General features: G+C 43.6%; 36 protein-coding genes (1 of these 36 running past the window's edge). 7 read left to right on the forward strand and 29 right to left on the reverse strand.

The features are described from left to right. The 25 genes from HY960_01320 to HY960_01440 all read right to left on the reverse strand — a co-directional run. On the reverse strand, positions 1-564 hold the 5' portion of the coding sequence (locus HY960_01320; protein ID MBI5214371.1) for a D-alanine--D-alanine ligase. Its footprint begins 651 nt before the window's first position; 564 of the gene's 1,215 nt are visible here — the first part of the coding sequence; the start codon lies at positions 562-564; the stop codon falls past the left edge of the window. A 60-nt stretch (positions 565-624) separates the two neighbouring features. Then, on the reverse strand, positions 625-1,365 hold the full coding sequence (locus HY960_01325) for a class II aldolase/adducin family protein (GenBank protein MBI5214372.1): 741 nt from the start codon (positions 1,363-1,365) through the stop codon (positions 625-627). A gap of 27 nt (positions 1,366-1,392) precedes the next feature. Beyond that, positions 1,393-3,222 (reverse strand): bifunctional homocysteine S-methyltransferase/methylenetetrahydrofolate reductase, encoded by a 1,830-nt coding sequence (locus HY960_01330; GenBank protein MBI5214373.1) that lies wholly within the window; start codon positions 3,220-3,222, stop codon positions 1,393-1,395. A gap of 77 nt (positions 3,223-3,299) precedes the next feature. Continuing rightward, positions 3,300-3,500 carry a DUF2283 domain-containing protein gene (locus tag HY960_01335; GenBank protein MBI5214374.1) on the reverse strand — a complete coding sequence of 67 codons (201 nt, stop codon included), beginning with the start codon at positions 3,498-3,500 and terminating at the stop codon, positions 3,300-3,302. Then, on the reverse strand, positions 3,497-3,736 hold the full coding sequence (locus tag HY960_01340) for a DUF4258 domain-containing protein (protein ID MBI5214375.1): 240 nt from the start codon (positions 3,734-3,736) through the stop codon (positions 3,497-3,499). Before HY960_01340 ends, HY960_01335 begins: the two co-directional genes overlap by 4 nt. A 39-nt stretch (positions 3,737-3,775) precedes the next feature. Next, positions 3,776-4,315, reverse strand: coding sequence for a TlpA family protein disulfide reductase (locus tag HY960_01345; GenBank protein MBI5214376.1), 540 nt, complete (start codon positions 4,313-4,315; stop codon positions 3,776-3,778). Beyond that, positions 4,312-4,908, reverse strand: coding sequence for a redoxin domain-containing protein (locus HY960_01350; protein ID MBI5214377.1), 597 nt, complete (start codon positions 4,906-4,908; stop codon positions 4,312-4,314). The genes HY960_01345 and HY960_01350 overlap by 4 nt, the downstream gene beginning before the upstream one ends. A 70-nt stretch (positions 4,909-4,978) precedes the next feature. Beyond that, a complete protein-coding gene (locus HY960_01355) occupies positions 4,979-5,974 on the reverse strand; it encodes an aspartate-semialdehyde dehydrogenase (GenBank protein ID MBI5214378.1) in 996 nt (331 codons plus the stop codon). Between the two features lie 11 nt (positions 5,975-5,985). Further along, the gene (gene lysA, locus HY960_01360; protein ID MBI5214379.1) at positions 5,986-7,251 is read right to left on the reverse strand and encodes a diaminopimelate decarboxylase; all 1,266 of its coding nucleotides are present in this window, start codon (positions 7,249-7,251) and stop codon (positions 5,986-5,988) included. A 5-nt stretch (positions 7,252-7,256) separates the two neighbouring features. Continuing rightward, positions 7,257-8,633, reverse strand: a complete 1,377-nt coding sequence (lysC, locus tag HY960_01365) for a lysine-sensitive aspartokinase 3 (GenBank protein MBI5214380.1) — start codon at positions 8,631-8,633, stop codon at positions 7,257-7,259. A gap of 10 nt (positions 8,634-8,643) precedes the next feature. Then, positions 8,644-9,684 (reverse strand): DUF1611 domain-containing protein, encoded by a 1,041-nt coding sequence (locus HY960_01370; GenBank protein ID MBI5214381.1) that lies wholly within the window; start codon positions 9,682-9,684, stop codon positions 8,644-8,646. Between the two features lie 4 nt (positions 9,685-9,688). After that, the gene (locus tag HY960_01375) at positions 9,689-10,366 is read right to left on the reverse strand and encodes a site-2 protease family protein (protein ID MBI5214382.1); all 678 of its coding nucleotides are present in this window, start codon (positions 10,364-10,366) and stop codon (positions 9,689-9,691) included. A gap of 115 nt (positions 10,367-10,481) precedes the next feature. Next, a complete protein-coding gene (locus tag HY960_01380) occupies positions 10,482-11,864 on the reverse strand; it encodes an aminotransferase class V-fold PLP-dependent enzyme (protein MBI5214383.1) in 1,383 nt (460 codons plus the stop codon). Continuing rightward, positions 11,864-12,253 carry a type II toxin-antitoxin system VapC family toxin gene (locus HY960_01385; GenBank protein ID MBI5214384.1) on the reverse strand — a complete coding sequence of 130 codons (390 nt, stop codon included), beginning with the start codon at positions 12,251-12,253 and terminating at the stop codon, positions 11,864-11,866. The genes HY960_01380 and HY960_01385 overlap by 1 nt, the downstream gene beginning before the upstream one ends. Continuing rightward, positions 12,243-12,464: a hypothetical protein gene (locus HY960_01390; GenBank protein ID MBI5214385.1), complete on the reverse strand. Its 222-nt coding sequence runs from the start codon at positions 12,462-12,464 to the stop codon at positions 12,243-12,245. The genes HY960_01385 and HY960_01390 overlap by 11 nt, the downstream gene beginning before the upstream one ends. Positions 12,465-12,645: 181 nt before the next feature. Beyond that, on the reverse strand, positions 12,646-13,536 hold the full coding sequence (gene xerD, locus HY960_01395) for a site-specific tyrosine recombinase XerD (GenBank protein MBI5214386.1): 891 nt from the start codon (positions 13,534-13,536) through the stop codon (positions 12,646-12,648). Beyond that, on the reverse strand, positions 13,529-15,049 hold the full coding sequence (locus tag HY960_01400; GenBank protein ID MBI5214387.1) for a sodium/solute symporter: 1,521 nt from the start codon (positions 15,047-15,049) through the stop codon (positions 13,529-13,531). Before HY960_01400 ends, xerD begins: the two co-directional genes overlap by 8 nt. A 45-nt stretch (positions 15,050-15,094) precedes the next feature. Continuing rightward, on the reverse strand, positions 15,095-15,430 hold the full coding sequence (locus tag HY960_01405; protein ID MBI5214388.1) for an STAS domain-containing protein: 336 nt from the start codon (positions 15,428-15,430) through the stop codon (positions 15,095-15,097). A 13-nt stretch (positions 15,431-15,443) separates the two neighbouring features. Then, positions 15,444-15,983: a hypothetical protein gene (locus HY960_01410; GenBank protein ID MBI5214389.1), complete on the reverse strand. Its 540-nt coding sequence runs from the start codon at positions 15,981-15,983 to the stop codon at positions 15,444-15,446. Then, a complete protein-coding gene (locus HY960_01415) occupies positions 15,983-17,125 on the reverse strand; it encodes a restriction endonuclease (protein MBI5214390.1) in 1,143 nt (380 codons plus the stop codon). Before HY960_01415 ends, HY960_01410 begins: the two co-directional genes overlap by 1 nt. Beyond that, positions 17,086-17,988 (reverse strand): adenine-specific DNA-methyltransferase, encoded by a 903-nt coding sequence (gene yhdJ, locus HY960_01420; GenBank protein ID MBI5214391.1) that lies wholly within the window; start codon positions 17,986-17,988, stop codon positions 17,086-17,088. The genes HY960_01415 and yhdJ overlap by 40 nt, the downstream gene beginning before the upstream one ends. Before the next feature lie 63 nt (positions 17,989-18,051). Next, complete coding sequence (gene ligA / locus HY960_01425) at positions 18,052-20,061, reverse strand: NAD-dependent DNA ligase LigA (protein ID MBI5214392.1); 2,010 nt, start codon at positions 20,059-20,061, stop codon at positions 18,052-18,054. A gap of 137 nt (positions 20,062-20,198) precedes the next feature. After that, positions 20,199-21,017 carry a DUF4115 domain-containing protein gene (locus HY960_01430; protein MBI5214393.1) on the reverse strand — a complete coding sequence of 273 codons (819 nt, stop codon included), beginning with the start codon at positions 21,015-21,017 and terminating at the stop codon, positions 20,199-20,201. Continuing rightward, entirely contained in the window at positions 21,014-23,251 is a 2,238-nt protein-coding gene (locus HY960_01435; GenBank protein MBI5214394.1) for a PAS domain S-box protein, read from the reverse strand. The genes HY960_01430 and HY960_01435 overlap by 4 nt, the downstream gene beginning before the upstream one ends. Before the next feature lie 137 nt (positions 23,252-23,388). Next, on the reverse strand, positions 23,389-35,589 hold the full coding sequence (locus HY960_01440) for a choice-of-anchor D domain-containing protein (protein MBI5214395.1): 12,201 nt from the start codon (positions 35,587-35,589) through the stop codon (positions 23,389-23,391). A gap of 372 nt (positions 35,590-35,961) precedes the next feature. Between HY960_01440 and HY960_01445 the strand changes: the two genes are divergently transcribed. The 5 genes from HY960_01445 (at position 35,962) to HY960_01465 (ending at position 45,340) form a co-directional block, all read left to right on the forward strand. Then, on the forward strand, positions 35,962-40,590 hold the full coding sequence (locus HY960_01445) for a PAS domain S-box protein (protein ID MBI5214396.1): 4,629 nt from the start codon (positions 35,962-35,964) through the stop codon (positions 40,588-40,590). Positions 40,591-40,785: 195 nt separating this feature from the next. After that, positions 40,786-41,367, forward strand: coding sequence for a sigma-70 family RNA polymerase sigma factor (locus HY960_01450; protein MBI5214397.1), 582 nt, complete (start codon positions 40,786-40,788; stop codon positions 41,365-41,367). A gap of 2 nt (positions 41,368-41,369) precedes the next feature. After that, positions 41,370-42,284: a zf-HC2 domain-containing protein gene (locus HY960_01455; protein ID MBI5214398.1), complete on the forward strand. Its 915-nt coding sequence runs from the start codon at positions 41,370-41,372 to the stop codon at positions 42,282-42,284. 14 nt (positions 42,285-42,298) lie between these two features. After that, positions 42,299-44,128 (forward strand): HEAT repeat domain-containing protein, encoded by a 1,830-nt coding sequence (locus HY960_01460; GenBank protein MBI5214399.1) that lies wholly within the window; start codon positions 42,299-42,301, stop codon positions 44,126-44,128. A 3-nt stretch (positions 44,129-44,131) separates the two neighbouring features. Further along, positions 44,132-45,340 carry a HEAT repeat domain-containing protein gene (locus tag HY960_01465; protein ID MBI5214400.1) on the forward strand — a complete coding sequence of 403 codons (1,209 nt, stop codon included), beginning with the start codon at positions 44,132-44,134 and terminating at the stop codon, positions 45,338-45,340. Between the two features lie 118 nt (positions 45,341-45,458). On the opposite strand, the gene HY960_01470 is transcribed toward HY960_01465, so the two are convergent. The 4 genes from HY960_01470 to HY960_01485 all read right to left on the reverse strand — a co-directional run bounded on the left by HY960_01470 (position 45,459) and on the right by HY960_01485 (position 47,173). After that, positions 45,459-46,070, reverse strand: a complete 612-nt coding sequence (locus HY960_01470) for a hypothetical protein (GenBank protein MBI5214401.1) — start codon at positions 46,068-46,070, stop codon at positions 45,459-45,461. Between the two features lie 99 nt (positions 46,071-46,169). After that, entirely contained in the window at positions 46,170-46,622 is a 453-nt protein-coding gene (locus tag HY960_01475; GenBank protein MBI5214402.1) for a hypothetical protein, read from the reverse strand. A gap of 48 nt (positions 46,623-46,670) precedes the next feature. Next, positions 46,671-46,850 carry a hypothetical protein gene (locus tag HY960_01480; GenBank protein MBI5214403.1) on the reverse strand — a complete coding sequence of 60 codons (180 nt, stop codon included), beginning with the start codon at positions 46,848-46,850 and terminating at the stop codon, positions 46,671-46,673. A 26-nt stretch (positions 46,851-46,876) separates the two neighbouring features. Then, on the reverse strand, positions 46,877-47,173 hold the full coding sequence (locus HY960_01485) for a zinc ribbon domain-containing protein (GenBank protein MBI5214404.1): 297 nt from the start codon (positions 47,171-47,173) through the stop codon (positions 46,877-46,879). A gap of 398 nt (positions 47,174-47,571) precedes the next feature. Here HY960_01485 and HY960_01490 point away from each other — a divergent pair, with 398 nt between their 5' ends. Together HY960_01490 and pckA are read left to right on the forward strand one after the other, a co-directional pair. Next, entirely contained in the window at positions 47,572-48,789 is a 1,218-nt protein-coding gene (locus HY960_01490; GenBank protein ID MBI5214405.1) for a pyridoxal phosphate-dependent aminotransferase, read from the forward strand. Beyond that, a complete protein-coding gene (gene pckA, locus HY960_01495) occupies positions 48,786-50,426 on the forward strand; it encodes a phosphoenolpyruvate carboxykinase (ATP) (GenBank protein ID MBI5214406.1) in 1,641 nt (546 codons plus the stop codon). Before HY960_01490 ends, pckA begins: the two co-directional genes overlap by 4 nt. Positions 50,427-50,578 lie beyond the last annotated feature (152 nt).

Consider the following 50,578-nt stretch of genomic DNA (forward strand, 5'->3'; position numbering starts at 1 on the left):
CAAAAACCAAACGTATGGTGCAACCGGAATCCCCGCTCGTTCAAACAGTTGCTTTGAAATTATTTTATCCATCCCGACCGATGAACCGAGAACTCCAGCACCAACGTACGGAAGGTTGGCAAGTTCGAACAACCCTTGCATTGTTCCATCTTCCCCAAACGCTCCGTGAAGCACAGGAAAAAGCACATCTAACCGGGAAACCATCGGCGGATATATTTCTCCATACACACCGACTAATCCCTGAAACGTCGGGTCGGGAAGAACTATTTGCACCGTTTCATTCACCACCCATTGACGCTCTTTCAAAATGGTCATGACATTTTCCGAACTCATCCATTTTCCATCCCGTGTAATGCCGATGGGAATTACTTCATACTTTTTCTTATCCAACGCATTCATCACTGCGGTTGCAGAAACAAGTGATACTTCATGCTCGGCAGAACGACCACCGAACACAACACCGACTCTTATTTTGGGTTTGCGGTTTCTGCCCGCCTTGGGCGGGTGCGTTTGTGGTTTGAAGTTTTTGATTTCTGATTTCTGATTTCTGATTTCTGATTTCATTGTAAATTAGTTTCTGTTTATATGTACTTATTGTAGGAGTTGAGAAACAAGAAACAAGCATCAAGCATCAAGCATCTGTCGAATTACTTTCCGTACATCTACAGAACTTTCTGTATTCTCTTCACCAACAACACACGAAATCTTATCGGTGATTTCTTTCCCGTACGATTGCTGACTGATTGCACGAAGTTTTTCAATCTCTTCCTGTGAAAGCAATTTCTCACCGCCCAACATTTTTGCAACAAACGTAATATGCGCGGCGTGTTCGACTTTTTCCATTTTGTAATACGCATCCCACAAATCCCTACCGTACGTTACCACGCCGTGATTAGCAAGCAAGATTGCATCGGTCTGTTTGACAAACGGAGCGATAGACAAAGCAACTTCTTCCGTTGACGGTGTTGCATACTCAGCCAACGGAACTGCTCCAAGTCCGACAATCACTTCAGGAAAGACACAACTTGTGAGAGGTACTCTCGCCGCCGCAAACCCCGTTGCATAAATCGGATGCGCATGAACAACAGCGTTCACGTCAGGGCGTTGTTGGTAAATGAAAAGGTGCATTCTGAATTCGGTTGATGGCTTATGATTTCGGATTGCGGATTGCGGATTGCGGATTACAATATTTCCATTGTTATCTACTTCAAGAATATCATCTTCCGTTACCATGCCTTTGTTGATGCCGCTTCGTGTTGTAAGAAAGTTGCCGTTCTCCAGACGAGCGCTTACGTTGCCGTCGGTGGCGGAGACGAAACCTTTGAAGTAAAGGCGATTGCAAACTTCAACTAAATCATGAAACATAAATCTTATATCATGAATCTTGAATCATTATAACACCGAAAGCAACTCATCCACCACGCTATACTTCCTGAACGGCGGCATGATGTAAATTCCTGCAACAGCAGATTTTGCTTCTTTGATAAAATCCTGTGAGAGTTTGACACCAAGTTTCGCCGCGTTTTTCTCTGCGTGTTGCATCATCTCTCTGAATCGTTCTGGAATTCTCATACCGGGAACTTCGTGATGAAGGAACTCTGCGTGCTTGTAACTCCGAAGCGGAATAATGCCGAGCATGATTGGCAGATGCAAGTGTTCAATACGTTTGAGAAATGTTTCAAGTGTTTTCATTTCAAACAAGGGCTGAGTGAACGCTATATTCACACCCGCTTCGACTTTCTTTTCAAGCCGTTCAATTTCATAATCCAAATTATCGGCAGAAGGATTTGCCGCGCACGCGATATAAAATGAAGTCGGTTCACCAATCGTATTTCCCATGATGTCCGTGCCTCGGTTCATCGAACTGATGGAACGAATCAACCCAATCGAATCAACATCGAAGACGGAAGTTGCGTGCGGATAATCTCCGATGTTTGCCGGGTCGCCGGTAATGCACAATATATTCCTGATGCCGAGTGCGTGCGCCCCGAGAAGTTCTGCCTGCAAGCCAATCAGGTTGTGGTCACGCGATGCACGGTGACACATCGTCTCGATACCAACTCGCTGTTGAATCATCGTCGAGATTGCGATGGAACTCATTCGCAAGCGCGCTCGTGCGCCTTCGGTAATATTGACGGCATCAATCTTTCGTTCGTAGCAGTATTGTGCTCCTTCCAAAACACTTGACATATCAGTGCCGCGTGGAATATCGAGTTCCACCGCTGTCATCAATTTCTTTCCGACATTGCGGGCAAACTTCGACCAGCGCGATGCTTCTGTATAATACCGCGGTTCAAGTTCAGCGCTGATGTGCTCTCTTGATTTGATTTCAATTTTCGGAGACGGCTTCCCGACTTTCATTCCTTTCACAACATCGGCAATTGCTTTAATGTGTGAAGGAGTCGAGCCGCAACATGCACCTATCAATGTCACGCCCGATTCGACAAGTTCTTTTGCATACGTTGCAAGATATTCCGGCGTCGTGTGATAAATTGAACGACCGTTGAGCAATGTCGGAATTCCCGCCGCAGGTTGCGCCGCAAGAATGACTCCGTCTTTGTGAACATTCCGAATAATGCTGAACATTCTCTGCGGACCGACAGTGCAGTTCGCCCCGACAACATCGGCTCCTGCTTCAATGAGGTGTTCGATGACTTCAATTGGATATGTACCGTTGAGAATCGCGCCATCTTCTGCAAACGCTTTTTGTGCAACGATGGGAAGATTCGTCAGTTCCTTGGCAACGGTGAGCGCTTCGTCAAGTTCCTGCACGCTAACAAATGTTTCAAGCATTATCAAATCAACGCCGGCTTCGAGCAAGAGTTCGATTTGTTCTTTGAAGGCATCACGCGCCTGTTGCTTTTTGATTTTACCAATCGGCTCCAGCAACATGCCTGTCGGACCGACAGCGCCTGCAACATACACTTCGTTGTTTGCCGCGCGTCGGGCAATCTCAACGCCTGCTAAATTGATTTCGCGAAGTTTATCCTGCAAATGAAACTGACCGAGTCGCAAACGATTTGCAGAGAACGTATTCGTCTCAATAATCTCCGAACCCGCTTCGATGTACTCACGATGAATTCGCTCGACTATATCGGGATTCTTGATGTTCTGAAGTTCATGCGGAAGTTCCGGGTACTCGTACAAATCAAGTACGGTTCCCATCGCTCCGTCACAGATGATGGGCGATTCTTTAATACGTTCGAGAAAAGGTTTCTTCATAATTCAATAAAAAATCCCGTCAGGGACGGGACAATTATACACAATACTTAATCGTTTTGCAATCAGTCGTTCTTAAATTAAACAGTTTCAAACTGTAATTGTTTGAGAAACTTTTCATTTACTCGTTCTCGAATATTCAGCAATTCTATTCCCACGACATTATTCTTTTCGTCATAGTCAAGAATAACTCCGGGCTTAATCTGTTCCGAATCAACAATTGCTGATTCATCAAGTCGCAAGTATAATGCATTACTATTCAGGTCAACTTTTAATCTCATTTTAACTTCCTTATTCTTCTATCAAAAAATACTGTTACAATTTTACCAGAAATTGGATTAACAACAACCCTTAAAAATCGTCCACCAAAATCATTTATTTGTTTGATGTAGTGGATTGTTCCGTCGTCCTCGACAAATCGTTCGTCCGGGTTTTCAATTGCTGTGTAAATCCATGTATCAGAAATCGCCCGTTCTCGTTGAACATTCAGAGCATGGTCTGTAAAATCTAATTTCACAGTAGATAATAAGTATTCAAGAGTCGTTTTCCAAAATATTCACTTCGATACCAAGAATTTCTTCACCTTCGTTTCAAACTGCTCAAACGTCCGCTCACCTGTCAGGAATTCAACCTGTTTTCCATTCGCATCATAAATAAACGTTGCCGGCAACGCACCGCTCCATTCGGGATTCACAGAATTGATGAACGATTCATCGTCTCCTTCTTCCTTGATATAACTGAGAAAGTCCACTCCTGTAGTTTGCAACAATGGTCGAATCGTTGAATCAACAATCTCAACATCATCAATTGCAACAAGAAGCAGTTCAAGTTTGTCATGGTAAGTATTTTTTAACTTGACAAGATACGGCATCTCCTCCTTACATGGAGTACACCAACTCGCCCAGAAATTTACCACCGTTATCTTGCCGGTATTCGCTTTAATTTTTTTCTGAAGTTGTTCAAAATTGATTTGTTGTACTTCGGGCAGGTTTTGTTTCTGCTTCGTTTCTTCCTTCTTCGTTTGACAAACCAAAAACAAAAAACTCACTCCCATCATCACGATGAGAGTGAGTTGATGAAATCGTCGTTGGTTCATTCTGAAAGTTGTGCCTTCTCTACACGCTTCACCGTGCACCCGAATGCTTTTGTTTCAGCATTTTCTATTTTCTTTCCGGCGAGAAGTGCATCGAGCGCCGCTGCTAAATCTTTCTTTTCTACTTTGTCAGCGTTTTTGCTGTCGTCAATTCTTCCGTGATAGAGAATCATACCTTTTGTATCCAACACAAACACTTCCGGCGTTACCTGTGCCGCATACAAATCGGCAATCTTGTTCATGTCGTCTTTCAACACGGGAAATTTGAATTTATTTTCCTTCGAGTGTTTCTCGATGTCGGAAGTTTTTTCCGCTTTGTTAGAATTCATCCCGACAAAGGCAATGCCTTTTCCTGCATACATGTCATACAATTTTACCATGCGTTCGTTATACGCATTCGAGACGGGACATTCGGTGGAAATCCACAACAGTACAGTGTACTTATTTTCTTTGAGAAGTTTCTCCAGCGTGAATTCTTTTCCGTCATAATTCTTCAACGCAAACGACGGGGCTTTGTCACTAATCTTCAGTGACTTCATATCGCCTGCAAATGCTGCAACCGACATGATGAGTAAGAACAAAAGTAGTTTTTTCATGATGATTATTTGTTAATTGGTTATTGGTAAATGGTTAAATAAAGTCGTCAATGACTCAGTGAAGCAATCGTTAATGTTTCGTAATCCATACTTCAGCAATCTGCACGGCGTTTGTTGCCGCGCCTTTGCGGAGATTATCTGACACAACCCAGAGATTCAGTCCGTTTTTGGTTGATTCATCACGGCGAATTCTGCCGACGAACACGTCGTCTTTATCGTGCGCATGGATTGGCATTGGATAAACATTTTGTTTCACATCGTCCTGCACAGTAACACCGGCAGCGTGGTGTAAAGTTTCAAATATTTCTTCGAGTTCAAAATGTTTTTCAAACTCTACGTTGATGGATTCGCTGTGACCGCCAACCGCAGGGACACGAACGCATGTCGGCGAAACCTTGATGGTTTCATCACCAAAAATCTTTTTCGTCTCAAACACCATTTTGTGTTCTTCCCGTGAGTAGCCATCATCGGCAAACACATCAATATGCGGAAGAACATTGTACGCAATCGGATGCGGGAATTTTTTTTCGTACGAATCTTCTTCCTCGATCTCCGCATAGAGTTGGTTGACACCTTTTTGTCCTGCACCTGTGACCGATTGATACGTCGAAACAACAATGCGGCGAATCTTCCATTTATCATGCAACGGTTTCAGCGCAACGCACATTTGAATCGTCGAGCAGTTCGGATTGGCAATGATTCCTTTGTGATGGAAGATTTCCTTCGCATTCACCTCCGGCACAACAAGCGGAATTCCCTCAATCATGCGGAACGCACTGCTGTTATCAATCACCAACGCACCCGCCTTGACTGCGTGCGGTGCAAATTCTTTGCTAACCGATGCGCCTGCCGAGAAAAGCGCAATCTCGATTCCCTGAAAACTGTTCGGCGTTAACTCTTCAACGTGAACTCTCTTTCCGTTAAACTCAACCGTCTTCCCAACCGAATGCGCCGTTGCTAGTGGACGAAGTTTCCCGACCGGAAACTTTCTCTCTTCCAACACCTGAATCATTTTTCTTCCGACTAAACCCGTTGCACCAACAACCGCAACATCAAATACTTTCATTTAGAACTTTCCTATAATTGATTTATTGTTTCTCGATTTCTGATTAATACACATTCGCTTCCGTCCACCATTATTTCGGCGGGACGCTGACGACCATTGTAATTTGATGACAAAACAAATCCATACGCTCCTGTGCATAAAATTGCAAGAGAATCTCCACGTTTCACTTCCGGCATCAGGCGGTCATGAGCAAAAAAATCGCCCGACTCGCACAACGGACCGACAACATCAACACGCACGTGGTTTGAATCTGACAGTTGCAACGGCACAATTTGATGATATGATTGATACAAACTCGGACGAATCAAATCGTTCATGCCTGCATCAACAATGACAAATGTTTTGTCGCCGCTTTGTTTTGTATATAACACTTTTGTCAATAAAATCCCAGAGTGCGCAATGATGGAACGTCCCGGCTGAATAAAAATTTTGCATTTCGATTCTTTCAAAACCGGCAATACCGATTCGAGAAGTTTCACTGTCGTCACTCCGTTATCGGCATGTTCACCATCGTTCGGCAGAAATGTATGTGAAACGTAATCATGATACTGTACACCGAAACCGCCGCCAAAGTTCAACTCGGAAATTTCAAGTCCGTTTGTTCGCAGTTCATTCACGAGTTCAACGACTTCACGAGCGGCTTGAAGAAAGGTTTCGGCGTCGGTGATTTGTGAACCGATGTGACTATGAATTCCCCGCAACTCAATCCCCGGAATTTTCGATGCCCACGTTGCAACTTCGATTGCTTTCTCCCGTTCAATTCCAAACTTCGTGTGCTTATGTCCGGTTGATGTGTACTTGTGCGTCGGCGTTTCAATATCGAAATTCACTCTGAGCAAAATCCGCGCTGTCATCCAGATTCGTTCGGCGATTTCACTGATTACTTTTACTTCTTCTTCCGATTCGACATTCAGAGCGTGGATGTTTTGGCGAAGAGCAAACTCAATTTCATCGTCACGCTTGCCGACTCCGCTTAATGTAATTTTCTCCGGTGGAAATCCTGCTTCAAGAGCAAGTTGTAACTCTCCGATTGAACCGGCGTCCGCGCCGATTCCTTCTTCAGCAAGAACGCGAAGAATTTCTCTGTTCCCGTTTGCTTTGATTGCATAACATGAGAGATGGTCGGTCTCGCCGAACGCCTGCTCAATCCATCGAGCGTGGTCGCGGATAGATTGTTTGCTGTAAACATACAACGGCGTTCCGAAATGTTCCGCGGCAAGACGAAGATTCACTCCTTCACACCACAACTCGTTCTCTATGAATTTGAATTGTTCCATCTCAATTAATTTTTGCTCGAAAAAAATTCATCATGCAACGCACGAACCGACCGTGCAACATCCTCTTCATCAACTACCAGTGTAAGATTAATTTCCGACGCGCCTTCCGAAACCATTTCTATATTCACATCAGCATTCGCCAGCGCGGCAAAAATTCTCGCGCCGGTTCCTTTTGCGTTTCTCATCCCCTCGCCAACAACACAGACAATTGCTTTCTGTTGTTTGACTTGAACATCACCGATTTTTTGTAACGCGGTAAGAATATCCGGCAATTGTTCTTCACTATCAACCGTGAGCGAAACGCTGACTTCCGATGTCGCAACAACATCAACACTTTTTTGAAACTCTTCAAAGATGGAAAACAACTTTGCAAGAAATCCATGCGCCATCAACATGCGGGAGGAATTGACATTGATGACTGTGATTCCCTTTTTGAAGGCGATTGATTTAATGACTTCTCCGTTTGAGAGCATTTCTTTCGGAACGTCATGAACAATCAATGTTCCCCGAACTTCCGGTCGTTTTGAATTGAGAACACGAACAGGAATTTTCTTTTCTACTGCGGGAAGAATAGTTCTCGGATGAAGAACCTTCGCGCCAAAATATGCAAGTTCCGATGCTTCGGCAAAACTCATTACGTCAATCAAATGCGCTTCCGGAATAATGCGCGGGTCGGCGGACATCATCCCGTCAACATCAGTCCAGATTTGAATTTCCTCCGCATCAAGGACTGAGCCGAAAATTGAGGCGCTCAAATCCGAACCGCCGCGACCAATCGTCGTTGTAACACTATCTTCAGTCGCACCGATGAATCCTTGTGTTACCACAACATTGTTTGATTTACTCAACGGCAGAATAATATTTTTGGCATTTTCGGTTACTTGCTCTAACTTCGGCATTGCAGAAGTGAACGCGGAGTCCGTGCGCATGACGTTCCGTGCATCAACGAGTTCAGCATCCATACCGGACTGTTTCATTGCGGCATGAATAATCAATGAAGAAAGTTGCTCACCGAAACTTGCAAACGCATCTATCGAGCGAGGCGTAAGTTCACCAAGTAAATAAACGCCCTGCACAAAGTTTGAAAGTTCCTGAATCAGTTCATCAATTTTCTCATTGATGGAATTCAGCAACTCGTCTGCAAGCAAATCGGAAGCAATTTGCTTGTGGCGTGCTTTAATTCCTTTTAATGATTGTTGAGCCTTCGCTTTATCTCCTCCTCTGACAGATTGCGCGACGCGAAGCAATTCGTTCGTCACTCCCGCGCACGCAGAAACAACAACAAGTGGCTGACGATGTTGTTCCCGTTGTACAATTTCAATAAGTCTGCGAATGGCAGCGGCATCTTCAACAGAAGTGCCGCCGAATTTCATTACGAGCATTTAGGGAAATTTATTTTTGAAGAAAATCTATTAGTACATCTGTTAATTTCTTGACACCATCACCAAGTACATTCGCCGCAGGCAAACCCGTCTGTTCTTCAAGTTCTTTGATTGATTTTTCAACCTGTTGCTTCGTCATCATTGCCGTGTTGACAGCAATTCCTACAATTTTAGACTTACGAAACGGTTCGAGAATCATTTCATGCAGTGTAATTAATTTCTTGACATCCGAAATCGGGAATCCGTAATCATCAACTTGCCGAATCGGATGATGAACCATAATCATCGCATCGGGCATTGTTCCGTGCATCAAACCAAGCGTGACGCTCGAATATCCCTGATGCGTGAGCGAACCTTGTCCTTCTACGTGAACAAACTCCGCTCCTTCAGCACATCGTAATTCAATTTCATGTTCAATTCCTCCTGCAACATAATCACTGATGATGGAATCAACAGCAAAGCCCCGACCGGAAAGCAACATTCCCGTTTGCCCCGTCGCCACAAAATCCGACTTCAATCCTCGACGAACAAACTCTCTTTGAAGTTCAAGCGATGCAGTCATCTTTCCCGCATTGCAATCTGTTCCGACTGTGAGAATTGTTTTCGCTCTTCGTTCTCTCCACAATCCTTTCGAGACAACTTCGTACTCCGAAGAAATCTTTCTCAAATCCGTGAGAGTAATTCCATGTTGAATCGCTTTCTGTTTGAATTCTTCATCATCAGATAACATCGTGTGTAAGCCGCTGATGATGTTCAACTTGTTTTCGATTGCTTCGAGAATCCATCGTCGCCATTCTTCAGGTAATCGTCCGCCCGTTGGCGCGATGCCGATGAGAAGTGTGTCCGGTTTTTTCAGCAACGATGTTCTTAAATCAGAAAAGACAGGAATGTCGCCTCCGAACCCCAGCACGTGTTGCACTGTTCTTCCCGCCTGCGCCGAATCAATCACTCCGACAACTTCTTCAGGAATATACCTGATTGCCTGATTAGCGGTCTTGGATTTTAACGGGTCGAATTTTCCTTCGGCAAGAATAACAATTCTTCGCGACATACTTTTATGTAAACATCCTTATCATCACAAAAAATGGTAACGCCAAAGCCGCAACAACATTGTACACAACGGAAGCAAATGGTTGCCAGTTCATTAACATAACGACAAGAAAAATTCCGAAGAAGCCGATGTTTTCGTACTGCTCAGCTACACTTTCAGGAAGATATGATGCGAGAACGTGTGAGCCATCGAGCGGAGGAACCGGAATCATATTAAATACGGCAAGCCCGACATTGAGCAGAATGCCACCACCGAACATCATCAACAAATAATCCCACGCACTGCTCGCAAGTGAATCCTTCTCGAACGGGCTGTATGAATCGGGAGCGAATTGAGAGAGGAGAATAAAGATAACTGTACAGGCAAATGCCATAATGATGTTTGAAACAGGACCTGCAATGGAAACCAACATATCATCCCGACGGTAATTGGAAAAGTTCATAGGATTGACCGGCACCGGTTTTGCCCACGCAATAAATACTCGTCCCGAAACAAGAAGTGAAATAAGCGGGACAATGATAGAACCGACCGGGTCAATGTGAGGAACAGGATTGAGCGTGATTCTTCCGAGTTGTTTTGCGGTCGGGTCGCCGAGACGATTTGCCATCCATCCATGCGCCGCTTCGTGGAACGCGATGGAAAAGAGCATGATGGGAATGATGTTGAGAACTTCTAGATTCATTTCGGATTGCGAATTGTCAATTGCGAATTTTTGATTGTCATAGGTTAGCGGTTAGAGATTACAGGTTACTGATGACTGAATTGATATTTTTCGAGTAACGGATAACAGATAACGATTAACTTTTTCTCACGATAGGTTCAAACCCAACGGCTGAGTACGAACCGGCTTTTCCGTTCAAAATGTATTTACCTTTATATTCCCGTCGAACGACTCGTTCAAGCATTTCGATGAACGCATCAATATCTTCTTCATTATTGTAACAGCCGAGCGATGCGCGAACCATTCCCGGCATTTCGGATTTATCGCCGTCTAACATTCGCTTGCTGAAGTATTCGTCCTGTTCGGGAGTAACTTTTAGCAAACGTTTCACATACGGATGCGCGCAGAAGCAACCGTTCCGCAAACCGATTCCTCCTTCGACGCTGAAGATTGCCGCAACGAGACCATGGTCAAGTCCGTCAACATTAAACGTCATCACTCCAACTTTCTCTTTGAAATTATTTAGCGGACCGTATAACGTTACGCCGGAGATTTTCTTCAACTTCGAATATGCATAGTCAAGAAGTTGTGTTTCATGTTCAGCAATGTTCTGCATCCCGATTGATTGAAGTATTGAAATGACTTTGGCAAAAGCAATCGCTCCCGGCACGTTCGGACTTCCCGCTTCTTCACGATGCGGCGGTGCGTTCCAGTACGCTTCTTCAAGCGTCACAACATTTACCACTCCGCCACCAACCATGTCGGGGTCGCCCTGCTCAAAAAATTCCCTCGCACCAATCAACACGCCTATGCCGAACGGAGCGTACATTTTATGAGCGGTGAACGCGATAAAATCAATATGTTCAGGATTGTCATCCGGCAAAATATTGATTGGACAATGCGGCGCGAGTTGTGCGGCATCCACAAAAATCTTTGCACCGGCTTCGTGCGCCCACTTCGCAATCGTATGAATCGGGTTACATATTCCTGTGATGTTTGAAGCGCCTGTTACCGCAACCAACTTGAGTTTGCTTTGATATTTCCTGATGGCATTTTTCAATTCATCAAGTTTCAAATGTCCGTCATCTTCCACTCCGATATGAATGACTGTTGCATGTTTTCGCCACGGCAGATCGTTCGAATGATGCTCCATCTGCGTGCAGATAACAACATCATCTTTTTCGAATCCGAAGCGATTGCTCAGTTTGTTGATGGCTTCCGTCGTGTTCTTGACCAGCACGACAACATTTTTTTCTAAGTCCGCACCGACAAACTTCCCGATAGTCTCATGCGCCTCATCAAACAAATCGGTCGAAACCAACGATTTCAATCCGGTCCCGCGATGAACGCCAGAATACCACGGCATATACTCTTCAATGGATTTCAGAACAGAACGGAACGTCGGTGTGCTTGCACCGTTATCAAGAAAAACATAGCGTTTCTGTGTTCCGTCGAGTAACGGAACTTGTGTGTCAATACCGACGACATCGGCACGGAGTGTATTTAAAAAATTAATCATTACAGAATTTCAACTGAAATATTTTCTACTTCGATGAAGTGATTGTCTTGTGTAAGGAGTGTAAGTTCAAACTGCCGGCAAAGAGCCGCAATCCAAATATCATTCTCAGGAATCGGTTTACCTTTTGCTCGTAGTGTATTTTTTATTCTACCGTAGTGTTCCCCTGTATCTTTATCGGTTTTCAAAACAATTGTTTGCTTTGCAAACTCTTGAAGGCGGGTAACATTTTGATGAACCTTTATTGATTTGTATGCGCCATAGAATAATTCACCCAATACAATGCTCGGAGTGAAAACTTCTGAATAATCAGAAATCTTACGCTGAACAATTTTGTTTGAAGCAAATAACGCTATGACAATATTTGTATCTAAAGCAATCCTACCACTCATGCTCTGCTATCTGCTCACATCCATCTTCGATTTCTTTTTTCATTATCTCTAAATCCGACGGTTCAATCAAACCGGCAAAACCGAGAAGAGACTTACCTGAACCGAATTTTGAATTTTCATTGTTAAGTTGGTTTAAAAATTCCAGAACTTCTGATTGTTTCTCAGGTTCAAGTTGAGAAATTTTATTTGTAATCGTTTCTGTCAATGTCATCGTAATTCTGATTTATTATTTCGAGTCAAATGTAACCATTTCTCCCTAATTTCCACAACGTTACGATAATAGGTTTTAGGTAAAAGGTGATATGTGAAAAGTTTAATTCTGAATACTAAGTACTTTGTACTCAACAACTCATCTACTCAACTACTTTTTCATTTTAAATTTTGAATTGGCTTCAGCCACGCGGGTGAAACGTCCGATGCACTTCTTTTAAATACTCCCGGTCAATGTGCGTGTAAATTTCCGTTGTTGAAATATCGGAGTGACCGAGCATTTCCTGAACAGCGCGCAAATCTGCGCCACCTTCAAGCAGGTGCGTTGCAAAAGAATGACGAAACGTGTGCGGGTGAACTTCCTTCTTGATTCCGGCTTTCATGGTGTACTCACGAACAATGTTCCAAACCGCCATTCGACTCATCGGTCTCCCTCGTGCGTTAAGAAACAACACATCACGCCCGCGACCTAACGTTCCGAGATTCAATCGAACTTTTTCTTTATAGATTTCAATCCACTCCAAGGCAGATTTTCCAATCGGCACAAGTCGCTCCTTCGCTCCTTTGCCAAATACTCTAACAAATCCTTCGTTGGGATACACATCCGATTGTCTCAGCGTAATCAACTCGGTCACACGCAAACCACATGCGTACATAGTTTCCAACATCGTCTTGTCCCGAATGCCAAGCGGTTCCGATGTGTTTGGTTGGGCGAGAATTTTTTCTATTTCATGTTGATGTAATACATCGGGTAACTTCTGTGCAAGTTTCGGAGTCTCTACATCCTCCGTCGGATTGTATTTCGTGATTCCTTCTCTCACTAAAAATTTATGAAACCCCTTGATGGCAGAAAGGTTTCTCGCGACACTCTTCGCCGATAAACCTAAATCGTATAAAGTTGCAAGGAATCCAGAGATGAATTCATCTGTTATTTTTTCAACCGAAGTAATTCCACCTTCATCAAGATGAGCAAGGTAACGCTTCAAATCAAGTTGATATGATGCGTAGGTGTTCTTTGAAATGCCTTTCTCGAAGTTCAGAAAGTTGAGATATGAAGTGAGATGCTTATTCATCTTTTAATTTGCCACGCGCATCGGAGGTGCGTGGCAAGTAATTCACCAGAATACTTGCAACTATTGTTGTAACACTTCCAATCATTGTGTACCATGTCCAACCAATCTTCCCAAATGTTACAACCAGAATCATTGCAATAATGCCTGATACGAAACCAATAATTGCTGATGTTTGATTCACTTTCTTGAATAGAATTCCGAGAAGAAAAAGTCCCAGCAAACCACCATACGTGAACGATGCGACACCGAGAGCAACCTCTACGAGTGTTTTGGATTGATTATAAATGAAGAAAATCGCCATTCCCACCATCATGACAGACCAAATGAGAGTAACGATTCGGGAAACGAACAAATCTTTTTGTTCGGAATTGTTCTTGCCAAAATATGGTTTGTACAAATCTGCCATCGTAGCGTGAGCGAGAGAGTTGACCGAGCCGGAAAGTGTGGACATCGCCGCGGCGAGAAGTCCCGCGATAATTAAACCGGAAATTCCTGTCGGTATTCGTTCGATGATAAACTTGGGAAATATTTCATCTGCTTTCAGCAAACGTAAATCCGCGAGTGATGCGCCTCCGTAATACACATACAGCAAAACTCCAATTGCGAGGAAAATAGCAAACTGAACAATAACGATAATTCCACTTCCAATAAGCGCTTTCTGACTGTCACGAAGTGTTTTCGTCGTGAGCAATCGTTGAACAATCAGTTGGTCGGTTCCATGCGATGCCATCGAAAGAAACGCGCCTCCGAGAATGCTTGCAATCAATGTATATGGTTTCGAGAAAAACTCTCCGAATGTATTTTCAAATCCTAAATTCATCAATGAAGTTTTATTTGATGCTGATGCAACTGACATTGCCTGTGAAAATCCACCCGGAATTTCATCAAGCAAAACAAACAGCGCCGCAAGCGCGCCGATTAAATAAATAAACATCTGCACAACATCCGTCCAAATCACAGCACGAACACCGCCGATGAATACGTACGCCAGCGTCATCACTGCCATTACGACGATGGAGATAATATAGATTTGCTCGTTTGGAACATCGGTAAATGTTTGCCAACCTTTGAAGAGTATTGCAAGTGGAATTGCCGTCGCAAACAACCGAACGCCATCGGCAACAAGCCGCGTAACCATAAACGTACTGCTTGCAATGTTCCTCGTCTTCGCTCCGAAACGATCGTTGAGAAACGCGTACGCAGTTTGCAACTCGCCAGCTCTGTATTGCGGGAGAAAAACGAAACTGACAACAATTCTTCCGATTAAATATCCGATTGTGACTTGAAGAAAATTGAGATTGGTGAGATAGGCGAGGCCGGGAATGCTGATGAAGGTCAGCGTGCTTGTTTCTGTTGCAACGATAGCGAAGCAGACCGCCCACCACGGAATATTTCTGCCGCCAAGAAAATAATCCGATGCCGACGTTTGTTTACCACCGGTAAAAATTCCGACGAGCGCGACACCGACAAGATACGCGCCCACGATAAAATAATCGAGAGAGGAAAAACCCACTACAACATCCCGGCAGAATGTCGTTGCATGAGTATCGGGAGGACGTTAGTTCTTAAGCGCGTCAGCAACCGTTTTATGAATAGAGAACATCCGGTCGAGTTGCGTAATCTTCATCAGGTCTTGCACATGTTTGTGAACATGCACAAGATGCACAGTACCGCCATGCTGTCGCATTGTGCGGTCGGCGATGAGCAATGCGCTCAAGCCGCTACTGTCGCAGAACTCAACCTTCGTCATATCAACGATAAGTTTGTGCGCCTGCTTCGGTTTGCAAAGCAGGAGAAATTCTGCTTTTAATTCGGGAGCGACGCTCGCATCGAGTTTCCGCTCCTGCAACTTAAGAACGGTCGAATGTCCGTTTTTTTCGACTGTAAAATTCATATTGATAATGATTTCAAAACATTGATAAACATGCCGCGAACTTATCGTACATGACCTGCGGCGAAGCCGGCATCTTGAGATTTAATTGAACGTTGAAAAACGCGTCGGAGGCAGAGTTTGCAAACCCGACCCGCGCCTTCGCTTTTGATGCCTTGCAAATATACGCAGTGTGAAGAACGAAACCAAGATTTAAATCAATTGCAACATCATATTCTTTTTCAAGGATTCTCTGCATCAATCCCTGACTTGGCAGGTACAACTTGTTCACGTCGTTGTTCGTCATGCGAATCACCTCGCATTTGGAAAATTCGATGAGTGACGTTGCCCGTGTGCTGTTATTAATCACGGTTAATTGCAAATGATTGAGCCGCGCCCGGAATGCCCGAAGAGCATTGCTTGCAATGATTGCTTCTTCGTATCCCAACGGCAGAGTAATCAACACGCTTTTCGCCCCGGAAAAAAAATTCGTGAGCGGTTGTGGCTCATCTTTTTCTTTTCTGAATTGGAACTTCGCGTATTGAAGTCCTACATATGCTTTTGTTCGTTCAAACATCAGACCTCCAATTGTTCTTTTCGATTTTCCAAATCAGATTCTTCTGAATCGTCATTATAGTTGAACTCTACTTTACTTTGCCTGATTATTTCACCGAGTACTTTGTTCAAATTACCTTCTTCAACTACAGTCTGAAATATTGAAAGCAATCCGGGAATATTGATAATTTCTTCAATACACGACATGTAACGTGTAACAATCATTGTTACAGCATATTGTCTTTCTGCCTGTTTTTGAATTTTTTGTTTGATTGCTTCTATTGAGTCAGTAGACTTGACAACAAAGGTAATTGGATATTTTTCAATCTTATCAATATCTAAGAAATACTTTTTTACATCTACCGTTTCTGTAACTTGGAAAAACCTCCCAAGTGGTTTCATGACAAAATCAATTCCACCGTCATTAGCATTTGTTCTTCCTGTCTTATATAATTTCAAATTATCTTTTCGGATTTCATCCGGATCGAAGCCCCAATACAATTTTTGATTATGATAATAATACTTCAGAATACTGTAGCTAACAATCTCAAAAATACGCGCGTCCACCGATGGTTGAAGTAAATCCGAAATAAATCGGATGAGTTTTTCGTCTTTGTATTTTTCGGCATCTTCACAAAACTGAATAAATTTATCAAATGCGCTTTTCTTCGCTTCTACGTAAGCATCAATGACTTTCATAACAGTCTCAGCAATATCAAAATTCTTTTTGCTGATTCGAATACGTAGGAGATTTTGATTAAACCAATATTTATTCGATAGATGGTCTCGAAGAATGGGAATATATTCACATGTTGGAAAATACTTTTTGAACTCCTCATTCATTCTGTGGTTCAGTGCATGGTTTTGTAATTTCTGACCAAAAGGAAGTTCTCTTTGTCTTTCAAACAGGTCAGAAAATATTGCACCTTCATAGTTCTTATATCGTCCTGATTTATTGAATCCTTTTGCTACGTAATCCTCAACTAAAACATAAATAGCATAGAGATTGGCAAAACTCCCTCTTGATTTCGAGCCTCTATTTGCAGACTTAGTTTTGATGTTCAGATATTGGAGCAATTCACTCGTAGCAAATATCTTATCAAACGTTTTTGGAAATGCCTGCTTTAAGATACTTTTGATTTTTTTCGTGAATTCGTGTTCCATTGTTTTTTCTTTTCAAACAAAGCAAGAGTTGTTTGTTTTTCATCTACGGGTAATTCGTATGACTTTCTTTCTCGTTGTAACAATTCACCGTTGTATTCAGATGTAATTTGTAAACGGCGAAGACCGACTTTAACATACTCTTCATTGATTTCAATACCTACTGATTTTCTTTTGAGTTGTTTCGATACATAGGATGTTGTAAACGTTCCCGAAAACGGGTCAACTACTAAGTCGCCCTCATTACTACTTGCCTTTATAATTCTTTCCAATAATGCAATCGGTTTTTGGGTGGGATGGTTTTCATATTCATCCATACGATAACGGACTCGATGAATTTGCCAGACATTTCCCGGAACTTTCTTTGAATTATAAACAGTCGGTATTGACTTCCTGTAATCTATCAATTTTCGAACAGCGCCTGTTCGGGCGTCAACCAAAATATCATCCGCATTAAAAGTATAATTGTTTGCATCTTTTACACAGTGAAGTATCGGTTCATACAAAGAACCAAAATACTTCCTCGCCTGTACACTTGAACTGTCATACGTCCAAACGATTCGGGATAAAATTGTAAGTCTTTCACGAAGAAAAATATCAAAGTAGGGCATGTTCTGCGTCGCAGTCATTACATAAAGCGAACCAGTATCTTTAAGCTTTGTTACACAGAGCTCAAGCCACGTGTAGCACCATTGAAGATAGGCGCTATCCGACTGCCATTTATCAGGTACATCGACAAACATTTTCCCGATATTGTACGGCGGGTCAGCAAAAATCAAATCAATAGATTTGTCCTCAAATATGTCAAGGACTTCAAGAACATCGCCCCAGATTATTTTATGACCATTCTTTTGAAATGTCTTCATTGAGTTTTTTTTTCACTATAACAATATACAATTTGATTTCTTCGAGACAAATGCTTCCCAAGACTATCCTGAAATTTCATTCTTAAATCTCTCCTCATCCCACAACTCAATCCCCAATTTCTTCGCTTTATCAAGTTTTGAACCTGCTTCTTCACCGACGATGACAATGCTGACACTTTTGGAAACACTCGAAGCGATCTTGCCACCAAGTTTTTCAATAATCTCTTTGGCTTGGTTTCGCGTGAAATGAGAAAGCGTTCCGGTAAGGACAAACGTTTTTCCTGAAAACGGTCCGGTTGATTTTTTCTTGTCTGATTGAAGTTTCAAACCGGCACGTTTCAATCGCTCGATGATTTCCCGATGATGTTTGTCGGCAAAAAACTTGCCGATGCTTTCAGCAATCCTCGGTCCTATTTCATAGATTGATTGTAATTCATCTTCATTTGCTTTTGCAAGTTCGTCTATCGAAACGAAATGTTCTGTCAGCACCTGAGCAACGCCCGCGCCAACATGTCGAATCCCAATTGAATATAAAACACGATGAAATGGTTTTTGCTTGCTTTGTTCGATTCCATCGAGCAAGTTCTGAACACTCTTTTCGCCCCAACGTTCGAGTTCAAGCAACTTCTCTTTGTGATTATGCAAATCATACAAGTCAGCGATGTTATGAACAAAGCCATGCTCAACAAGCTGGTCAACGACCGCTTCACCCAGTCCTTCAATATCCATCGCGCCGCGCATCGCCCAATGTTGGATGCGTCCCCGAATTTGCATCGGACATTCATAATTCTCACAATAGTAATTCGCTTCGCCTTCAAGCCGGATAAGCGGCGATGCACATTCAGGACATTTTTTCGGAAAAACAAATCGCTTGGAATTCTTCGGACGCTTCTCCAACACAACGCCGGAAACTTTCGGAATAACATCCCCCCCTTTCTCAACAATCACCGTATCGCCGACACGAATGTCGAGTTCCTGAATGTAATCTTCATTGTAGAGCGATGCACGACTCACCGTCGAGCCACCGACAAACACCGGTTCAAGTTCCGCCACAGGAGTAACTGTTCCGATTCTTCCCACCTGCAAAGTAATTCCCCGAAGTTGAGTCTCACCTTTCCGTGAGGCAAACTTACTTGCAATCGCCCAGCGCGGACTTTTAGCAATTGCGCCAAGTCGTTCCTGTTGTGCAAGCGAATCCACCTTCACAACAACTCCGTCAATTTCATACGGAAGCGTGTCACGCAACGATTCCATCCTCCTCCAATACTCCACAACTCCTTCAATCCCATCGCAAACTGTCGCATGTTCACTTACCGGGAAACCGACTTTCCTCAGCATCTGTATATTTTCAAAATGACTTTTGAAACTTCCTGTGTTGCTTCTCAAATAGTACGCGTAAAATCTCAACTTCCGTTGCGCTACAATTTTCGAGTCTTGCAGTTTCAATGTTCCTGCCGTTGTGTTTCTGGGGTTGATAAACTTTTCCTCTCCGGCTTTCGCCCGCGCTTCGTTCATCTCATCAAAATCTTTTTTGAACATCATCACCTCGCCGCGCACTTCACAGTTTAATAAATTTTTGTTTGAACTCTCTATCCGAAGCGGGATTGAGCGAATGGTTTTCACGTTGTTGGTGATGTCATCGCCTTGTGTACCATCGCCGCGGGTTACTCCCCGAACAAGAAGCCCATTCTCATAATGCAAACTGAGGGAAACACCGTCGAACTTGAGTTCACATGAGTATTGATATTGTTCATCACCAAGCAAATTCCGAACTCGTTTGTCAAAATCAAGCAATTCCTCTTCAGTATATGAATTTGCCAAACTCAGCATCGGGACAACATGCTGAACCGTTGGGAATTCCTTTGTCGGCTCGCCGCCAACCCGCTGCGTTGGAGAATCGGGCGTAACAAGTTCCGGATATTCCGCTTCAAGCGATTGCAATTCCCGCATCATCCCGTCATATTGCGCATCGGAAATCTCCGGCTTCGCATCTATATAATAGAGATAATCATGCCGACGCAACTCACTCCTTAATTGCTCGATACGTTTTATGGTCGTTTTGTCTGCTTTCATATTGATTGTACTTAGTACATAGTACTTGGTACTTTGTTCTTTGCTGTTATTTCTCTGTCGTTGTCATTAGTCATTCGTCATAAGTGTGTATCGCTCTACGCTCTACGCTCTACGCCCTACGCTCTAAATCTCACCGCTCACTGCTTTCCCCCTGCAATCTTTTGTAATTTATCAAGCGTGCTTGGCGCGATCGTAACGTTCCACATCGGCTTTTTCATTTGACTGAGAATCCCGATTCGCTCACCGTTGAACGTGAGAATAATTCCGCGCGCGTTATCCGTTGATAGTTCAAAGTACTGCCTTCCTTCGCATCGAATCCGACCTAACGGCGGCAATGTTTGCTCTTTGATTTCCGCCCCATCAATGACAATCCGTACCCACACACTTTCCACCGCTGAACCTTCTAGCACTAAACTGTCGAGCGCAAAACTTGTATCAGTCGAATCCGAAAGAAACGGCGACGCAACGGAATCCGAAACTTGTTTTGTCTCCCACTCGTTCACGACATCGGCAAATCGCACTTCCTGTACACTCGGACTTTCCGAAATTGAATTTTTCCAATATAAAAGCCCGATAAAACTGACAAGGATAACAACCGTGATAAGAAAGAGAATTCTAAACTGATGACTTCGTTTCGGCTTCAAAATTTCCGGGTACTTCATCGCCGATGAGCCCGGAAGATTTGTTGTAGTTACCTGAGAAGAAACGGTCGAGGAGATTCTTCCGCTCGGTTGTTCTTGTTTACCTGTCGTTGATTGTTCATGCAATTCTACTCCAACAAATTCTGCATAATCTTTGATGAACGATTGAATGTACAACTCCGGCAACGCAATGGGTTTTCCATCTTCGAGCGCTTCAAGATATTTTTTATTGATGCGGGTTGATTGAGCAACATCATCGAGTGAACATCCCTTCTCTTCCCTCGCCTGTTTCAGTTTGGCGCCGATATCGTTCACTCTGTTTCCACTCCATCAAGCACGGAACGAATTGTCATCGCAAAGTCATCTAACTCATACGGCTTTTGAATGAAACCGTGAATCGAACTCATAAAATGACCATCCTCCAACATCTGCGCGCTGTACCCGCTACACACAAGTACTTTAATGTGCGGATGATGTTTTCTCAAATATTCAAACGTCGAACGACCGCCGAGTTTCGGCATGTTCATATCAAGCACAACAAGGTGATAGGTTTCTCGACTTTCTACAAGCATCTGTATTGCTTCCATCCCGTTGCGTGCTATCTGAACCTTATAGCCAAGGTCTCGCAAAATGTCCACACCGATTTCACCGACCGTTGCTTCGTCTTCAATCATTAAAATATGTTCCGTACCACCGACAAGTTTCGATGTCGTCTGCTTTGCCTTCGGAGGTTGCTTTCCGTTCATCACCCGAGGCAAGTAAATTGTGAATACTGTTCCTGCTCCGACTTCACTATCAACATTAATGTAGCCGTTATGTCCGCGAACAACGCCATAGACAACGGCTAAACCAAGTCCGGTTCCCTTCCCTTGCTCTTTTGTTGTGAAGAACGGCTCGAATATTTTATTCATAACATTCGACGGAATCCCGACTCCTGAATCAACAATCGTCAACATGACAAACTGTCCCGACTTTGCATCGGCAAATTGTTGAACATCTTCTTCTTTAATGGTTACCGCCTTACAAGTTACGGTTAACATTCCACCGTTTGGCATAGCGTCGCGCGCATTCAAACACAAATTCAACAACGCTTGTTGAATTTGTCCCTCATCCGCTTCAATAAATACCGGTTCAGGTGAAAGAACCGTTCGAATAACTATGGATTTCGGAATCGTCGGCTCGAACAAGCGACGTGTCTCATCAATAATTTCATTAACGTCAACGATACGCACGTACGGATTGTTTTTCCGCGCAAACGTGAGAAGTTGTCTTGTCAATGCCGCGCCGCGCCGCGATGCTGTTTCAATCAAATCAACATACTTCACCCACTGCGGCTCGATGACCATCCGCCTGCGCATGAGCGATGCAGAACCGAGAATCGAAGTGAGAATGTTGTTGAAGTCGTGGGCAATGCCGCCTGCAAGATTTCCGATACTGTCAATCTTCTGCGCCTGAAGAATTTTTTCTTCGAGCATTTTTTTCTCCGTGATGTCTCTCAGCACCATCCGTATCGACACAGGTTTTCCGTCACTGTTCAAAACAACTGACGTATTCAAACTCACTTCGATAAGTGTACCGTCTTTCCGTTGCACCTGTTCCTCAACGCCGCGAAGGATTTCACCTTCCATCATCTTCTGAATATTTTTTTTGATTTTTTCATGATGAACGGGAGGATACAACACTGTCAACGGTTTCCCGATTATTTCCTCCTTCGTGTAGCCGAGATTATGACTTTCTGTGAAATTGCAACTCACGATAATTCCGTTCCGGTCAATGCTATGATACATATCGGGCGATTGTTCATACAGGTCGGCATAGAGCCGCTCCGATTGTTTGATTTGTTCAAACAGCGATGCGTTCTGTAACGCTACGCTGATTTGATTTCCAAACGCCTGAATGAGCGTGATTTTCTTCGGTGCAAATCTCCGTTCCTGCTTACTCGCGATAATCAACACACCCGCATATTGTCCCTGACGTTCCAGCGGAATCGAAACAAGTTGTTGAATATTTTCCTGTTTGAAATCGTCCGAGATGGTTGTGCGGATTTTCTCTTCGTTTGTCAGGTGCATCCCCGGCTTCCGTGTCCAAAGAAGAATTTCATCCGTAGCAGAAGTATTCGGTGGAAAACAATTCGCGGTCGTTCCGTTCTGATGAAGCAATTTGAGTTTTTGATTTTCGACAAGATAAATCCACCCGCACTCTGCGCCCATCAACTCCATCACCTTGACGAGCGCGCTTTGAAGAACATAATTCAACTCGACGGAATGACTCACTGCCTCTGTGATGTTATTCAATTCAAGCATTTCCCGTCGTTGTTCCTCTAACTGACGACCGTACTTCAGCGAAAAATAAACGCTGAGAAATCCCATAATGCCGACCGTAATAACCGTAACAAAGTCAAGCCAGCGAATTTCTTCGCCTGCGAGAAAATGCGCCGCGGCAATTGTCACCATCGCCACCACAACCGAAGTCGAAGCGACAATTTGGGACTGCTCGACTAACCCAAGCGTTTTATAGAAATTTCTGAAGCGGAAAAGTATTTTCGTCATTGCGGGAAAAATGTAAGAAGAAAGCGAGCGATAGACAAACAACTCCCGCCTTGAGTTATCCTCTATCAAACAGAACAGCCTTCGATATTACGGTACTATCATCGAAGGCTGTTTAGGGTAATTAGATTTCTACAGTGCTATTTCACAAGTAACATCCGTTTCACATCAGAAAAAACCTGTCCCGAGCCTGACGAAATATCACCCGCTTGCATCCGAACCATGTACAAACCGGTCGGGTAATTCGAGGCATCCCAACGGAGTTTGTAACTTCCGGGTGTCATTCGTTCGTTCAGCAATGTTGCAACTTCTTGTCCAAGCACATTGAAAATTTTTATCACGACCACTTCTTCGTTCGGCACATCGAACCGAACCGTTGTTGTCGGGTTGAACGGATTTGGATATGACTGATGCAAAGCGAATTGCTTCGGTATAACTGTACCTTCTTCCGTAACATCCAAAACAACATCTACCCGGACAGGAATGAGTTTTACCGGCGTAGCAGGATCGTTGCTTGAAACAAGAATACTGCTTCGATACCTTCCTGTATCATCAGGAGTTTGAATTGTCGCAGTAATCATTTCCACATTCCCCGCTTCAACCACACCACTTTCAGGAACAAACGATGCAAAAATCCTCGTCCCTACTGCCAGCGATTGAGTCCACAGAAAAATGGATGAAGTACTTGGCGTAACGGTATCCGGCGGAGGGAACTTATTAATTGTTGCCGCGGAGACAAGACTTCCGAATTGTACATCCATCGGCAGAGTTACACTTTTATATGCAAGTTTTATTGTCCCGATATACGCGACTCCAATAAAATAATATTTATTCTTCTCAAGCGGGACTTCCATCGCCCCGGAAGAATAAAACTTTCTTCCGGTTCCGCTGTTCGGAATAGTAATTTCTTTTATCTTTGTAAAGACTCCGTTGCTTGATGTCGCGGAATATACGACGAACCTCATCCCTGTCGCATACGTAATATCAAGATAACATTTGAATTCTCTCAGCAGGATGTTTTTATAGATGTAGAAGATATTGCCGCGCACCTTTCCATCCTGTCCCGCGGCGAATAATGTCGTATCTCCGATGAGATTAGCAGAGGTAAGTGTGTTATCAAATCCTTCTTTGAGTGTAAATCTCAACGGACTTGCACCTTGATTATTGATTGAAAATGCTACTGAAGTCGTCGAATCAGTGGGCAACAATGCCACAATTGAATCGTGGCTAACACTGACAATCGGCGGAAACAAGGATGTTGCTCGCATCGGAATTTCAAGTACCGGTGTTCGCGGGTCACTACTGACAATTTGTAATGAAGCATAATAACGTTTACTCTCGTACGGTTTGAACATAACTGAAATCGTTTTGCTTCCTGCGGGAGGTATTTGTAACGGTGTTGATGTGAGAACATAAAACACCGAATCAGCAGGCGCGATTGTTTGAACTCTCAGCGTATCACATCCGGGGTTGGAGAGAAAGAAACTCACTGTATCTTTGTAACCAACAAATGTTTCATCAAAATTCAATGTATCCTTTGATGCAGTAACGTTTGATTCACTCAATACCTGAACTTTCACCGGAACAATTACACGCGGATGAACCGGGTCGTTACTGTTTAGTATTATTTGAGCGAAGACAGAATTTCCACATAGCAATTCCGTTGTATTGATTTCAATATGAAACGAATCGGAAGACGCAGGAAGAACAGTTCCCGTATCTTCAGAAACAGAAAGCCACGGCATCCCGATTTTCTTTTCATCAATTGCGTAAATGTAGGTCGAATTGTATCCAGAGAGCCAGAGATATTTTCCATCATAGGCAACTCCTTTCGGTACTCCTGAACGAATCGGGAATGGAAGTTCCCGCGTTATTTGAAACGACGATGAACCAATGGAAATTTCATTGATATCCATCTCCGAACCAGCATCCGCCATCCATAATTTTCCGTTTGTTTTACTCCCCACCCACTCCATATCTTCAGGCAAAGAAATTTGATTGGGTTGAACTGAGAACGTTTGAAAGATTGTCCCCGATTTATTCATCTTCACGATCTTTGATGCGGTTGTTCCGACAATCCAGAAATACGTTCCATCCCACGCAATTCCATGAACGTCTGAAATCGAACCCGTCGAGATATACCCGACATAAAGACCGGTAGGTGTATATTGTTTAATTTGTTCATTGGTCGGGTTGCATATGAACAAATCTTTTCCATCAGTTGTTAAGCCAAAATATGTACCACCGTAGATTGGAAATTGAGACACGATGGTTCCATCAGAAGTATCTATTTCATACAATTTGTACCCACCAAAGTTCTCCACGACCGCCCATAACGAATTATTCAACCATGTCAAACCCCTTGTATTTCCCGGAGCGGGTATCCATTTTGCAACGATAGCACTATTCAGTTCGATGTGAGTTTCTGTTTTGCCTTTCGTAGTATCACTTGCGGATTGAATTACTTCAGTTGTAAACGGGCTTCCGGGCAAAACTTCGACATCATATCGTAACAGACCAGCGCCGGAATTATTTACCGTGATTGCCGAACGAATTCTATCTCCCTTGTTCAGCAAGAACGATAGTGTATCAGGCGAAACCGATAACTGACTTGGCAAGACACCGATGCCCTGAACATTGATGTGAAAATTCGTCTTATCGGAATCATTCGAAACAATTTGCAAATGAGCGTTCGCATTCCCAATTGATGACGGGTGAAAAGCAACAAAGACTGTTTTGCTTTTATAAGATGGAACCGTAAAGGTTGTTCCGCCCACAATGGAGAAATCAGTATTATCAATGCTCATGCTGCCTACCAATAAATCATCAGAGCCTTCATTTCTTATGATAAAACTCGTTGTGTCGGAATAGCCGAATGTGACTTCACCAAACTCGATTGAAGAAACACTGCTCACCAATTTCGGAGAACTCTTCACCTGCAACGTTGCCGGAATAACAATGCTCTTTCGTGCCGGGTCGTTACTTGAGAGAACAATCGAGCCTTCATACAGCCCGCCCGATAATCCTCCGCAACGAACGTTGAGACCGGCATTGAGGGTTTGGTTTGAAGCAACCATACCTGATGAAGGAGTAACGTTCATCCATGATGGTTTGCCCGTCCATTCGATGATATTCAATGCCAATTTTTTATTATCTGCTGACGAATTCAGATTTCGAATTACAGCATCGGACATACAAACTATGTTTCCTATGCCATAGGAGGATACCGCAACCATTGTTTTTCCGGAAAGACGGACGATAGAAAGAGACGGTGGTTGAACAAGTATCGCTACGTTCGGATTTTGGATGTAAATTGAAGAAATATTTTCTGAAATCTCATGTGAAGTTATCTCAGAAGTCATACCTGAATTGTAACTGTACTCCGACGTCATTCCGGCAAAATCAGTCCACGATGATACAATTTCACTGTTATTTCCCGCTACGAAAACTCCGCCCCCGGCATTCATGAATCGTTTCAATGTTTCGATATCCTGTTGTGAAGCCTTGATATATGGATTAACAATCATATAGAGGGAATAACGAAGTAACGTATCGAACGATAACCGCCCCGTTTTCATCGAAATTATTTCTGCACCGACATTGCGAACATCAGAAAAGAACTGAATAAAAGAACTGGTATCGGAACTGCGCGATTTATCGAACAATATCTTAATACCGGAAAGATTGCCCGAAGCAACAATTTCATTCCGTTGGTTGAATCTGGTTGTCTGATATTTTCGTTTGATATCAAACTTCAATCCGCCCAATCCGCTATTTTCTATCGGGAAGTTCTGTTGAAGACTATCCCTGCTATTGAGAACAAAACGCAAAGTATCTGTTGAGACCAGAAGATGCGGAGGATGCACCCCTATTCCTCTCACAAAGATATTGACAAGAGAATCGCTTGGGTCATTAGTTAGCAAAGTATAAATTCCCTGTACAGCGCCAGGTTGTGTCGGTATAAATGTAGTGTGCAAAAGATATTTTCCATGAGGGGAAATAACAAACCCCGATTGATTCGTTGTGGAAAATTCAGTTTGGTTAGAATTGATTGATGTAACCCTGAGCGTATCCGAACCGTTGTTTTGAATTTCGAGCAACAGTGTGTCCGGGTATCCGATAAACCCTTCTTCAAAATCGAGTGAATCGTTTTTCAAAGCGATTGAAGGAGCCGGATTTACGGTGAGTTGTACGGGAATTTTCCGAAGTGTTAATGCCGGGTCATTGCTTTGAATATTGAGCGAAGCATAATACTTTCCGCTGTCAATCTCTTCAGCATGGAATAACGCATTGATTATCATGCTGTTCCCGGAAGTAATTGTCCCGGTATCGGGAGTTGCAGAAAGCCACCGGATCGAACCTAACCACGAGAACGCGTTCCGAATGAATGTCTTGTGGTCATAATAATCATAGTTTGCAATAGGGTTTTGAGATGATAAGCAGACAATTCTTCCCATACCATATTCTGAAGCCGCAGTTGTAGTAAGCCCACCCAATCTCACCAGAGAGATAGCAGGAGAAGAAATATTTAACGAGATACGGGTGGACACAAATAATGTATCAACATTCTGAGTCAAGGGATGGCTTGTTATCTCATTTCCATATCCACTGAAGTTATTATTATTAAAAACAGTGGTGATGCCTGAAAATAATGTCCACAACAAATTGCTTCTACCATTATAGTCAGTAACAACAAAGAGGCCTCCCCCTTTTTGGACATACTCCTTCAGTATTTCAATTTCTTCCGAAGTCAATTCATTATAATTTGGATCATAAACTAATAAGATAGAGTATTGAGCAAGGGTATCAGAATTCAGTCCTTGATTTGCAAGCACCGAAATAGTAGCGCCCAAATTCCTGATATCCCTTATTATATTTCTTACCGGAGAGACACTTGTGTCGTAATATGTATGTACTCGGTCAAACAAGACTTTCATTCCCGCCAGCGGTTTGGACGTTGCAGTAATGGATGAGGATTCTAAGGAAAATATCTTTACTTGTTGCAATTGCTTTTCTTTTTCTTCCTCCGTCATTTCTCCGGAAGCATTTTCTACCGACCTCAACAAAGAGGACGAAGTATCTAACTCTTCAGTGCTGATGGAGAAATTCAAAGTCCCAAGTCCGGTATTAGTAAACGTCAAAGGTATTACCAAACTATCACCCTCATTCAATATTACATCAAGTGAAGTTGGGAAAACGGAAAGATGCGGCGGATAAATTCCTCTCCCGCTTATTTGGACTGTCAGTTGCGGCGAGTCAGGGTCGTTGCTTGAAACTGTCAACATTCCTGTCTGAGTACCGGTAGCAATCGGAGTGAACTGCACGACGACATTTCTTTTTTGTTTGGGAGGAATCTTGAACGCAACTTCACCTGCAACGGAAAACCTGAGATTGCTCGATTGAATGTTCTGTATGTTGAGCGAATCAGTTCCACGGTTATAGATTGTCAACGAGAGCGTATCTGCAAACCCGATGTAGCCATCTCCGAAATCTAATGAAACCGGAGCGAGCGCGATATTCGGAACACCGATAACTCGCAATCGAACTGAAACTTCAACCGTCTTCCGCTCTGGGTCGTTGCTCTTCACACGAATCTGACCGTTATATGTTCCACCCTCTAACGACGCGGTGCGAACAGTTGCTGTGAGATTCCTGTTTGTATTGGATGGAATGGTTCCTTTCTCAGGTAAAACGCTCAGCCAATTTTTCCCCGCAAACCAACCGAATGAATTTAATAGCATTTGCTTGTTATCGTTGTAAGTATAATAACTTAACACGTTGGGAGATGATATTGCAACAACCCTCCCTTTGTAATATTCAGAAACAGCGAGCAGAGTATTCCCCGAAATTCTTGCCAACGAGGTTGCAACTCCCGAATTTGTGATATATGCGTAGAGATAGGACATCCTCAGTGTATCAACATTTGCTGTTACTTCGTGTGGGGTGATGTCTGTTATTATTCCACCGGAGAAATACTGACTTACAAAATTAATCCCGGCATAGGAAGTCCATTGATTTAAATTGCTTATGTAATTCTCACCGCAAATGAAAACATGTCCGCCGCGTTGTACAAACTCCGTTAGCGCGGTGACTTCGTTAGGTTGAAGACTATAATACGGGTTCAAAATCATAATTGCTGAATACCGAGAAAGCGTATCAGCAGTAAAACGATTTCTTAATACATTGATATTCGCTCCGGCTTGCCGTAAATCTCTAACGAGTTCTGTTATCACCGATGTGCTTGTATCCCAACTGCTATGGTACGCATCGAACAATATGTTCAACCCCTGAAGATTTACCGGCACAACAGACTGCAATTCGTCCGGTGTTCGCTCGCTCTGTGGCTCAATTCCGAGGAAACGTGATGTTTCCGTGTTCGTTTCAATTTCAAACTCAAGCGTGCCCAGACCCGTGTTCTTCAATGTAAACGGCGCGTTGCTTGTATCTCCGTAGTTCAACGTAAAACTCAATGAATCGGGAGTTACTTCGATATGTGGAGGGTAAACTCCGACGCCTCGTAACGCGACAGTAGCAACCGGGTCTGTTGAATCGTTGCTGGAAATACTCAAGGTCCCGGTATCAACTCCAAGAACCTCCGTAAAATACCGGACACGAAGCGTATCGCTATGCTTCGGTGGTAATTCAAAAGCGACAGAATCAAGCGGTACAAATTTACTGTTACTCGAAACAATGTTGGTGATTGATAACGGAACTGAACCGGAATTTCGTACAACGATTTCCGTCGTATCGGGGTAGCCGATGAACACGTTCCCGAAATCCACCGACTTTGTGAGCAACACAATATTCGGCGCGCCGATAACGGTAAAATTCACCGCCACATATTCAGTGGTGTTCAACGGGTCGTTGCTTGTCACCTTGATAGTTGCTTTATATTTCCCTCCGCCGAGCGCGCTGGCATTTGCTCGCAACGTAATTGCCTCACTACTATTTGCCGGAACAATTCCGCTATCGGGGGAATAATCCAACCATGCCGGAGAACTTAACCATGCAAACGAATTCAACACAAACGTTCTGTTATCGTACTGGTCGTAATCGGCGAGGAGATTATCATCGGTGATGCAGACAATTTTTCCTTCGCCATACGTACCGACTGCTGCTAACGTCTTACCAAACAAACGGACGATTGGTCGAGAATAAGATGAAGTCTTTATTCTTGCATACGCAGCGGAAAACATAAGTGTGTCAACTTCGTACGTAACCGGATGTGGTTTTATGTCGGAAGTAATTCCCGATACCTGTTCCTCATATACATTCATTTTTGCAAATGAAACCCAACTTGAGATTGCACTGACATAGTCATCACCGCAAACAAACAGAGAACCACCTTGACGGATGTATTCCTCTACATCATCCCTTTCGTCGCTATATAAATTCGAACTTGGTTCTATAAGAATGATTGTTGAGTATTGTTTAATCGAGTCATAGTATAGTTGATAGAACCCTTTTACAACAACTTCCGCTCCAGCATCACGTAAATCCTGAAAGAGCGTTTTAATAATAGAACTCGATGTATCAAAACCATTGTAATACCGACTGAACAGAATCTTCTTTCCCATCAAATCAATTGAAGGAGCTGAACGTGTATTATTCTCGTGGAATTCATTCGAGGTTGTTCCATCTTTTGATGCATCGAATGATGCGGTCAAACTTTGTTGAAAAAATTCCCCTTGATTTTTTTCTTCCAACTGTGAAGCCGCAACTCCCGGCTGGGCTTCGCTGGTGAGATGATATTCGAGGGTCCCCAATCCATTGTTAGTAATCGAGAATTGAGAAGCGATGCTGTCTCCTTCTGTTACCGATAATGTTATCTCTGTCGGCGTCACCTCCATCTGCGGAGGTTCAATCGCTTCTCCAATCACTCTGACGGTAACAACCGGGTTTGTCGCATCATTACTGAAAACAGATAATGTTCCGGTTTGAACTCCGACTGCCTGTGAATGAAAACTAACTGTGAAATATATTTTCTGATTAGGCGGAATAAATGTTGGACCACCAAAGAACGGACTGAAATCAGGATTATCCGATTGAATATTAGAAATAATTAACGTATCGGTTCCGTTACTTCGGATTTCAAGCATTGTGCTTGTTGAATAATTGACAAACGTCGGTTCAAACAAAAGCGATTCGGGAACGGCGATTGACGGTGCGCCGTGAACGGTGACATCGAGCGGAACCGCAAGTTCCGGAGTTGCCGGGTCGTTGCTCTGAAATACAAATTTTGTTCTGTACAATCCATCCAGCAAATGTTCAGCATTCAGAGAAACCCGAATTGTTGCACTTGAATCAGGAAGTAATTTTCCAAGTATCGGGTCGTACTTCAACCATGCAGAACCTGCAAGCCATTCAACGGCGTTGAGGAACATCGTTCTGTTATCATAAGAAAAATAATTGTATAACGTGCTTTCATCTACACTGAAGACAATGTTTCCTCCACCAATGGTAGAAACTGCCAGAACCGTTTCACCGGAAATTCGCGCAAGTGAAATTGCAGGTTCTTCAACGGTGAGTGTAGCGTTGACAGAAGTGAACGAAAGCGTATCAACATTCTGTGTTACGGGATGGTATGTCAGGTCACCTGTGATACCGGAATATCCTCCTGTCTGAGGAATTATGCCGGCAAAGTCCGTCCAAGTGCTGGTGATTTGAGGATAATCATCACCAATGATGAACAATCCTCCGCCGGATTCAAGGTACTGTTGCAATGCTGCACGTTCCGAAATACTCAGTTCAGTATTTGGTTCCACGACGATGATAAAATCGTAGTTCGAAAGTTCTTCGAACGTGTATTCACCTCCCGTCATCAGCGAAACCGTTGCGCCCGCATCCTTCATATCCCTGCTGAAATAGTACAACATAAAGTATGACGTATCATAGTAACTATGAACTCTGTCAATGAGAATATTTACTCCGTGTAAATCAAGTGTTGGTAAGAGATTGCTTTTCTCCTCCGCATCAGGTATTTGATGGACGAGTTCCGGGGGCGTTTCTTTCTCAGGCAACGTAATGGTAAACCACGGCAACGTGTTTTTGTTTTGATGCGTTGCAGTGTACATAGTTTGTACTAAGCCCGTACCGAGAGTGAATGATAACGTATCGCTTCCCGAATTCGTGACCTGAAGAGTAGTTCCAATGGAATCGCCAACGTTCAGTTCGTAAGAGAGTGAATTCGGGTTCACTTCGATGTGCGGCGGATTGTTTCCAACTCCAAAAACATTCACCGTATCGAACGGCGTATCCGGGTCATTGCTCGAGATAATTATTTGCCCGGTACGATTTCCTTCCTGAGTTGGAATGAATTGCAGTTGCATCTCGATGGAAGAGAGCGACTGAACCGAAAAAGGAGTCGGCTGAAGAACCGTAAATTCACTGTTATCACTTGCAATGGTTGAAATCAGGAGTGAATCTGTTCCATCGTTTACAATACTGAAGTTCACCGTTTTGGGATAACCAACATACGCTTTCCCGAACTGAACCTCATCATTCACAATCATATCAGGAACGCCATGCACACGAATGTTGACGGGGGTACGCACTTCCGGCTGTTGCGGGTCATTGCTTGATGCGACAAGCATTCTGTTGTATGTTCCACCAAGCAAGTCCTTCGTATGAATTTTAATACTCACCGGTAAACTATCGTGTGGACTCACCTCGCCATTCTGTTGCGACAAGATAAGCCATGTTTCAGTTCCTGCCCATTGAAATGAATTCATCAGCAAGACGGAATTATCATAAAGTGTGTAAGTACCCAGGATATCATCGTCAGTAATAAACACAATCTTCCCACTACCGTATTGCGATGCAGCGACAATTGATTCTCCACTCAATCGTACAAGAGAAGTCGCAGGACTTATAACATCAAGAACAGATAAAACTGAACCGAAATAGAGTTGCTCAACATTATTGGTAACTTCATGCGGCGTTATATCTGAAGTAACTCCGGAGTAACCTCCTCTCTCTGCTGTAATTCCTGCAAACGAAGTCCAGTCGGAAGAGATATCAGGATAATCATCACCGATAATCACTAATCCACCGCCGCTCTGTAAATAGCGTTTCAGTTCTTCGACTTCATGTTCGGGGAGATAATAATTTGCTTCAAGGATGAAGAGCATTGAATACTGTTTCAGAACATCATAATCGTAAGCGCCCGAAGTCATTATCGATATTTCCGCACCGGCATTCTTCAAATCTTTCACCAAGAGAGGAACATAATAGGTATCGGCGTATGAATGGTACGCATCAAAAAGGATTGAGACACCGTTCAGATTGTAGTCGGATAATTTCCTGCTCTCCTCTCTCGATGATTGTCTCATCGTACGTTTATTCATCGAGAAATCTTCATTCCGTTCCATGATTTGCTCTTTATAACTTGCTATCATTTTCACGTTCGATGTAGTTCCGGATTCAATGTTCAATTCAAACTGCAACGTACCATTTCCGGAATTTCGAATCATCATTTCCGTCTCAACGCTATCTCCTCCCTGCAAATCATAATCGAACGAAAGCGGGGCGATATGTATTTCGGGCGGCAAGATACTTCTTGCTTTCATCGGTAAATGTAGGACCGGCTGGAGTGAATCGTTGCTGGAAATCAACAACTCGCCCTCATAAACTTGTTGTGAATCCGCTTGGGAAAACAGAACGGAAAGTTGTTCACCCTGAAGCGGCGGAATAGAGAATGATGTACTGAGTGGTTGAAACTTTCCATGGGTAGAAGATATATCGGTCACTTCCAGTGTGTCGTGCAAACCGATATTACTGATGCTCACGTGCAACGTTTCCTGCATCCCGACAAAAACATCATCAAACAATAATGAATCTTTATCAATGTGAATCCTCTTTGTCATTTGCATATCGAACAGTTGTACCTTCGCCGTGTATACCTGATGAATTCCTGTTCTGTTATCATTCCAGCAAGGCCACGCAGTTCCGTTCGCCGCAACAATTCCGATGTAGTCCCCCATGTATCCACCTGCCAGACCATCAATCGAAGCAGGCAGAAACGGGACGTCGCTCACCAACACATCATCAAACGATTCTCCTCCGTCAACCGAAAAAGAGACAAACACTTCCGCAGAATCGTTCGCGGGAAAATTTCTGCTGTCGTAATAGGTTACAAACAAAACGCCCGTTGCTTTATCAACTGCAATCCACGGCATCCATTGGTCAAGATTTGTATTATCGGTGTTCACTCGCTTCGGTGTACTCCACGTATCACCTCCGTCAGTTGAGCGAATCAACATAATGTCCGGCTGCGAAGATTGTTTATCCGCATAAACGATGTACATCCATCCTCGTCGGGAACCGTTGCTGTAATCAACAGCAATTGATGGGAAACTTGAGACGCGGATGCTCTCATTTCCTTTTCTTAAGTACCCGCGCAAATCATTGACCGTTGCAATACTTCGCGAACTCTCCCACGTCTCTCCTCCATTTGTAGATTTTGCAAAACCTAAATTCGAGGTCGTGGGGGGCCATGTATCGTATCCTGACCATGCGGCATACACTTCGCCATTGATTCCGACGGCAAGATTGACACCCTGCGCTAAGAATGTTCCTACAGAATCACTGATAACAGTTCTGGGAGAAAATGATTTTCCCGAATTCGTTGACCGGGAAAAAACTACCGGGTAAGAATTTTGCCGAAAATCTGTGAATGCTGTATAAATATTGTTGAGGTACGGACTGTTCGGAGAATTATCAACAGTCATATGATTTTTATCATCCTCTCCTTCCGAACCCGGAATCAATACCTGAGACCATGTACCTCCTTCATCAGTGGAACGGGTTACGAATGCAAAGTTCCTATACCTGTCATCTATAAGTAATGCGTTAAAAAATAATGTCCCGTCGCTCCCGATAGCAACCGAAGGATCTGCAAGAAAATCATTCGGGTCGTTATGCGTTGGAAGTGTATCGCTCCCGCTCCATGTTTGACCTTCATCGGTTGTGTAGTACCAGCCCTGGCTCCCGAACGAAGTAGTGTAATGAACAGCGTTCGAACCGACGAAAAGTTTCGCCGGATTCTCCGGGTGCATTGCAACACTGATCTCACTCTGCGTGGTAATCGTACTTGGATGGATTTGAATATTCGGATAAACAGAAACGCTTCCGTTCACTGTTGTTGTAGTACGCAACGTTGTCCTGACCGGAACTGTTTGCATGGTACGAACCATTGACTGAACAACGTTACCTGCATACGGGTTGGACTTCACATTCGACCATCGAAGAGAATCGCTCGCCTTGCTTTGTGCAAGCGCTGTTTGAAGAACAAAAAATGATAATAACACTATAACCGTTAAGAAAACTCTCGCTACCTTCATCTGAGTAACCTTCCTACTTTATGAATACATTGTTAATTTTGTGTGCTTATCGTTCCGATAAAGAAATGAACTAACTCTTTTTTCATTGCTCTACCGAATGGTCAACAGTCCGTTTGAGAATCTACTGCCTGTTGAATTGTGTGTATGGTAAGAATTCTTTTTGAGAAAGGCAATAATTTTCGCGAAAAAATTAACTCTGTTATTGGATACATGAACATTTGATACACATTGCCGTATATCCTTTGTCCGCAAATTGCCATAACAACAAAAATTCCGTACAATCAATCAACCCGACAACACAATCACTTTGGTCTGTGTAGAAATATGAAAAACCGGCTACGTCCATTCAACTCTTATTATCATTCATTTGCGATGCACAATCGTTTCCACCGTGCGTTGCTACCACTTGTGTTGTCTCTCCTTACCTCGCTCTCGCTCACCGCGCAAATTGACAACCTCAACTTCGACCGGCTCTCGCTCGAACAGGGACTTTCCCAAAGCAACATCCAATGGATTCTTCAGGACCGCTACGGCTTCATGTGGTTCAGCACGCAGGATGGTTTGAACATGTACGATGGCTACAACTTTACTGTGTATCGCCACGACCCGCAGGATGTCTCTTCATTAGCGGGAAATTTTCTCACACGATTATACGAAGACAAAGACGGAAACATCTGGACAATTCTCGGTATCGGCGGCATCAACAAATTTGATAGGAATCTCGGAAAGTTCATCTATTACACGCATGACCCAAAAAACAAAAACAGTTTAAGCGGAAACATCGTCACGGCGTTGCATCACGATAAGAACAATCAAATGTGGCTCGGCACAAATGTCGGTCTTGATAAACTTGACCTCACCACCGGAACGTTCACACATTATCAAAATATCGGAAAAGATTCCGCTGTTGCAGGAAGTAACATCGTAACCGTCATCTATGAAGACAAGTCGGGGTTTATCTGGTTCGGCACGAATCATGGAGTAAAAAAATACGACCGGACGAACGACCAATTTTCAAGTTACCATCTGAGTTTAAGCAACCCGGTCATTACAAGCATCATCGAAGACAAGAGCGGTAATCTATGGCTCGGCACAAAATCCGGCTTGAACAAATTCGAAATCAAAACGAAAAAATTTACTTCCTACAAACACTACCCGCACGACCCGAATAGTTTAATCGGAAACGTCATCAATGTGGTACTGCTCGACCATGAAAATACCATCTGGGTCGGAACAACGGAAGGTTTGGCAAGATTGGATGAAGCCACTTCAACATTCACTCGCTTCTCGCACGTTCACAATCAGCCATACAGCATCAGCGGAAATAATATCACCTCTCTCTATGAAGACTCGTTCGGGCTCCTCTGGATTATCAACTCTGAGCGTGAACTCAATGTGTATGATAAAAAAACAAACCGCTTTCGACTCGTCAGGCATAATCCATACGACGAAAAAAGTCTCAGCCACAACGATGTCAGTTTTGTGTTTGAAGACCGTTCGGCAACGCTGTGGCTCGGAACGTACGGCGGAGGCATCAACAAGTTCAGCAGGAAAAAACTCAAGTTCAATCTTTACCGGCATGACCCGTTGGCATCGTACGGTTTGAATAGCAATGCAGTCTCTGCACTCTATGAAGAAAGAGACGGTATTCTCTGGGTAGGAACTCAGGACAACGGGTTGAATCGCTTCGACCGCAAGCATGAAACGGTGGAGTACTTCACTCATAATCCGGCAAGCAGCAACTCCATCAGTGATGATGCAATCACAGCAATCATGGAAGAGTACGACGGAACTCTGTGGATTGGAACGCGAAACGGATTGAACATCTTAAATAAAAAAACAGGTTCATTCACGCGAATGAAAAATCTTGAAGAAAAAATTCCTTCGGGAACACCGTTACAAATCAATGCGCTTCTTCAGGACAACCATGGCTTGATGTGGATTGCGACCGAATCGGGATTATTCAGTTATGAACAATCGAGCAAGAAAATTAATCATTACACGTTCGATGCTTCCAACCCCAAAAGCATCAGTTCGGATAATGTGTGGGCATTGCTGGAAGATACCGATGGCGAATTGTGGATTGGAACTGCTGTCGGTGGTTTGAATAAATTTCTCCGCGAGTCAAACGAGTTCGAGCGATTCATGTTCAGCCCAGCAAACCCCATTGGCTTGAACAACAGAACAGTCACCGTGTTGTACGAATCAAAATTGAACAAGAATTTTTTATGGATAGGAACGTACAGCGGCGGCTTGAATTTGTATGATAAATCAACCCGGACATTCAAATTCTTCACGGAGAAAGACGGGCTTTCCAACAACCGGGTGAACGGAATTCTGGAAGATGATGACGGCAATCTCTGGATAAGCACCATTGGCGGCTTGACAAAATTCAATCCGACAACGTGGAACGCGCGTGTGTATGACTTCACCGACGGATTGCAAAGTAACGAATTTATCCGTGGTTCGTATTGCAAAACCCGTGCGGGCGAAATGTTCTTCGGCGGCATTAATGGCATGAACAGTTTTTTCCCGAAAGCAATCAAAGACAATCAATACATTCCTCCCGTTGTCTTATCTTCGTTTATGAAATTCGATAAGCCGATTATGTTCGATGAAACAATTCCGTTGGTGAAAGAAGTTCAACTAACACACAATGATAATTTCTTCTCTATAGAGTTTGCCGCGCTTGATTATACAGCGCCACAAAAAAATCATTACGCATACATGATGGAAGGTTTCGACCCGGATTGGATTTCTTCCGGCTCTCGCCGCTATGCAAGTTACACCAACCTTGACCCGGGAACCTACACGTTCCGATTCAAAGGCTCGAACAACGACGGCGTGTGGAACGAAACAGGAAGTTCCATCAGCATTATCATAGCGCCTCCGTTTTACAAAACCATATGGTTTAGAATTCTTGGTGGTATATTCATTGTTGGATTTGTCTATGGCTCGTACCGGTTGCGCGTGAGAAGTATTCATTCACAAAAGAAGAACCTTGAAGCGGTTGTCAAACAACGAACCGATGAATTGCAACACCGGACTGATGAATTGCAAAAATCCCGCGACCTGTTGGAACAGCGCGTCCTTGAACGAACGGCGGAACTCCGCGAGAGCAACGAATCCCTTCGCAAGTTGAAAGAGTTCAACGAAAACGTTGTTCAAACAATGGCAGAGGGTGTTCTTGTTGATGATGAAAGAGAGCGCATCACGTACGTCAACCCTGCATTGGCAACGTTGCTCGGGTATGAACCTCAGGAACTCCTCGGAAAACGCTGGTCTGACTTGGTTCCATCAAACCTGAAACATATTGCACGTGCCGCGCAGGAACGGAGAAAAGAAGGCGCTGTTGACCACTACGAAATGCAAGTCATCCGCAAAGATGGCTCACGAATCAGCTTGCTCATTGGCGGAAGCCCGTTGTTTGAAAACGGAGTGTTCGTCGGCACCATCGGTGTGTTTACGGATTTGAGCGAGCGGATTCGCTCGGAGGAACAAATCAAGAATCAGGCGGCGCTCATCGAGAATGCGCATGACGCAATCGCCGTGTGTGACCTCGAAGGAAGAATTTCGTATTGGAACAAAAGCGCTGAATTAATTTACGGATGGAAGAAGGAAGAAATTCAGGAGAAGAATGTCAACGAAATTTTGTACAAGGAATATTCTCCCGAAATCGTAGATGCGCTGAGAACAGTTCTCGACAAAGGCGAATGGACGGGCGAGTTACAACAAGTTACAAAGACCGGAAAAGGCGTTATTGTTGATAGCCGATGGACGCTGTTGAAAGACCGCGAAGGATTTCCCAAATCCATCCTGCTCATCAACACAGACATCACCGAAAAAGTAAAATTGCAGATGCAATTTCTCCGTACGCAACGCCTCGAAAGTCTCGGTACGCTTGCGAGCGGTATCGCTCACGATTTGAATAATGTCCTCGCTCCGATTTTAATGGCAGTGCAAATTCTGAAAAGAAAGTTTGTTGATGAATCGAGCAACCGGATGTTGGATACGCTCGAAACAAGCGCGAAGCGCGGCTCAGACATCGTGAAGCAAGTATTGACGTTCGCCCGCGGCGTTGAAGGAAAACAGGATGAACTACAACCGAAACATCTGCTGAAAGAAATTCAATCTATCATCAACGAAACGTTCCCGAAATCAATCACATTAAAAACAAATATTCAAAGTGAACTCTGGACAGTTGCCGGAGATGCCACACATCTTCATCAGGTGTTGATGAATCTCTGTGTAAATGCCCGCGACGCGATGCCTGACGGCGGTACACTTTCGCTCTCGCTTGAAAATATTTTGCTGGATGAAACGTATGTCAAATTGCATCCTCAGGCGAAGCAAGGAAAGTATGTTGTCTTCGCCGTCTCAGATACGGGAACGGGAATGACACAGGAAGTCATGGAAAAAATATTCGAGCCGTTCTTCACGACAAAGGGAATCGGAAAAGGAACGGGCTTGGGACTTTCCACAGTGAACGGAATTGTGAAAGAACATGGCGGCTTCATCAACGTGTACAGCGAATTGAACAAAGGCACTTCGTTCAAAATTTATATTCCCGCAAGTAAGAAAACTGATGGGAAGACTTCGGAACCATCGCATGTCAATCTTCCCGCCGGCAACGGAGAATTACTTCTCGTGGTTGATGATGAAGCGGCAATTCGTCAGGTCACAAAAGGAACACTGGAAACATTCGGCTACAAAGTGGTGATTGCTAACGACGGCATCGAAGCGGAAGCAAAATACCGCGAACACCAAAACAACATCACCATCGTGCTGACTGATATGATGATGCCATCCCGCGACGGAACGGCGACAATCAAAATCCTGACGGAAATAAATCCGAACGTTAAAATCATCATCACAAGCGGATTAGTCTCGCACGACATACTCGCCTCGGAAGTAACCGGAACCGTGAAAGCATTCCTGCCAAAGCCCTACACCGCGGAACGGTTGTTGAGAACAATTTATGACGTGCTTTCTGAATCATAATGTTTATGAACGCTATCAAAGAAATATGTCATTCCGACGTATGTCGGAATCTAAAACACGTATGATAGAACAGATGCCGAAATAAATTCGGCATGACGACAAAAACAATTTTTTGAGATTTCGTCAATGTTTGATTCCTATTTGTCAACCTTTCCCCTCATCCCATCGTCTTAACGATTGAAACAATGAAACCACGTGATTGACGAACAAACCCTCGTCGAACAAACCCGGAACGGCAATATGAACGCCTTTCGGCAGTTAGTCGAACGATATCAGGTGAAAATCTATCGCCTTGCTTATGATTTATCCGGTAACCATCTCGATGCCCAAGATGTGTCGCAGGATGTTTTCCTGAAAGCGTACAAGTCGCTCCACAATTTTCGCGGCGACTCGAAGTTCGGGACGTGGCTCTATCGTATCACGGTCAACACGTGTTACGACCATCGAAGTAAAAAATCGCTAACCATGTTCAAGCCAACTCATTTAACAGACGATGACGAGAACTCAATTCCCGTTGAGCCGCGCAGTACTTCCGTCACGCCCGAACAATCAGCAGAAGCGAGTCTCATTCAAAAAGATATTGAACGAGCGCTTGAACAATTAACGCCGCGTGAAAAAATCGTCTTCACACTCCGGCATTACCACGACCTCCCTTTGAAAGAAATTGCCGACATGTTGGAAATTTCTCTCGGCTCAGTGAAGACGTTACTCTTCCGCGCCATCAGACGATTACAGAGTGAACTTTCGATATATCGGGAAGAATTAGGAATAGAATAACTATGAAACAATGTGAACACTATCAGGAACTGTTCGTTGAAGCATTGTACGACGAACTCCCGAAAGAACAACTATCGGAACTGAAATCGCATCTGAACTCATGCGCACCATGTTCCGCCGCGTACCGGAAACTTGAATCAACATTACAAGTGATGAGTCAACGAACGCGAACAGAGCCGGACGAAGCATACTGGAAAAATTACTGGAACACATTGGACGCTTCGATACAAAAAGAATCCGAAGTGAAACAAGAGAAGCGGAACATTCTCCCCCTTCGTTTTGCATGGCAACCCGCATGGTCATACGGCATCGCCGCAACACTTCTGCTTGCTGTCGGATTGTATTTAGGAAAATACATTTTCAGTAACCAGGAAACCGTCAACAGTCAACCGACAACAGTCAACCTCGAACAAAACACAACCGTTGATACTGTAATCAGCAATCAGCAATTTCACCCGCCACAGGCGGGCAAGGAAATCAAAAATCAAAATTCCATTCCGGAAACCGGAAACAGGAAACCGGAAACTAATCAACTAACAAGGCTAGCCGCTCAGTCCTACTTAGACCGTTCAAAAGTCATGCTTCTCGGTCTCATCAATTCGGAAGATGATGCTTCATTAAGTTTTTCGCGACAGCAGAAAATATCCCGCTCGCTTCTCCACGAAGCCGCCGATTTGAAACCAAGACTTATCGAGCCGGACCAACAACGCATCAAACAATTGATTGATGAGTTGGAAGTAATTCTGCTTCAACTTGCCAACATCGAAGAGCAAAGCGATTTGCCGGCAATCGAACTTGTTAAAAAAGGTGTTGACGAGAAAGCGATTCTGCTAAAAATCAATATGGAAGAAATGCGTGCGATGAAGAGCAAGCAATCACAAAAGAAATCATTAACGAAAGAACATAAAAGTTTGTAAGAAAGGAACTCACTATGAATCTCAGTAAAGCTCACACACATCCCACTCACGTCATGCTGAATTTATTTCAGCATCTTTTCAAACACGTAATTAGATTCCGAAATAAATTCGGAATGACATTACTGTTGATATTATTAATTCTTTCGAGTTTTCAGTCATTCGCCCAAGACACCGACTCGAAAGCGTACGAGAAAGCATACGGTTTCGTTCTTGAAGAACAATGGGAAAGCGCGAAAAAAGCCTTGGATGCATTCGTCAAAGAATATCCGAAAAGCAAATCAGTGACAAGCGCTCGCTACTGGCAATGCTATGTGAAAGAGAAATCGGGAGAGAATCCAGAAGAAGTGTTCAAGTGCTATCAGAATTTCATCAAAGCATTTCCGAAGAGCAAGTGGGTTGATGATGCAAAAGGAAATATGGTTCGCATCGGAGCGTCGCTCGTCCGGGCAGGCAAACCGGAATACGAAACAATGATTGACGATTTGCAAAGCGAAAATGATGACGACATCAAACTTGCGGCGCTCCACGCTTTGCGCGATATCGGCGACGAGAAAGCGTTCGAGACGATTAGTTCGCTGTATGATAAGACATCGAGCGAGAATATCCACAGCAAAATTGTCTATATCCTCGGCGATTTCGATTCGGAGGAAGCAACAAAAAAACTGAGCGAGATTGTTGCAAAAGATAAAAGTATCAAAGTCCGTCGCGACGCGGTGTATGCACTCTCGAACAAAGACAATAAAACTGCATCGAACCTGCTGATGCAAATCATCAAATCAGATAATGATGCGGAAGTCCGGAAAGCCGCGCTCTATGCAATCGGCGATAACGAGTTGAACGATGTTGTAGCATTTCTCGGAGAACTTGCACGCACAGAGAAAAACAAAGAGCTTGCTAAAGCGGCAACATATGCGCTCAATAATAATTCTCATGACAACGCAACGAAAGAACTCAAACGAATTTTGAAAGAAGCAAAACATTCCGAGGTTCGCACCGCCGCGCTTTATGCTCTCGGAGACAGAAACCAAAACGATATCGTTTCTTTCCTTGGCGAAATTGCACGTACCGAAACGGACAAGGAGCTTGCCAAAGCGGCGACGTATGCGCTGAATAATAATTCAAGCAGTGAGGCAACGAAGGAACTCAGGAATATTCTCAAAGAAGCAAAGCATACGGAAGTCCGTTCTGCCGCATTGTATGCGTTCGGCGACCGTGATGATGAGGCATCGCTTGGAACGCTTAAGGAAGTCGCATTGGGTGATGATGAGCCGGAACTTCGGAAAGCCGCCGTCTATGCAATCGGAAATATGGATGGAGCCGAAGCAGGAAAAGTATTAAAAGACATTATCATGAACGGCAAAGATAACCAAGTTCAGGAAGCGGCAATCTATAGTATGGGAAATACTGACGATCCTTCTGCGGCTGAATATCTCTTCACTATCGCCACAGAGCAATCCAACGAACAGGTCGCCAAAGCCGCTGTGTATGCGCTCGGCAATGTACATGGAAACAAAGTTAAAGAGACGCTTCGCAATATCATCAAGAAAGCGAAATCCTCGGAGGTTAAAAAAGCGGCTCTCTATCAAATCGGAAACGAGGATGATGATGCATCCATCAGTCTGCTCGGGACAATATTGAAAGAAGAAACCGATACGGAACTTCAGGTTGCGGCAATTTATGCACTTGCAGGGACTGAAAGCGACGACGCTGTTCCCTATCTGGTTGATGCTGTGAAAAAAGACGGAAGTAAAAAAGTGAAAACTGCGGCAGTGAATGCTCTCGGTCAAATCGGGACAGAAAAAGCACGCGCCGCACTCATGGAAATTCTTGAGGGGAAAAAGTAAGTTATGCGTTATATGTTATACGTGACTCGATTTTCTGTTTACAGTTTAATGTTTCCTGTTTTCAGTTATTCTTTTCTTGTTCTTAGTTTGCTGAATGTTGCCTGCACGGATAAAAGTATCGGTCAGGAAGTTATACGAATTAACCACTCACAAATTAACAACTCACCAAATGATCAATCACTAAACGAGAGATTGGAAATTGCTCATAATCTTGCAAAGAAAAACAACAGCAAAAATGGCTACTGGATTGGCTACTGCATTTCGCGGCTGATGGAAAAGAATTCGTATGTCGGGGCGTTTGATTCGCGGAAACGAAATACCAAATCAATTTTTGAAATGGTGTACGGTGTTAAAAATGAATCTGAACCGACGCCTGAGTTTGACAGCGACTGCGGTAAGATGGTCTACGACCTCGTAGAGGAAGGAACAATCATTATTGGTGACGGAAAAGATGCTAAGATTGTCAAGAAAATTGCTGTTCTTATTTTGTTTGAAAAAGAGTACGTTCGCGAAGTGAACATAAGCAATATGTCGCTTCATGCTGATTTGGATGAGAAGCCACTGTACTGGCTCGAAGCCGCACACGATGATGAAAGTGTGGAGTTGTTGAAATCAATGTTTCAGAAAACCAAAACAAATGAAGTGAAAGAAGATGTCATCCGGGCAATTGGATTGCATCAGCCGTCTGATGAAATATTCCTTTTCCTCAAAAACATTCTCCTCAGCAAAGCAGATGATGATGTTCGGGAAGAATCTGTTTTCTGGATTGGTCAGCAGGAACACGAAGAAGTTATTTCTTTACTGACTGCAACAGCACAAAAAGATAATTCGGAAGATGTGAGAGAAAAGGCAGTGTTCTCTCTCAGTCAGGTTGAAACCGAAACGGCAACCGACTCACTCATTTCACTTGCCCGAAAAGGAAAGCACGCGGGAACACGAAGCAAGGCATTGTTCTGGCTTGCTGAGAAAGCATCGAAAAAAGCGCTCGATGCAATTAAAGATGTCGTGTTTGACGATGATGAAGATGCGGAAGTTCAACGGCAGGCGCTCTTCGCACTCACACAAATGGACAACCACGACGGCGTGAACGAACTCATCAAGATTGCACAAAAACACCACAACCCGAAACTCAGGAAAGAAGCAATCTTCTGGCTTGGACAATCAGAAGATGAACGGGCGGTGGAGGCGTTGGTGGAGATTGTGAAAAATTGATTTCGGATTGCCGTTTCCGGATTGAAAGAGGCGCGACTTACTTACACTCGGATGCTATCGGTATTTTTGGGGTTCATGATTCACTCTTAGAAGAAGTGAGTCGCACATTCAATTAATCTCAGTTGACAAAGATATAACTAATGCTTAGACCAAAAATAATGAAGAATATAGCTATACTTAAACAACCTCCACTTTTCGTAGCAGTAGAACGAAAGTATGGACTTTGAGCAATACATCTTTCAATATCAAATTCAGATGCAAAATCTCGACACATATCACGCTGATGCATTTTTCTTTTATCATCTGGATAGGTATGTGGTCCTGGTGTTGGGAAGAATATGCTTGCAAGCATAACTTCTATTTTAAAAATTATTTGAGAAATTGTTAACTGCGCATAATCATCACGTAAATCATGTGACTCCAACTTAAAAGTCCAATAGGTATATGCTAAATCAAGAAATGGACCTTCGCTTACCCCATAATTCTGTTCTAAAGTTTTCCCAAATCGTTTCGTGATACTATTTTTATCACCGAATGTTTTTTTGGTATTAACCTTCACCCAAAAATATCTTAAAAGGGCATCTAATGTTTCTAAACAAATATCTGCACTTTCAGCAGTACTTTTATCAGGTACGTTTGAAAGAAGAATTTCTTTATGTTTAGGGCTTAGAGACTTGCCCAAATTTTTATAAGCTACTTCAACTTCATTCATCCATTTATTTAAGTCCATATAATATCTTTCATTGTGGGATAGATGTTACATTTCTAAAAAAAAATTGTTTTGTATAGTTACTTTAGAGTGCTTACTCAAATGTTGGAGTAGTCAGAATCATAGTTTCTTGATGATTGCTTGGTAAATACGGATCATCCATTCAGGTTGGTCATTAAGAAAATAATAATAACGTGTTTTACAATTTATTTTTGCAAAGGTTGAATGAAAATAACTATTGCTCGTGACAATGACTGGATCTTTCACCAATCCAAATTGATCGGGAGTAATGTCTAAAATTATTCCATTATATTCTAACCATCTATGACTGCCATGCCAAATCTTACCTTCTACAATTTGAGCATAAACTTCAAAGAGCGATTCAAGATGATATTTTTCAGTCAAGTAAACTCCTAATAATTTCGTCGCCTCTCCACAAGCACCCCAAGGGAAACTCTTCATTCTATTATTCCCTTCATCTCCTACGAATTCAATAGAAAAATCTGCTTTATCAATAGCATTACGAAATGATTTAGCAAGAGACAAAAGTTTATCTTCATTAAGCTCAGACATTTTGTTCAAGTATTCCCAAAAATAATTCTTTGAAATCAGGCGACCACTTTATTCGAGCCACCGACTCATCCTCACTTTTGCTTCTTCATACGAAATTGATTCCCCTGCTTCAACCTTCTTCATACTTGAAAGAATTTTCTCTCTGACATATAACTCATCAATTATTTCATCGGTTGTGACTTCATCCGGAAGTTGTTGAATGAGGTCCAACGCTTCTTGTTTCGACATGGTACGTTCCTTCAATAAAAAATATTCTACTTACTCTCTGTGGTTGAATTACTTGTTTTCGTTTCCGTCTTCTTCGTCTCCGTTTTCGTCCCGCTCTCCGGCGTCGCTTTCGTTTCCGTCGCCGCGCTACTTGTGTTCGACTTCTTATAATCCGTCAAATAAAATCCGGAACCTTTAAAGTGAAGTCCGCCGCCGCCGCTTATTAAGCGGACAAGATTTTCCGTTTTGCAAGACGGACAGGTTACTAACACCGGTTCTGAAATTCTCTGGAGTTCTTCAAACTCGTAAGAACATGATTTGCAACGATACGCATAATTGGGCATAATTTTCTTTTCCTTGTTTATATTTTCATTATTTGATGGGAAAATATACAGAGTTACCTGTTATTTAACAATCACGCGGAATCGTTACTGGTTAGTGGTTTCTGGTTACAGTTTTTTAGATTTTGTATCACGATGTATTTTCCTTTCACCTGTTTTCAATTGGTAACAGGAAACTGAAAACACTAAACTGAAAACTTTTCTTTGCTTGGTTAAGTGACCGAGTTTTGGTAACTTTGCATTGCGAATCAGCAAATCGTTCTTACCTCATTTCCCCTTTCCCTGTTCTTCGTCATAACACCTATGACCTATTACCTAAGACCTTTTACCTAACACTGCACCCGCCGGTGGCGGGCAGAAAACCCGAAACTCGAACCAAAAACAATAAACCAAAAACTACTATGTCTCTGAGTACTCTTGCAAAATCCATCGCTGAGTCGCCGACGCTCAAGTTGAACGAGGAAGCTCGTCTCTTGCGTGAAAAAGGCGAAGCAGTGATTCACCTCGGCGCTGGCGAGCCGAAAAACAAAGCGCCCATCAATGCTATCCTGAGTTCCGCCGCGAAGTTGACGACAGGCGATGTGAAGTACACGCCTACTGACGGCATTCCGTCGCTCAAGAAAGCAATCATCCGTTACACGGAAGAACATTACGACAGACTTGTCGCACCGGAAAATGTTATCGTCTCCGCCGGAGCGAAACAATCACTGTACAACTTGCTCTATACAATTCTCAATCCGCAGGATGAAGTGATTGTGCTGGCGCCATACTGGGTCAGCTACCCTGAGATGATAAAAATGTGCTACGGCATTCCGGTGATTGTGAAACCGGAAGACGGGACGTTCACGCCGCGCATGAAAGAAATCGAAGCGGCTGTCAGTTCATACACGCGGGCAATCATCATCAACAGTCCGAACAATCCAAGCGGTGTGATGTATCCTGAGCAATTCATCAAAGAAATTGTTGAGTTCTGTGAGAAGAAAAATATCTATTGCATCATGGATGATATTTACCACAAACTTGTGTTTGATGGACGTTCACCAATTTCCGCATTCAAGTTTACGAGCAAAGATATTGAGTCATCCAAAGTCATCGTCATCAACGGCATCTCGAAGTTATATGGCATGACAGGGTTTCGCATCGGCTGGGTTGTGGCGAGCAAACCAATCGTCAGCGTGATGATAAATGTTCAGGCACAAACGACTTCTTGCCCTGCGCTTCTCACACAAGCGGCGGCAGAGGGCGCGTTAATGGGAGTTCAAAGCAGTGTAGATGCGCTTCGACTCATGATTGAAAATAATCGCAACGTGATGGTTCAGGAATTGAAATCGTTCGATGGTGTGAAAGTTACAAAACCACACGGAACATTTTATTGCTTGCCCGATTTCCGCGCATACTCGAATGATTCAATAAAACTTTCGGAGATGTTGTTGAAGAAAGCGCTTGTGGTGACTGTTCCCGGAAAAGAATTCGGGATGGAAGGTCACTTGCGGCTGAGTTATTGCGGCACCATCAAAGAAATCAAACAAGGAGTTGAGCGCATCAAATGGGCGCTTGACCCGAAAGCACCAAAAGAAATTTTTATCGGCGAACGTAAATTAGTGAGGGATTGGTTATGAACAACTTACTCAATATAAAAACTCCGACTGAAGGCGAAGCACAATCGCTGAAGAGCGACTACGGACTCATTAATCATGGCTTGACCGACTTGCGTATGGTCTATTGGAATCTTCCGACGGAAGCGCTGTATGAAGAAATCGCGTTTCGGAAAGAAGGACGCATCACGCAGTTAGGTCCCATCGTTGTAAACACCGGCAAGCACACGGCACGCGCCGCAACGGATAAGTTCATCGTGAAAGAAGGAACGACCGACGACAAAATCTGGTGGGGCGAGTATAATCGTCCGTTCAGTCAGGATAAGTTTAATGAATTGTGGGCGCGTGTTCAAGGTTACTTGCAAGGGCGTGACCTGTTCGTGCAGGATTGTTACGCAGGCGCGGATGCAGAATATCGAATGCCGATTCGCATCATCACTGAGCAAGCGTGGCACAGTTTCTTTGCGCGCAATATGTTCATCATGCCGAAGACTCTTGAAGAATATCGCCGCCACATTCCCGACTTCACGGTTGTGTGTGTGCCGGGCTTCAAGGGAATTCCGCAGATTGACGGAACAACAACGAACACATTTATCGTGTTGAACTTCGAGCAACGATTGTGTGTCATCGGCAATACTGCATACGCCGGAGAAATCAAAAAATCCATCTTCACGATTATGAACTTTCTCCTTCCGCTTGAAGGCGTGATGCCGATGCACTGTTCGGCAAACATCGGTAAGCAAAACGATGCGGCAATTTTCTTCGGACTTTCAGGAACAGGCAAGACAACGCTTTCTGCCGACCCCAATCGCGGACTGATCGGCGATGATGAACACGGCTGGAGCGATGAAGGTGTGTTTAACTTTGAAGGCGGTTGTTATGCGAAGGTGATTAGTCTCTCCGCTTCTGCTGAACCACAAATTTTTGCCTGCACGCGAAAGTTCGGAACGATTCTCGAAAATGTTGTCTTCGACCCTGTTACGCGAAAGATTGATTTGGACGACCCGACGATTACCGAGAACACCCGCGCTTCATATCCTCTGGAATATATTGACAACGCTGTGCCGGAGAAAATGGGCGGACATCCGAAAAACATTATCATGCTTACGTGCGATGCTTCGGGTGTGATGCCTCCGATTGCAAAACTGACACCTGAGCAAGCTATGTATCAATTCATTTCCGGTTATACATCGAAGATTGCCGGGACGGAAGTCGGACTTGGGAAAGAACCGGAACTGACATTCAGCACATGTTTTGGCGCGCCGTTCATGGTGCATCATCCGTATTTCTATGCTGATTTGTTGAAGCGAAAAATTCTCAAGTACGGAGTGAACTGCTGGCTCGTGAACACCGGCTGGGTTGGCGGCGCGTACGGAATCGGAAAACGCATCAGCATCAAATACACTCGTGCGTTGCTGAACACCGCATTGAACGGAAAGTTGTTGAATGTTGATTACGCAACAGACCCAATCTTCGGTTTTCAGGTTCCGAAAACATGTGAAGATGTTCCACCGAGTGTTCTCAATCCTGCGGAAGCATGGGCAAGCAAGGAACAGTACATGCAAAAATACCGCGAACTTGCAACCCGCTTCATCGAAAACTTCAAGAAATATGAAGTAGGTTGTCCGCCGGAAGTTGTGAAGGCGGGACCAAAACCTTGAAGTAACCTTAGATGGGGCTGTCTCAAAAGGGCAGCCCCTTTGTTTTGTTTATTGTGATTGATAGTGCAACAAGATCGAACCAGAATCGTTATTGGTGGTATGCCAACAGCAATTTTCAAACCGTATTCTCCCAATCAATTACAACTTCTTCC

This window comes from Ignavibacteriota bacterium (assembly GCA_016212665.1).
GTDB lineage: Bacteria > Bacteroidota > Ignavibacteria > UBA10030 > SZUA-254 > FW602-bin19.

Excerpts from the sequence above, each read along its gene's own strand:
- HY960_01325 (MBI5214372.1), bottom strand. The coding sequence starts at position 1,365 with ATGTTTCATGATTTAGTTGAAGTTTGCAATCGCCTTTACTTCAAAGGT.
- HY960_01330 (MBI5214373.1), bottom strand. The coding sequence starts at position 3,222 with ATGAAGAAACCTTTTCTCGAACGTATTAAAGAATCGCCCATCATCTGT.
- HY960_01335 (MBI5214374.1), bottom strand. The coding sequence starts at position 3,500 with ATGAGATTAAAAGTTGACCTGAATAGTAATGCATTATACTTGCGACTT.
- HY960_01345 (MBI5214376.1), bottom strand. The coding sequence starts at position 4,315 with ATGAACCAACGACGATTTCATCAACTCACTCTCATCGTGATGATGGGA.
- HY960_01350 (MBI5214377.1), bottom strand. The coding sequence starts at position 4,908 with ATGAAAAAACTACTTTTGTTCTTACTCATCATGTCGGTTGCAGCATTT.
- HY960_01355 (MBI5214378.1), bottom strand. The coding sequence starts at position 5,974 with ATGAAAGTATTTGATGTTGCGGTTGTTGGTGCAACGGGTTTAGTCGGA.
- lysA (MBI5214379.1), bottom strand. The coding sequence starts at position 7,251 with ATGGAACAATTCAAATTCATAGAGAACGAGTTGTGGTGTGAAGGAGTG.
- lysC (MBI5214380.1), bottom strand. The coding sequence starts at position 8,633 with ATGCTCGTAATGAAATTCGGCGGCACTTCTGTTGAAGATGCCGCTGCC.
- HY960_01370 (MBI5214381.1), bottom strand. The coding sequence starts at position 9,684 with ATGTCGCGAAGAATTGTTATTCTTGCCGAAGGAAAATTCGACCCGTTA.
- HY960_01375 (MBI5214382.1), bottom strand. The coding sequence starts at position 10,366 with ATGAATCTAGAAGTTCTCAACATCATTCCCATCATGCTCTTTTCCATC.
- HY960_01380 (MBI5214383.1), bottom strand. The coding sequence starts at position 11,864 with ATGATTAATTTTTTAAATACACTCCGTGCCGATGTCGTCGGTATTGAC.
- HY960_01385 (MBI5214384.1), bottom strand. The coding sequence starts at position 12,253 with ATGAGTGGTAGGATTGCTTTAGATACAAATATTGTCATAGCGTTATTT.
- HY960_01390 (MBI5214385.1), bottom strand. The coding sequence starts at position 12,464 with ATGACATTGACAGAAACGATTACAAATAAAATTTCTCAACTTGAACCT.
- xerD (MBI5214386.1), bottom strand. The coding sequence starts at position 13,536 with ATGAATAAGCATCTCACTTCATATCTCAACTTTCTGAACTTCGAGAAA.
- HY960_01405 (MBI5214388.1), bottom strand. The coding sequence starts at position 15,430 with ATGAATTTTACAGTCGAAAAAAACGGACATTCGACCGTTCTTAAGTTG.
- HY960_01410 (MBI5214389.1), bottom strand. The coding sequence starts at position 15,983 with ATGTTTGAACGAACAAAAGCATATGTAGGACTTCAATACGCGAAGTTC.
- HY960_01415 (MBI5214390.1), bottom strand. The coding sequence starts at position 17,125 with ATGGAACACGAATTCACGAAAAAAATCAAAAGTATCTTAAAGCAGGCA.
- yhdJ (MBI5214391.1), bottom strand. The coding sequence starts at position 17,988 with ATGAAGACATTTCAAAAGAATGGTCATAAAATAATCTGGGGCGATGTT.
- ligA (MBI5214392.1), bottom strand. The coding sequence starts at position 20,061 with ATGAAAGCAGACAAAACGACCATAAAACGTATCGAGCAATTAAGGAGT.
- HY960_01435 (MBI5214394.1), bottom strand. The coding sequence starts at position 23,251 with ATGACGAAAATACTTTTCCGCTTCAGAAATTTCTATAAAACGCTTGGG.
- HY960_01440 (MBI5214395.1), bottom strand. The coding sequence starts at position 35,589 with ATGAAGGTAGCGAGAGTTTTCTTAACGGTTATAGTGTTATTATCATTT.
- HY960_01445 (MBI5214396.1), top strand. The coding sequence starts at position 35,962 with ATGCACAATCGTTTCCACCGTGCGTTGCTACCACTTGTGTTGTCTCTC.
- HY960_01455 (MBI5214398.1), top strand. The coding sequence starts at position 41,370 with ATGAAACAATGTGAACACTATCAGGAACTGTTCGTTGAAGCATTGTAC.
- HY960_01460 (MBI5214399.1), top strand. The coding sequence starts at position 42,299 with ATGAATCTCAGTAAAGCTCACACACATCCCACTCACGTCATGCTGAAT.
- HY960_01465 (MBI5214400.1), top strand. The coding sequence starts at position 44,132 with ATGCGTTATATGTTATACGTGACTCGATTTTCTGTTTACAGTTTAATG.
- HY960_01470 (MBI5214401.1), bottom strand. The coding sequence starts at position 46,070 with ATGGACTTAAATAAATGGATGAATGAAGTTGAAGTAGCTTATAAAAAT.
- HY960_01475 (MBI5214402.1), bottom strand. The coding sequence starts at position 46,622 with ATGTCTGAGCTTAATGAAGATAAACTTTTGTCTCTTGCTAAATCATTT.
- HY960_01480 (MBI5214403.1), bottom strand. The coding sequence starts at position 46,850 with ATGTCGAAACAAGAAGCGTTGGACCTCATTCAACAACTTCCGGATGAA.
- HY960_01485 (MBI5214404.1), bottom strand. The coding sequence starts at position 47,173 with ATGCCCAATTATGCGTATCGTTGCAAATCATGTTCTTACGAGTTTGAA.
- HY960_01490 (MBI5214405.1), top strand. The coding sequence starts at position 47,572 with ATGTCTCTGAGTACTCTTGCAAAATCCATCGCTGAGTCGCCGACGCTC.
- pckA (MBI5214406.1), top strand. The coding sequence starts at position 48,786 with ATGAACAACTTACTCAATATAAAAACTCCGACTGAAGGCGAAGCACAA.